Annotated in this window: 47 protein-coding genes and 1 tRNA gene (1 of these 48 running past the window's edge); 26 read left to right on the top strand and 22 right to left on the bottom strand. The window is 67.3% G+C overall.

Features of this window, described 5'->3' with window-relative positions:
• Positions 1-81: 81 nt before the first annotated feature.
• Positions 82-333 carry a DUF167 domain-containing protein gene (locus ACE3P6_RS17840; protein ID WP_374397739.1) on the top strand — a complete coding sequence of 84 codons (252 nt, stop codon included), beginning with the start codon at positions 82-84 and terminating at the stop codon, positions 331-333.
• 3 nt (positions 334-336) lie between these two features.
• On the opposite strand, the gene ACE3P6_RS17835 is transcribed toward ACE3P6_RS17840, so the two are convergent.
• Complete coding sequence (locus ACE3P6_RS17835) at positions 337-579, bottom strand: hypothetical protein (protein ID WP_374370323.1); 243 nt, start codon at positions 577-579, stop codon at positions 337-339.
• A gap of 123 nt (positions 580-702) precedes the next feature.
• On the opposite strand from ACE3P6_RS17835, the gene ACE3P6_RS17830 reads away from it, so the two are divergent.
• From ACE3P6_RS17830 to ACE3P6_RS17805, 6 genes are all read left to right on the top strand, one after another.
• A complete protein-coding gene (locus ACE3P6_RS17830) occupies positions 703-1,413 on the top strand; it encodes a M48 family metalloprotease (protein WP_374397738.1) in 711 nt (236 codons plus the stop codon).
• Positions 1,414-1,494: 81 nt separating this feature from the next.
• Positions 1,495-1,743, top strand: a complete 249-nt coding sequence (locus ACE3P6_RS17825; RefSeq protein ID WP_374397737.1) for a DUF6455 family protein — start codon at positions 1,495-1,497, stop codon at positions 1,741-1,743.
• Between the two features lie 40 nt (positions 1,744-1,783).
• On the top strand, positions 1,784-2,158 hold the full coding sequence (locus ACE3P6_RS17820; protein ID WP_374397736.1) for a YigZ family protein: 375 nt from the start codon (positions 1,784-1,786) through the stop codon (positions 2,156-2,158).
• Between the two features lie 102 nt (positions 2,159-2,260).
• A complete protein-coding gene (locus ACE3P6_RS17815) occupies positions 2,261-2,635 on the top strand; it encodes a hypothetical protein (RefSeq protein ID WP_374370335.1) in 375 nt (124 codons plus the stop codon).
• A 77-nt stretch (positions 2,636-2,712) separates the two neighbouring features.
• Positions 2,713-3,075 carry a diacylglycerol kinase gene (locus tag ACE3P6_RS17810; RefSeq protein WP_374397734.1) on the top strand — a complete coding sequence of 121 codons (363 nt, stop codon included), beginning with the start codon at positions 2,713-2,715 and terminating at the stop codon, positions 3,073-3,075.
• A 136-nt stretch (positions 3,076-3,211) separates the two neighbouring features.
• Positions 3,212-3,538 (top strand): PRC-barrel domain-containing protein, encoded by a 327-nt coding sequence (locus tag ACE3P6_RS17805; RefSeq protein WP_374397732.1) that lies wholly within the window; start codon positions 3,212-3,214, stop codon positions 3,536-3,538.
• 7 nt (positions 3,539-3,545) lie between these two features.
• On the opposite strand, the gene rimO is transcribed toward ACE3P6_RS17805, so the two are convergent.
• Positions 3,546-4,925, bottom strand: a complete 1,380-nt coding sequence (rimO, locus tag ACE3P6_RS17800; protein ID WP_374397731.1) for a 30S ribosomal protein S12 methylthiotransferase RimO — start codon at positions 4,923-4,925, stop codon at positions 3,546-3,548.
• Between the two features lie 140 nt (positions 4,926-5,065).
• On the opposite strand from rimO, the gene ACE3P6_RS17795 reads away from it, so the two are divergent.
• On the top strand, positions 5,066-7,072 hold the full coding sequence (locus tag ACE3P6_RS17795) for an AsmA family protein (RefSeq protein WP_374397729.1): 2,007 nt from the start codon (positions 5,066-5,068) through the stop codon (positions 7,070-7,072).
• A gap of 12 nt (positions 7,073-7,084) precedes the next feature.
• On the opposite strand, the gene ACE3P6_RS17790 is transcribed toward ACE3P6_RS17795, so the two are convergent.
• From ACE3P6_RS17790 to ACE3P6_RS17780, 3 genes are all read right to left on the bottom strand, one after another.
• A complete protein-coding gene (locus ACE3P6_RS17790; RefSeq protein WP_374397727.1) occupies positions 7,085-9,280 on the bottom strand; it encodes a spermidine synthase in 2,196 nt (731 codons plus the stop codon).
• Between the two features lie 182 nt (positions 9,281-9,462).
• Complete coding sequence (locus ACE3P6_RS17785; protein ID WP_374397725.1) at positions 9,463-10,074, bottom strand: GcrA family cell cycle regulator; 612 nt, start codon at positions 10,072-10,074, stop codon at positions 9,463-9,465.
• 81 nt (positions 10,075-10,155) lie between these two features.
• Complete coding sequence (locus ACE3P6_RS17780; protein ID WP_374397723.1) at positions 10,156-11,088, bottom strand: Hint domain-containing protein; 933 nt, start codon at positions 11,086-11,088, stop codon at positions 10,156-10,158.
• A 291-nt stretch (positions 11,089-11,379) separates the two neighbouring features.
• Here ACE3P6_RS17780 and ACE3P6_RS17775 point away from each other — a divergent pair, with 291 nt between their 5' ends.
• From ACE3P6_RS17775 to ACE3P6_RS17765, 3 genes are all read left to right on the top strand, one after another.
• Positions 11,380-12,570, top strand: coding sequence for an aspartate aminotransferase family protein (locus tag ACE3P6_RS17775; RefSeq protein WP_374397721.1), 1,191 nt, complete (start codon positions 11,380-11,382; stop codon positions 12,568-12,570).
• A gap of 80 nt (positions 12,571-12,650) precedes the next feature.
• Positions 12,651-13,577: an ornithine carbamoyltransferase gene (argF, locus tag ACE3P6_RS17770; RefSeq protein WP_374397719.1), complete on the top strand. Its 927-nt coding sequence runs from the start codon at positions 12,651-12,653 to the stop codon at positions 13,575-13,577.
• 195 nt (positions 13,578-13,772) lie between these two features.
• Positions 13,773-14,267 (top strand): DUF1993 family protein, encoded by a 495-nt coding sequence (locus tag ACE3P6_RS17765; RefSeq protein ID WP_374397717.1) that lies wholly within the window; start codon positions 13,773-13,775, stop codon positions 14,265-14,267.
• A gap of 12 nt (positions 14,268-14,279) precedes the next feature.
• On the opposite strand, the gene ACE3P6_RS17760 is transcribed toward ACE3P6_RS17765, so the two are convergent.
• The 3 genes from ACE3P6_RS17760 to hrpB all read right to left on the bottom strand — a co-directional run bounded on the left by ACE3P6_RS17760 (position 14,280) and on the right by hrpB (position 19,414).
• Entirely contained in the window at positions 14,280-15,473 is a 1,194-nt protein-coding gene (locus ACE3P6_RS17760) for an MFS transporter (protein WP_374397715.1), read from the bottom strand.
• A gap of 98 nt (positions 15,474-15,571) precedes the next feature.
• Entirely contained in the window at positions 15,572-16,846 is a 1,275-nt protein-coding gene (locus tag ACE3P6_RS17755) for a DUF2330 domain-containing protein (protein WP_374397713.1), read from the bottom strand.
• A 162-nt stretch (positions 16,847-17,008) separates the two neighbouring features.
• Positions 17,009-19,414, bottom strand: a complete 2,406-nt coding sequence (gene hrpB, locus ACE3P6_RS17750; protein WP_374397711.1) for an ATP-dependent helicase HrpB — start codon at positions 19,412-19,414, stop codon at positions 17,009-17,011.
• 247 nt (positions 19,415-19,661) lie between these two features.
• On the opposite strand from hrpB, the gene meaB reads away from it, so the two are divergent.
• Positions 19,662-20,645 carry a methylmalonyl Co-A mutase-associated GTPase MeaB gene (meaB, locus tag ACE3P6_RS17745; RefSeq protein ID WP_374397708.1) on the top strand — a complete coding sequence of 328 codons (984 nt, stop codon included), beginning with the start codon at positions 19,662-19,664 and terminating at the stop codon, positions 20,643-20,645.
• On the opposite strand, the gene ACE3P6_RS17740 is transcribed toward meaB, so the two are convergent.
• Positions 20,635-21,528 (bottom strand): DMT family transporter, encoded by an 894-nt coding sequence (locus ACE3P6_RS17740; protein ID WP_374397706.1) that lies wholly within the window; start codon positions 21,526-21,528, stop codon positions 20,635-20,637. The two genes, meaB and ACE3P6_RS17740, sit on opposite strands and share 11 nt — an antisense overlap.
• Positions 21,529-21,712: 184 nt before the next feature.
• Between ACE3P6_RS17740 and rpmB the strand changes: the two genes are divergently transcribed.
• Entirely contained in the window at positions 21,713-22,000 is a 288-nt protein-coding gene (gene rpmB, locus ACE3P6_RS17735; protein ID WP_374376968.1) for a 50S ribosomal protein L28, read from the top strand.
• A 147-nt stretch (positions 22,001-22,147) separates the two neighbouring features.
• Here rpmB and ACE3P6_RS17730 read toward each other — a convergent pair whose 3' ends face one another.
• Positions 22,148-22,456, bottom strand: a complete 309-nt coding sequence (locus tag ACE3P6_RS17730; RefSeq protein ID WP_374397704.1) for a hypothetical protein — start codon at positions 22,454-22,456, stop codon at positions 22,148-22,150.
• Between the two features lie 228 nt (positions 22,457-22,684).
• Between ACE3P6_RS17730 and ACE3P6_RS17725 the strand changes: the two genes are divergently transcribed.
• Both ACE3P6_RS17725 and lepA read left to right on the top strand, forming a co-directional pair.
• Positions 22,685-23,335 carry a pyridoxamine 5'-phosphate oxidase family protein gene (locus ACE3P6_RS17725; RefSeq protein WP_374397702.1) on the top strand — a complete coding sequence of 217 codons (651 nt, stop codon included), beginning with the start codon at positions 22,685-22,687 and terminating at the stop codon, positions 23,333-23,335.
• An 88-nt stretch (positions 23,336-23,423) separates the two neighbouring features.
• Positions 23,424-25,223 carry a translation elongation factor 4 gene (gene lepA, locus ACE3P6_RS17720; RefSeq protein WP_374397701.1) on the top strand — a complete coding sequence of 600 codons (1,800 nt, stop codon included), beginning with the start codon at positions 23,424-23,426 and terminating at the stop codon, positions 25,221-25,223.
• A gap of 103 nt (positions 25,224-25,326) precedes the next feature.
• Here lepA and ACE3P6_RS17715 read toward each other — a convergent pair whose 3' ends face one another.
• Both ACE3P6_RS17715 and ACE3P6_RS17710 read right to left on the bottom strand, forming a co-directional pair.
• Positions 25,327-25,527 (bottom strand): hypothetical protein, encoded by a 201-nt coding sequence (locus tag ACE3P6_RS17715; RefSeq protein ID WP_374397699.1) that lies wholly within the window; start codon positions 25,525-25,527, stop codon positions 25,327-25,329.
• 131 nt (positions 25,528-25,658) lie between these two features.
• Positions 25,659-25,793: an entericidin A/B family lipoprotein gene (locus ACE3P6_RS17710; RefSeq protein WP_374376747.1), complete on the bottom strand. Its 135-nt coding sequence runs from the start codon at positions 25,791-25,793 to the stop codon at positions 25,659-25,661.
• A 184-nt stretch (positions 25,794-25,977) separates the two neighbouring features.
• Between ACE3P6_RS17710 and ACE3P6_RS17705 the strand changes: the two genes are divergently transcribed.
• The 4 genes from ACE3P6_RS17705 to dtd are packed head-to-tail and all read left to right on the top strand — an operon-like array spanning position 25,978 to position 28,706.
• Positions 25,978-26,286: a hypothetical protein gene (locus ACE3P6_RS17705; RefSeq protein ID WP_374397697.1), complete on the top strand. Its 309-nt coding sequence runs from the start codon at positions 25,978-25,980 to the stop codon at positions 26,284-26,286.
• A gap of 49 nt (positions 26,287-26,335) precedes the next feature.
• Complete coding sequence (locus ACE3P6_RS17700) at positions 26,336-27,301, top strand: phosphoribosylaminoimidazolesuccinocarboxamide synthase (protein ID WP_374397695.1); 966 nt, start codon at positions 26,336-26,338, stop codon at positions 27,299-27,301.
• A gap of 41 nt (positions 27,302-27,342) precedes the next feature.
• Positions 27,343-28,266: a carbohydrate kinase gene (locus ACE3P6_RS17695; protein ID WP_374397693.1), complete on the top strand. Its 924-nt coding sequence runs from the start codon at positions 27,343-27,345 to the stop codon at positions 28,264-28,266.
• Positions 28,263-28,706 (top strand): D-aminoacyl-tRNA deacylase, encoded by a 444-nt coding sequence (dtd, locus tag ACE3P6_RS17690; protein WP_374397691.1) that lies wholly within the window; start codon positions 28,263-28,265, stop codon positions 28,704-28,706. The genes ACE3P6_RS17695 and dtd overlap by 4 nt, the downstream gene beginning before the upstream one ends.
• On the opposite strand, the gene ACE3P6_RS17685 is transcribed toward dtd, so the two are convergent.
• The 3 genes from ACE3P6_RS17685 to ACE3P6_RS17675 all read right to left on the bottom strand — a co-directional run bounded on the left by ACE3P6_RS17685 (position 28,707) and on the right by ACE3P6_RS17675 (position 33,126).
• Entirely contained in the window at positions 28,707-29,231 is a 525-nt protein-coding gene (locus ACE3P6_RS17685) for a hypothetical protein (RefSeq protein WP_374397689.1), read from the bottom strand.
• A gap of 109 nt (positions 29,232-29,340) precedes the next feature.
• Complete coding sequence (locus ACE3P6_RS17680) at positions 29,341-31,233, bottom strand: acyl-CoA synthetase (protein WP_374397688.1); 1,893 nt, start codon at positions 31,231-31,233, stop codon at positions 29,341-29,343.
• A gap of 111 nt (positions 31,234-31,344) precedes the next feature.
• Positions 31,345-33,126: an ABC transporter transmembrane domain-containing protein gene (locus ACE3P6_RS17675; protein ID WP_374397686.1), complete on the bottom strand. Its 1,782-nt coding sequence runs from the start codon at positions 33,124-33,126 to the stop codon at positions 31,345-31,347.
• A gap of 146 nt (positions 33,127-33,272) precedes the next feature.
• On the opposite strand from ACE3P6_RS17675, the gene ACE3P6_RS17670 reads away from it, so the two are divergent.
• From ACE3P6_RS17670 to ACE3P6_RS17655, 4 genes are all read left to right on the top strand, one after another.
• Positions 33,273-34,100 (top strand): alpha/beta fold hydrolase, encoded by an 828-nt coding sequence (locus tag ACE3P6_RS17670; protein ID WP_374397684.1) that lies wholly within the window; start codon positions 33,273-33,275, stop codon positions 34,098-34,100.
• Positions 34,097-35,062 carry a threonine/serine dehydratase gene (locus tag ACE3P6_RS17665; RefSeq protein ID WP_374397682.1) on the top strand — a complete coding sequence of 322 codons (966 nt, stop codon included), beginning with the start codon at positions 34,097-34,099 and terminating at the stop codon, positions 35,060-35,062. The genes ACE3P6_RS17670 and ACE3P6_RS17665 overlap by 4 nt, the downstream gene beginning before the upstream one ends.
• Positions 35,059-35,835 carry an alpha/beta fold hydrolase gene (locus tag ACE3P6_RS17660; protein ID WP_374397680.1) on the top strand — a complete coding sequence of 259 codons (777 nt, stop codon included), beginning with the start codon at positions 35,059-35,061 and terminating at the stop codon, positions 35,833-35,835. Before ACE3P6_RS17665 ends, ACE3P6_RS17660 begins: the two co-directional genes overlap by 4 nt.
• 278 nt (positions 35,836-36,113) lie before the next feature.
• The gene (locus ACE3P6_RS17655; protein ID WP_374397678.1) at positions 36,114-37,352 is read left to right on the top strand and encodes a mandelate racemase/muconate lactonizing enzyme family protein; all 1,239 of its coding nucleotides are present in this window, start codon (positions 36,114-36,116) and stop codon (positions 37,350-37,352) included.
• Between the two features lie 66 nt (positions 37,353-37,418).
• Here the strand turns inward: ACE3P6_RS17655 and ACE3P6_RS17650 are convergent.
• From ACE3P6_RS17650 to ACE3P6_RS17635, 4 genes are all read right to left on the bottom strand, one after another.
• A tRNA-Arg gene (locus ACE3P6_RS17650) sits at positions 37,419-37,495 on the bottom strand.
• A 31-nt stretch (positions 37,496-37,526) separates the two neighbouring features.
• Positions 37,527-37,985: a GNAT family N-acetyltransferase gene (locus ACE3P6_RS17645; protein WP_374397676.1), complete on the bottom strand. Its 459-nt coding sequence runs from the start codon at positions 37,983-37,985 to the stop codon at positions 37,527-37,529.
• Positions 37,986-38,243: 258 nt separating this feature from the next.
• Positions 38,244-38,555 (bottom strand): ETC complex I subunit, encoded by a 312-nt coding sequence (locus tag ACE3P6_RS17640; RefSeq protein WP_374375911.1) that lies wholly within the window; start codon positions 38,553-38,555, stop codon positions 38,244-38,246.
• 234 nt (positions 38,556-38,789) lie between these two features.
• Positions 38,790-39,650 carry a class I SAM-dependent methyltransferase gene (locus ACE3P6_RS17635; RefSeq protein ID WP_374397674.1) on the bottom strand — a complete coding sequence of 287 codons (861 nt, stop codon included), beginning with the start codon at positions 39,648-39,650 and terminating at the stop codon, positions 38,790-38,792.
• A 137-nt stretch (positions 39,651-39,787) separates the two neighbouring features.
• Between ACE3P6_RS17635 and uvrB the strand changes: the two genes are divergently transcribed.
• Positions 39,788-41,971, top strand: coding sequence for an excinuclease ABC subunit UvrB (gene uvrB, locus ACE3P6_RS17630; protein WP_374397672.1), 2,184 nt, complete (start codon positions 39,788-39,790; stop codon positions 41,969-41,971).
• A 75-nt stretch (positions 41,972-42,046) separates the two neighbouring features.
• Complete coding sequence (locus ACE3P6_RS17625; RefSeq protein WP_374397670.1) at positions 42,047-42,784, top strand: DUF72 domain-containing protein; 738 nt, start codon at positions 42,047-42,049, stop codon at positions 42,782-42,784.
• Between the two features lie 24 nt (positions 42,785-42,808).
• Here ACE3P6_RS17625 and ACE3P6_RS17620 read toward each other — a convergent pair whose 3' ends face one another.
• Together ACE3P6_RS17620 and ACE3P6_RS17615 are read right to left on the bottom strand one after the other, a co-directional pair.
• A complete protein-coding gene (locus ACE3P6_RS17620) occupies positions 42,809-43,096 on the bottom strand; it encodes a hypothetical protein (RefSeq protein ID WP_374397668.1) in 288 nt (95 codons plus the stop codon).
• A gap of 204 nt (positions 43,097-43,300) precedes the next feature.
• On the bottom strand, positions 43,301-43,516 hold the full coding sequence (locus tag ACE3P6_RS17615) for a hypothetical protein (RefSeq protein ID WP_374397748.1): 216 nt from the start codon (positions 43,514-43,516) through the stop codon (positions 43,301-43,303).
• Here ACE3P6_RS17615 and ACE3P6_RS17610 point away from each other — a divergent pair.
• Positions 43,421-45,751, top strand: a complete 2,331-nt coding sequence (locus tag ACE3P6_RS17610) for an AMP-binding protein (protein WP_374397746.1) — start codon at positions 43,421-43,423, stop codon at positions 45,749-45,751. The genes ACE3P6_RS17615 and ACE3P6_RS17610 overlap by 96 nt on opposite strands.
• 29 nt (positions 45,752-45,780) lie before the next feature.
• Here the strand turns inward: ACE3P6_RS17610 and ACE3P6_RS17605 are convergent, their stop codons facing one another.
• Positions 45,781-45,911, bottom strand: the 3' portion of a protein-coding gene (locus ACE3P6_RS17605; RefSeq protein WP_374397666.1) for a sulfate/molybdate ABC transporter ATP-binding protein. Its footprint extends 589 nt past the window's final position; 131 of the gene's 720 nt are visible here — the last part of the coding sequence; its start codon lies off the right edge, out of view; its stop codon occupies positions 45,781-45,783.

Here is a 45,911-nt window from a genome sequence, read left to right as displayed (position 1 = left end):
CAAAATCCTTCGAAGGATTTTGCAAATCTTTTCGAAAAGATTTGCCCTTGCCCCGGCCCGCGCGCCCGGCTTTCAAGGGGCATGACCGACCTCAGCCACCTTGCCCGGCCCGGCGCGACCATCACTATCCGCGTCACCCCGAACGCCCGCCGTCCGGGGGTGGAGCTGGTGGAGGGCCAGATTCGCGTCGCCGTCACCGAGACGCCCGAGGCCGGAAAGGCGACCGAAGCCGCAAGGGCGGCGCTGGCAAAGGCGATGGGGGTGGCGAAGACGCGGCTCACATTGGTGCGCGGTGCGACGACGCGCGACAAGATCTTCCGGCTGGATGACTGAAAGCTACGGCGCCTTCCGCTCCAGCCGGTAGCTGCCTTCGGGCAGGTTCAGCGCGGCCGCCAGATCGCGCAACTGGGTCGTCGACAAGGTGATGCGCAGGACCTCGTCGGTCTGCGGATCGACCTGCTCGATGGTGATGCAATCCTCGAAGGCGTTGATCACCACGTCTTCCAGCAGGGGAAGGTCCGCGCCCTCGTCAACCAGGGTGATCACGGTCGCGTCGAATTCGTGCTCGATGGTGAACATGGGCCGAGGCTAGCGCCTGGTGCCGATGACGGCAATGGCCTTGCCGACCATGACAGCTTTGTGAGCCCGCCTTTCCCCCGGCTGCGGATTTGCTACCCTGCGCCGGTCCGGTCGAGGTTTCCCATGCGCTTGCTTTCATCTGTCCTGCTGTCCCTGGCGCTTGCTGGCTGCGTGTCCGGCTATGCGCCACCGTCCGCGCTGCCCGTGGCGGCGACGGCGGCGCCGGATCAGCCCGCGCGGATAGCGGCCGAGAACTTCCTGGCCGTCGTGTCGCGGGTCGAACCGGTTGCCGAACGCTATTGCCGGGATCGGGGCGCGGCGAAGAACTGCGACTTCCGCATCGTCATCGATGACCGGCCGGGCCAGCCGCCCAATGCCTTCCAGACGGTGGATTCGTTCAACCGCCCGGTGATCGGCTTCACGGTGGCGCTGATCATGGATGCGCGGAACCAGGACGAACTGGCCTTTGTGCTGGGCCACGAGGCGGCGCACCATGTCGAGGGCCATATCCCGAAGCGGCAGGACCAGGCCATGTCCGGGGCTCTGATGGCGGGGATTCTGGCCCAGGCCAGCGGCCTCACGCCGGAAGAGGTGCAACAGGCGCAGACGCTGGGGGCCGAGGTTGCGGCGCGCAGCTATTCCAAGGACTTCGAGCTGCAGGCCGATGCGCTGGGCGCCGAGATCGCTCTGGTGGCGGGGTTCGATCCGGTGCGCGGCACCGCCTTCTTCGACCGGCTGCCCGATCCCGGTGACCGGTTCCTGGGCAGTCATCCGCCGAATGCCGCGCGCAAGGCGGTGGTCGCGGCAACGGTCCGGCGGCTGACCGGCTCTTGATCTGGGTCAATGCGGTGCCGCCCGGCCTTGGGCAGCATTGTCCCCGGAGGACCGGAGGGACCGGACAATGGGGATTGGACTATGATCGGATATCCCGAGGCGCCGAGAGCCTGGTGGCTCACACGGGGGATGGCACGGATTTCCGGGGTGAACCTGCCACGCGCCGTGGTGGAAGGCTGGCTCCAGCGCGACGAGCTGGAAGACCTGGTCGCGCGCTGCGCCGCCTGCGGACGCAGCGCGGAATGCGAGCGCTGGCTGGTCAGTTCGGGGTCGGCGCATGCCATGCCGGATTTCTGCCCGAACAAGGCCGGGATCGAGGCCCTGGGCTGATCCTCTGGCCCTGTGGCGCCGGATTTCGTAGCGTGGCGCCATGATCGTCCTGGAAGATCTGCTGCGCGACCGCGGATCGCGCTATGCGGCGGCGGCTGGCACCGTCGCCAGCCGGGCCGAGATCGACGCCTTCCTCGCCAACCTGCGCCGACGCCGCAAGTTCGACAAGGCAACGCATCACTCCTGGGCCGCGCTGCTGTCCGAGGGCGGGCCGCTGAAGAACGATGACGGCGAGGCGGGCGCGGGCGCGGTGATCCTGAAGATGCTGGAACGCGAGGGCGTGGCGGACCGCATCGTCGTCGTGACGCGCTGGTATGGCGGCGTGCATCTGGGCGGCGACCGTTTCGCCCATATTGTCACCTGCACCCGTGCGGCGCTGGCTGCCCTGCGCGATGGGGCGGGTCGGACGCCCTGATACGCATTCGAATGCTTGCATGAAAGCCTTGGTGGCAGGCCCCGGACCTGCTACATTTTGTCGCACCGGGCCGTTCGAGAGCCCGGCGAACGGGGAACAGACATGTCCATATCTCGCGGTTTCATCGTGATGGGAGCGGTGTATCTTGTGGTCGGCATCGTGTTTGGGGCCTACATGGGCGGCAGCGGCGACCACACGCTCGCGCCGGTCCATGCGCATATCAACCTGCTCGGCTTCACGCTGATGACGGTGTTCGGCATCGGCTACCGGGTGATTCCCGGCCTGGCGGAGGGGACCTTGCCCAAGGTGCATTTCTGGCTGCATCAGGTGGGTGCCTTGCTTCTGTTGCTGAGCCTTTTCCTGCTGATGTCGGGCCGGGTGGCGGAAACCACCATCGGCCCGGCCTTTCCGGTACTGGAAGGGGCGATCCTTCTGGGGGCGATCCTGTGGCTGGTCAACGTCCTGCGCCACGGCTGAGGCCGGAGCCCGGGCGTCTCGACGCGCGGGGCGTCCGGGGCTAACCTTTCCGCCGGGGCAGGGGCGGGAGAGAACCGATGCGCGACATGCTTGCGGCCGAGGCACGGCGGCTTGCCAATACGGTGATCTGGTCATGGGAGGGCTTTCGCGCCGCCTGGGCCACGGAAAAGACGCTGCGGCAGTGGACCATCGCCAATGTCCTGTCCGCCGCGCTGGCCTTTTCGCTGGACCTGACCCCCGGCGAACGCGCGCTGATCCTTGCGCTGGGGCTGCTGATCCTGGCGGCGGAGCTGATCAACACCGCCATCGAGGAGGTGGTCGACCATATCTCGCCCGGTCTCGACCCGAGGGCGAAGAAGGCCAAGGACTGCGGTTCGGCCTGCGTGGCGCTGGCGGCGATTGCGGCGGGGGTGGCCTGGGTGGTCGTGCTGGTGGGATGAGGGTTCCGGGACAGGGAACCCGATGCGGACTTCGGCGTTGAATGTGCCGGAGCAACCCAAAGCAATGGAGGCTTCCATGCTTCGCAAGCAGTCCCCGTCAGGCGCCGGAGCGGACGGGCACGGCAGTTTTGCCCTGGTGTCCAGTTCGGATATCCGCGGCACCCAGGTCTTCAGCCGCAACGGCGACCTTCTGGGCCAGATCGACCATCTCATGATCGACAAGGCCTCGGGACAAGTGGCCTATGCGGTGATGAGTTTCGGCGGCTTTCTCGGCCTTGGCACCGGGACCTACCCCTTGCCCTGGAAGACGCTGGGCTACGAGTCCGGCATCGGCGGATTCGTCACCGACGTGACGCATCGCCAGCTGACCGGCGCTCCGGCCCTGACCGAGTTCTGGTTCGACGACCTTGACTATGCCCGGCGCAGCTATGCGCATTTCGGCGTGGCGCCCTACTGGCGGTAGGGTCGTTTCAGGCCAGCTGCCCCCAGAGGTCGTATTCCCCGGCCTCGTCCACCTCGACGCGGACGATGTCGCCGGGGGCAAGGCTTTCGAAGCCTTCGTCGATGAAGAGGTTGCCGTCGATTTCCGGCGCATCGGCCTTGGTGCGGCAGGTGGCGCCGTCCTCGTCCACCTCATCCACGATCACCTCTAGCACTTTTCCAACTTTGGCAGCCAGTTTTGCTGCGGAAATCGCTTGCGCTTTTTCCATAAAGCGATCCCAGCGGTCCTGCTTCACCTCGGGCGGCACATGGTCCGGCAGATCGTTGGACCGGGCGCCCGCGACGTTTTCGTACTGGAAGCAGCCGACCCGATCCAGCTGCGCCTCGTCCAGCCAGTCGAGCAGCGTCTGGAACTCGGCCTCGGTCTCGCCGGGGTAGCCGACGATGAAGGTCGAGCGCAGGGTCAGGTCGGGGCAGACCGCGCGCCAGGCGGCGATCTCGTCCAGCGTCCGCGCCGCCGCAGCCGGGCGGGCCATGCGCTTGAGCGTGTCGGGGTGGGCGTGCTGGAAGGGGATGTCGAGATAGGGCAGCACCAGCCCCTCCGCCATCAGCGGGATCAGGTCGCGCACATGCGGGTAGGGATAGACGTAATGCAGCCGGACCCAGGCGCCCAGTTTGCCCATTTCCCGCGCGAGATCAGTGACATGCGCCCGCACCTCGCCGCCCTTCCAGGGCGAGAGGTCATGCTTGCGGTCGACCCCGTAGGCAGAGGTGTCCTGGGAGATGACCAGCAACTCCTTCACCCCGGCCTCGACCAGCTTTTCCGCCTCGCGCAGGACGGCATGGGCGGGGCGGCTGACCAGACGACCCCGCATGTCGGGGATGATGCAGAATTTGCAGTGGTGATTGCAGCCTTCGGAAATCTTCAGATAGCTGTAGTGCCGCGGGGTGAGGGAGACGCCCGTGGCAGGCAGAAGGTCGATGAACGGGTCGGGCGCGGGAGGCACCGCCCCGTGCACGGCATCCAGCACCGCTTCGTACTGATGCGGGCCGGTCACCGCCAAAACCTTGGGATGCGCGCCGGTGATGTAGTCGGGCTCAGCCCCAAGACAGCCGGTCACGATCACCCGGCCGTTTTCCTGCAGGGCCTCGCCGATGGCGTCCAGGCTTTCGGCCTTGGCTGAATCCAGAAACCCGCAGGTGTTCACGATCACCGCATCCGCGCCCTTGTAGTCCGGGCTGATCGCATAACCCTCGGCCCTAAGCCGGGTCAGGATGCGTTCGCTGTCGACCAGCGCCTTCGGGCAGCCCAGCGAGACCATGCCGATGGTCGGCTGGCCCTCGCGCCGCAGGTCGGGGACAAGGGCGCGGGCAAGGTCGGGGCGGAGGATCGGCGGGTTCTGGGACATGCGCCGCCTATAGCGCGCAACGCCGGTTCAGGAAAGCCCGCCCTCTCGGCCATTTGATGCCAGTCCGGCCCCCCTGACTTGGCATCGCGCCGCCGGGGGGCATAGACTTCGGCAAAACAAGAAAATCCAAGGAGGTGAGCATGCGCTGGATCATCCGGGCCGGGGTTGCGCTGGCGGGGATCGTGCTGGTGGCCGTCGGGCTGATCGCGATGGTCCCCTCCGAGCGGATCGCCCAGGCGGTCTCGGCGCAGTTCGAGGCGATGACGGGGCGCAAGATGGCGCTGACCGGCGAGGTGAAGCCGCGGCTCTGGCCCAGCCTCGGGGTGACGACCGGGCCGGTCAGCATCGCCAACGCCGACTGGGCGGCAAGCGACCAGCCGCTGTTCAGCGCCGAAAGCCTGTCGATCGACGTGAACCTCGGGGCGCTGTTGGGGGGCGAGGTGAAGATCCTCGGCCTATCGGCCGACCAGCCGCAGATCAACCTGGAGCGCGACAAGGACGGGCAGGCGAACTGGGTCTTCGCGGCGAGCACTGCCGGGGCCGAGGGGGGCGTCCCTGCGCCCGCGACCGGCTTCACGCTGGATCAGGGGTCGATTACCGGCGGGTCCATTCGGTTCAACGACCGCCAGACGGGGCAGGTGATCGCGCTCGACAACGTGGATGCGACGCTTGCAATCCCGGATTTCTCCGGCCCCTTCACCTTGACGGCGACCGCGCTGTCCGGCGGGCAAGGCGTGGCGCTGGACCTGCAGGGCGGGGTGTTTTCGGCCTTCGCGATGGGGCGCGTGGTGCCCCTGACCGCCAGCCTGACGGCGGGCGGGTCGACCATCGGCTTCGACGGGCGCGGCGGCTATGCCCCGGTGGCGGCGGAAGGCGCGCTGACGGCGAACCTTGCCGATCTTCCGGCGCTGGGGGCGCTGACGGGCAGCGACCTCAGCCGTCCCGGCCCCGGCCTTGGCCAGGACAAGTTGCAGATCGCCGGCACGTTGACGATGGATGGCACAGGCGCGGCTTTCCTGCGCGGGGCTGAACTCGTGGCGGATGGCAACCGGCTGAAGGGCGACCTCGACCTTCTGCCGGGCGAGGCGCGCTACAAGCTGAAGGGCCAGCTGGCCGCCGGGCCGATCACCATCGGCACCGGGCCGGAAGGCGAGATGGGCGGCGGCCAGGCCGGGGGGATGGAGGCCGAGGGCTGGCCCACCGGCGAGATCGACGTCAGCGCCCTTGGCGCGCTGGATGCCGAGATCGCGCTTGCCGCGCCTTCCATCGACCTTGGGGTCCTCAAGCTGGGCCAGACCCGCGCGCTGATCACCGTCGACCGCGCCCGCGCCGTGATCGACATCCGCGAGATGCAGGCCTACGAGGGCCGGATCACCGGGGATTTCGTCGTCAACGGGCGCGGCGGGTTGTCTGTCGGCGGGCGGCTGAACTTTGCGGGCCTGAAGACGCAGCCCATGCTGATGGACCTTGCGGGCTGGGACCGGCTGGTGTCGACCGGCGACTTCGACCTGGAATTCCTGGGCGTCGGCAACTCCATCGACGCGATCATGAAAAGCCTGAAGGGCAAGGGGTCGCTGGAACTGGGGCAGGGCGAGCTGCGCGGCCTCGACATCGCCGGAATGCTGAAGACCCTGGACCTGAACTATGTGGGCGAGGGCCAGAAGACCATCTTCGACGGGCTGGCGGGCACCTACACGATCACCGGCGGCGTGCTGTCGAACAGCGACCTGAAGCTGGTCGCGCCCTATGTCACCGCCTCGGGCACGGGCGAGATCGGGTTGGGCGGGCGGACCCTGAACTACCGGCTGCGGCCCACGGCGCTGGCGGCGGAGGACGGAACCGGCGGGGTGATGGTGCCCTTGCTGATCACCGGGACCTGGGCCGATCCGAAGTTCCGGCTGGACCTGGAATCCATCGCGCGGGAAAAGATGGAGGCCGAAGCCAAGGCCGCCGCCGCGCGGCTGGAGGAACAGGCGAAGGCCGCCGAAGCCGCCGCCAAGGCCGAGCTGGAGCAGCGGCTGAAAGAGGAGCTGGGGGTCGACGTCGCCCCGGACGAATCCTTGGGCGATGCCGCGCAGCGCGGCGCCACCGACGCGCTGGAGGACCAGGCCCGGAAGGCGTTGGAAGAGATCCTGAACGGCAACTGACCCGAACGCGACCTATCTCAGCGCCGCCAGCAGGTTGGCGTAGTCGTCGGTCCAGAGTTTGATCGTCGGCTCGGGCAGCGGACCCCAGGCCGGATCGGTTGCCGAGACGCCCAGGTCCTCGACGGTCCGCGCCAGCGTCACGACTTTCGACGGATAGGCACCGGTCGCGCCTTCCAGCTCGTCCGTCTTCTGGTAGCGATAGCGTCCGACCAGGCCCAGTTCCTTGGCCGCGACGGCCAGGGGCTGCGTCAGGTCGTAGAACCGGTTCGAGACGTGGAACACCAGGATGCCCCCCTCGTTCAGCCGGTCGAGGTACAGCCGGATCGCTTCGGCGGTGGCCAGATGGACCGGGATCGCGTCGGAACTGTAGGCGTCGATCACCAGGATGTCGTATTTCAGGTCGGTCTGTTCCTGCAGCACGATCCGGGCGTCGCCGACGTGGATCTTGGCGTCGGGCGCGCAGGTCGACATGAAGCTGAAGTACTGCGGGTTCGTCGCGATATCCACGACCATCGGGTCGATTTCGTAGTAGTGCCAGTCCTGCCCGGGCTTGGCATAGCAGGACAGCGCGCCGGTCCCCAGGCCGATGATGCCGATGGTGCGGGCGGGGGTCTTGCGCGTGTCGTTCACCAGCTCGGCCATCAAGCCGCGCGGGTGGTAATAGGTCAGCGGCGTGGGCCTGCCGGTGGTCTCCGACACGAGCTGCGCCCCGTGGACCGTGGTGCCGTTGCGGTATTCGCGAACCCCCGCCTTGACCGAGATCTGATGCACGCCGAAGAAACTGCGGTCGATCATCAGCACGTTCGCTGTACCGAACAGCGCCCAGATCGCGACCAGCGCCGCCGTCGCCGTTGCGGGCACGACCGGCCGCGCCCGGAAGACGGCAAGGATCGCCAGCAGGATCGCCACGGTCAGGAGGGCGCGGTTCACCGGACCGATCTGGTCCAGGGCGGGGAAGGTCAGAAGCAGCGGCAACAGTACCGGTACCGAAAGGGCAAGACCAAGCGCGATGTCGCGCGGAGCCCTCTCGCCGGGGCGACGGACCATCAGGAATGCGACCAGCGCGACGGTGATCGGGTATTCCAGCAGCCGGTCGAAGACCAGCGGCGCGATGATCGAGTTGAACAGGCCGCCCAGGGCTCCGCCGACCGACATGGTCAGGTAGAATACTGTCAGCTGTCGCGCGTCGGGGCGCGCGTCGAACAGCATCCGGTGCGCCAGCAGGCTTGCGACGAAGAAGGCCAGCAGGAACAGCGCGATCCAGCTCAGCGTCGCCGTGGGGCGCAGGCTGAAGAACACCAGCACGGCGATTGCCAGGGGCAACACCCGGCGCAGCCGGTCCGCGCCGAGCGGCGAGCGCGTCGAGAACACCAGGACGAAGGTCAGCAGGTAAAGCGCCAGCGGAATGACCCAGACCAGCGGGAACGACCCCAGGTCGGTGCTGATCTTCGAAGTGACGCACAGCATCAAGGACGACGGGATGAAGGCGAGGAAAGCCCAGTACGCCAGTCTTCGCAGGCCGGGGGCCGTTTCCGCCCCTGCCGTCGCAGATGCCGTATGTTCGGTCTTTGCCCCCTTGCGCGCGGCAAGGCCGGACAGCAGCAACAAGGGACCCAGCGCCATGAAGCCGATCGACCAGCCGCCCGAGATGGCCTTCACGCCGAACAGCGGTTCGGCCACCAGCGGGAAGGCCAGAAGCGCGACGAGCGAGCCGAGGTTGCTGGCGGCATAGAGGAAATAGGGGTCGTCGGCGCTTGGCCCGCCGCTTTTGCGATACCAGGACTGGATCAGCGGCGCGTTTGCCGACAGGACGGCGAAGGGCAGGCCGACGCCCAGCATGTACAACCAGAGCGTCTGGGTCACGACCGGGCGGGTGGGATCATACTGCCAGCCTTGCGGCACGGCCAGCGGCAGGAACAGCAGCGCAAGCAGCAAAAGCGCGGTGTGGATCCCGACCTGAGCCAGCACCGGCACATGCCGCGTCATCAGATGGGCATAAAGGTAGCCGCCGATCAGCACGGTCTGGAAGAACAGCATCGCCGTGGTCCAGACCGCCGGCGCGCCGCCGATCTGCGGCAGGACCATGCGGGTGAAAAGCGGCTGCACGAAGAACAGAAGCAGCGCGCTGGTGAAGATGGTGGCGGTGAACAGGATCGGGATGATCCGCCGGGACCGCGCGTCCTTCAGAATCGGCGTCGCTATCGTCATGAAATCGTCTCCTCGTTCTGCCTTGCGCAACTGAACGAAGAAAGCGGGCAAATTTGCGCCGAAGCAGTGGACAATCTAAGAAGCGAAAAGCGGACAGGCATCGCCCTGCCGAACACGACTGCAAAAGAAAGCGCGCGGCCGATCCGACCGCGCGGTTCCAGGTTTCGGGTGCCCTGGGGCGCTTAGCGCCGCCGGTCGCGCCGCGCGCTCATCGGCTGGAAGGCCACGCCGACATGGGCCTCGCAATAGGGCTTGCCGGGCAGGCTGGGCAGGCCGCAGAACCAGAAGTCCTCGGTCGCCGGGTCGCCGATCGGCCATTTGCAGGTGCGTTCGGTCAGCTCCATCAGCGTCAGCTTCCGCGCGCGCTTCTCCACCTCGCGGACCGAGGCCAGCGCTTCGGGGCTGATCTCGTTCAGGCTCGGCTGCGGCGGCAGCGGCTGGCCTGCCGGGATGATCGCCTTGCGGACCGGAAGCGGCGTCACGTTCGAAGCCGGTGCCGCAGCTGCAGCGGGGGCAGCCGCAGCCGGGGCCGCCGGGCGCGGCGGTTCGGCGCGCGGGGCCGGTTCTGGCCGGGGCGCAGGTTCGGGCTTGGCGGCCACCACCGGGGCCGGGGCGGGCGTGCCCTCGTCCTCTTCGTCCTTGCCGCCCACCCGGTTCGACAGGCCCAGCCGGTGCACCTTGCCGATCACCGCGTTGCGGGTCACCCCGCCCAGTTCCTTGGCGATCTGGCTGGCCGACTGGCCCTCGTTCCACATGCGCTTGAGCGTCTCGACGCGCTCGTCCGTCCAGGACATCCCGATCTCCGCCTGTCTATGCTACCCGGCCATTCTATCCGTCCGGGGCAGGGGGCCGCAAGGGTGGCTCTTTCCGGGCGCTCAGGACAGCAGGCGCAGCGCCCGCGCCTCGGCGTTCCGCACGATGGGAAAGGCGGCGCGGCGGCGCAGAAGCTCGGGCTCGGGGCAGACCTCGCCCAGCCGCACCCGTTCGTCCGGGGGAAGGGAATCCAGCCCGGCCTCGCCGGGATGGAAGCTTTCCGACAGCGTGCCTTCCGCCAGCAGCACCTCGTGCCGGTCGCAGAGCAGCATCACATAGTCGAGGGGCGCCGTGGGCAGAACCAGCCGCGCCGCCTGGTCGTCGACCAGCGCCTGCGCGGCGACGAGCACCCGGTCCTCGCCGAAGTAGACCGCCGCGCGCCAGTCGTCGATCAGCAGCCGTTGCTGTGGCGAGACCAGAAGATCGCGCCCGTTGCCCAGCGTGCCGGGGCCGAAGGACACAGGCCGCAGGCCCGGATGGGCCAGCATCTCCACCACCTCGACCCGGCGCCGCCCGACCCAGCGCAGCGGGCGCGAGCCATTGCCAAGCGTCGTGACCGCATCGCCCGGCGCCAACGTCTCGACCGGGCAAGGGCCGTCGGGCGTGTCGATCAGCGTGCCCGCCGCATAGGCCGCCAGCGCCCCGGACAGCGGTGATCCCAGCAGGGACGGCTCGCACCCCGGCTGCCACGGCAGCGCGCAAGAGAGCGCCACCGCCTTGCCGGCGACACGCAGCAGGAACAGCCCCGCCCGCCCCTCGACCGGCTCCACCGCGACGGTGGTTCCGGCCCGGTGTTCCCCGCCAAGCGGCGCGTCCAGGGCGAGGGCCAGCCCCTCCGGCCCCTCGGTCAGCGAGATTTCCACCGGCTCGGCGTCTTCGGCCAGCACGGGCATCGCCTCGGTCAGCCGCCTGGCCCAGCCCCTTGCCCCCGCCGGTTTCGGCAGGATCACCCGGTCCAGCGCATAGACGCCGACAGTGATGCGCTCAGCAACCATGCCTGTCCAGAACCCCTGACCTTCCCGTCCCCCGATCCTGCCTTGCCAGCGTTTACAGGTCATTGCCAGCGAAAAACCCTGCGTGCCCGAAACCGCTTTACCGCGCGTCATATTCCCGCTACTGACGCGGCATGACCGCAGGATCCACTCATATCCCCGCTTCGCGCCGACGCCGTCGCGCCTGACGCCTGTCCCGCCGTCATGGGCGCAATCGCGCCTGTCCTCTCCCCAAGTTGACTCCCAGCCAGCCCTCGGGCACCCATTGGCTTTCATGATGAAGGACCCCGTTCCATGATCCCGTCCGTCCTGCCGACGTACAACCGCGCGCCTCTGTCCTTCGTGAAGGGCGAGGGCAGCTGGCTTTGGGCCGAGGACGGGCAGCGATACCTCGACCTCGGCTCGGGCATCGCGGTGAACGCGCTGGGGCACGCCCATCCCGCGCTGGTCGCGACCTTGACGGAGCAGGCGCAAAAGCTCTGGCATGTGTCCAACGTCTACACGATCCCGGAACAGGAGCGGCTGGCGAAGCTGCTGACCGAGAACACCTTCGCCGACACTGTCTTCTTCACCAACTCCGGCACCGAGACCGCCGAATTGGCGATCAAGATGGCCCGCAAGTTCCACCATGACGCGGGCCAGCCGGAGCGGGTGGAGATCGTCGCCTTCGAAGGCGCCTTCCACGGCCGGTCCACCGGGGCCATCGCGGCGGCGGGGTCGGAGAAGATGGTCAAGGGCTTCGGACCGCTGATGCCGGGTTTCGTCCACCTGAAATGGCCTGCGACCGACGCCGACCACGCCGCGATCCGCGCGGCGATCACCGACAAGACCTGCGCCGTGATCATCGAGCCGATCCAGGGCGAAGGCGGCATCCGCACCGTCCCCGACCAGTGCCTGAAGGGCCTGCGTGATCTTTGCGACCAGACCGGCACGCTCCTCATCTTCGACGAGGTGCAATGCGGCATGGGTCGGACCGGGCGGCTCTTTGCCCACGAATGGGCGGGGGTGACGCCGGACATCATGATGGTGGCGAAAGGCATCGGCGGCGGCTTCCCGCTGGGCGCGGTGCTGGCGACCGAACGCGCCGCTTCGGGCATGACGGCGGGCACCCACGGCTCCACCTATGGCGGCAACCCGCTCGGCTGTGCCGTGGGGGCGAAAGTCACCGGGATCATCGCCGACCCCGCCTTCCTGGCCGAGGTCGCCCGCAAGGGGGCACTCTTCCGGCAGGGCCTCGAAAGCCTCGTCGCCCGCCATCCGACAGTCTTCGAGGCTGTCCGGGGCGAGGGCCTGATGCTGGGCCTGAAATGCAAGCCCGCCCCGGCGGATGTGGTGAAGGCGGGCTACGCGGCCGGCGTCCTGACCGTCGCTGCCGCCGACAACGTGCTGCGCCTGCTTCCGGCGCTGAACATCCCCGACGCCGACATTGCCGAGGGCCTTACCCGCCTCGACCAGGCTGCCACCCAGCTGGAACGAGCCGCCTGAGCATTTTCTGTCCCCAAATATCCCACGGGGGTCCGGGGGTGTGAAACCCCCGGTTCTGCCGGATCAAAAAGCGAAACGACATGAACCACTTCCTCGACATCCACAAGACCGCCCCTGCCGACCTGCGCGCCATGATCGACAATGCCCAGGCGATGAAGACAGCCCGCAATGGCCGCCCGAAGGGCTCGCCCGACGACGAGACCCCGCTCAAGGGCCGCATGGTCGCGCTGATCTTCGAGAAACCCTCGACCCGCACCCGCGTGTCCTTCGACGTGGGCGTCCGCCAGATGGGCGGCGAGACGATGGTGCTCTCCGGCAAGGAAATGCAGCTTGGCCACGGCGAAACCATCGCCGACACTGCCCGGGTCCTTTCCCGCTACGTCGACCTGATCATGATCCGCACCTTCGAGGAGGCGACGCTTCTGGAAATGGCCGAACACGCCACCGTGCCGGTGATCAACGGCCTGACCAACCGCACCCATCCCTGCCAGATCATGGCCGACGTCATGACCTACGAGGAACACCGCGGTCCCATCGCGGGCAGGAAGGTCGTCTGGTGCGGCGACGGCAACAACGTCGCAGCAAGCTTTCTGCATGCCGCCGGGCAGTTCGGCTTCGACTTCACCTTCACCGGGCCGGAAACGCTGGACCCGGAAGACAAGTTCGTCGCCTTCGCCCGCGAGAAGGGCTCGAAGATCACCATCCAGCGCGACCCCTTCACCGCAGTCGAGGGCGCCGATCTGGTCGTGACGGACACCTGGGTCTCGATGCACGATCCCGAATCCGCCAAGGAACGCCGCCACAACCAGCTCCGGCCCTATCAGGTGAACGAGCAACTGATGTCGCGCGCCAAGCCCGACAGCCTGTTCATGCACTGCCTGCCTGCGCATCGCAACGATGAGGCGACCAGCGCGGTGATGGACGGCCCGCATTCGGTGATCTTCGACGAGGCCGAAAACCGCCTCCACGCCCAGAAGGCGGTGATGCGCTGGTGCCTGGGGGTGTAGAGCGTGTCCACTGTGGACAGGCAAGCCATAGTCAATGATATCAACGCGTTGACCTTTGCTTGTTAGGAAACGGTTAACCTCGCCCGGCGCGTCCTGCGAGGCGAGGCGCTGGCGGAGTGAGCGGCGAAATCGCCGCTTCCCCTTTTCTTTCGCGCCAGCATCCGCCACCTTGGCCCAAAGCCAAAGGAGGCCCCCATGCACCGCCGCTCCGTCGCCGTCTTCGACCGTTTCCTGTCAGCCCTGGCCACCATCCTCGACAAGGCCGATACCTATTGCGCGGCAAAGAAGATCAAGCCCGAGGTCATCCTTGCCGCGCGGCTTTTCCCCGACATGTTCCCCTTCGCCCGCCAGGTGCAGCTTGCCTGCGACTTCGCTGCCCGCGGCACCGCCCGGCTGGCGGGGGCAGAGCCGAAGGGCTTCCCCGACACCGAGACCACCTTCGCCGAGCTGAAGGACCGGATCGCCGCGGCGCGGGGCTACATGGGCGGCTTCCAGGCTGCCGACTTTGCCCACGCCGACAGCCGCGAGGTGCATTTCAAGGCCGGGGGCCGCGACATGATGCTGAAGGGCGACGAGTTCCTGTCCTTCTACGCGCTGCCGCAGTTCTTCTTCCACGTCACCACCGCCTACGACATCCTGCGCGCGAACGGGGTGGAGCTGGGCAAGCGCGACTACATGGGCGCACCCTGACCGGGCAGCTGGTCAGACGGGCAGCGGCACCGGCCCCTCTTCGCGCCGCAGGCCGTCTGCATCCGCCGCCTTCGCCGCCAGCAGCGCGACGGTGACCAGCAACAGCGACAGGGTGGCATAGGTCGGCCGATAGCCGAAATGTTCCGCCGCATAGCCGATCGAGGCCGGGGCGACCAGGATGCCGGAGTAGCCGACCATCGTCACGGTCGAGATCCCCACAGCCGAGGGAACGCCGGGGCGGTTCCCGGCGGCCGAGAACATGATCGGCACCATGTTCGCGACGCCAAGCCCCGCAAGCGCGAAGCTGACGATGGCGAACCAGTCGGCCGGCGCCAACGCCCCACCCATCAGCCCCGCAGCCCCGACCAGGCCCGACACGCGCAGCGTCCTGACCGCGCCGAAGCGGTTGCGGGCATGGTCGCCCGCGAAGCGCATCACCGCCATCGCACCGGCGAAGAAGGCAAAGGCCAGGCCCGAGCGGAAGACGTCCGATCCCAGCTCCTTCTGCAGGTAGATCGCCGCCCAGTCCAGCACCGCACCCTCCGGCACCATCGAGAAGAAGGCCATGAAGCCCAGCAGCCAAAGCCCCAGGTCGCGCGGCAAGAGGTGATGCCGAACCGGCGCCTCTGCGGCTGCGGCAACGGCGGTCGTGGGCAGCAGGAAGGGCATCGCGCCGAAGACCAGCACAGCCGCAAAGGCTGCGGCGACCAGCGATTGCTGCCCGGCCCCAAGGTGCGCGATCAGGAAACCGCCCGCCGATCCGCCGATGAAGCCGCCCAGGCTCCAGAACCCGTGCGAGGAGGACATGATCGCCCGGTGCAGGCGGCGCTCAACCTCGACGGCCTGTGCGTTCATCGCGACATCCATGCAGCCGACCACGGCCCCGAAGGCCACCAGGATCGGCGTCAGCAGCCACAGGTTCGGCGCAAAGACCACCAGGGGCAGGACCGGGATCGTCGCCAGCGAGAAGATCGTCAGCACGGCACGACCGCCGAGACGGGCGATCAGCCGACCCGAGAACAGCATCGCGCTGACCGCGCCGAAGCCCAGCACAAGGATCAACAGGCCCAGCGTGCTTTCGCCGATGCCGTGGCGGGGGAGCAGAAGCGGGATCTGCGGTGCCCAGGCCCCCATGACGAAGCCGTTCGCCATGAACATCGCCGCCACCGCCCACCGCGCGCGCCGCGCCTGAACATCACCCTGCATCGTCTGGCCCTCGTTTGTTGGCGCCGGTCATAATCCGCACGCCGGGCAGGGGGAAGGGCGGCCCGATCAATCCATGTTGCAGGGCTGAAAGGAAATCCTCAGCGGTAGCGCTTGGGCGCCGTCTTCGCGATGTTCGACGCGATGTTCGCCGCACTCCACCCCGTCAGCTTGCGCAGAAGCGCCGCCTCGGCCGCGATCCGTTTCCGGGTTTCGGCAACATAGGTCTTGCCCTCGGCACAGGTGATCTCGCCCTCGAACGGGTGGTTCAGGATATAGCGGCCCTGGAAATTCTCGCGCTCCTCCGTCACGGCGAACTTCAGGTCCTCGAAGAAGCTGGTCTGCGAATAGCGGATGTGCAGGCGGGTGACGAAGACCTCCGGCGTCGCGGCAGCTGCCTTCCGCACCCAGTCGACGCCCAGTTGGCGGAACTCGGCATGGGTCAGCGGGTCGTCGGCGCAGGGGTCGCACCAGGCCATGTCCCAGGCATATTCCAGGAAGGCCCCGTCCGTCCCCGCCGCCCGGTCGAACATCGCCCGGTAGAACTGCGGGAAGACCTGCGACACGAAGACCGGCACGTTCACGTCCGAGGGAATTTCCTTGGTCATGTAGTTGGTCACCACCGTCCGCCCCTTGCGGGTCAGCGCCAGCACGATCAGGTCCTGCGGCCCGTCGCCGTTCAGCTTGCCAAGCTGGATCGGCAGCATGAAGTCCTTCGACCGGAAGCTCAGCTGCAACGGCTCCAGCTCCTGCCGCGCTTCGGCCGAATGGCGCGTGAGGTTCACCTTTGCCACGAAGAACTTCATCCCCATGCCGACATAGCCCGCCAGCGCCGCCTCGGCCCCTTCGGGCAGACTGTAGCCCTCGCCGCGCAGGAACGCGGCCAGCCCGTCCGATTGCCGGGCCGAGAGCATCTGGATGTCGTAGGACCCGACCGCGAACTCGCGCTCGATGGTCACCCCCAGCGCCTTGGCCCCGTCCCGACGCTCCTTGCCGGTGGCGCCCCCGCCGGCCGCTTCCGCCACCACCGGCTCCGCTTCGATCACGACGCAGGGGTCGCCGTCGAAGTACTCCACCAGCCGGGGCGCGGTGTAGCGGTCGAGATGCGCCACCGTCCCGGCCGGAACCGTCGTGACCTGGCCCCGGTCCAGCACCTTCGGCGTCGGCACGATCATCGCGAACTCCGCCGGATCGCCGCGATAGTCCGAGGACATGGTGATGACCGACCTGTCGCCCGCCCGCGTGTAGACCACCATCGAGGCCTTGTTGAACAGGTCGCCATCCGCCCGCGCGACGTAGAAGCCGCAGAAGGCCTGCGCGGCGGGGGCCAGAAGTGAAAGCGCGGCGGCAAGGACAAGGCGGGGCAGGGGACGCATGAACAGGCCTCCGATACTGAGAAAAGCTGCCTTCAGGCTGCACCTCCGATGCGCCTCGGGCAACAGGAAAGCGCTCTTCTTCCAAACACGGTTGCTCCTTGGGAAATACTCCACGGGGGTCTGGGGGTGTGAAACCCCCAGCCGCCCGCCAGGGGCGCAACGTCAGGTCCCCCGCGGCTTCGCCCGCAAGGTCGGCTCCGCCTCGGTCGGGTCCTCGGGCCAGGGATGGCGCGGGTAGGCCCCCCGCATGTCCTTCCTCACGTCGGCATAGGACGTCGCCCAGAACCGCGGCAGGTCGGTCGTCACCTGCACCGGGCGCTGCGCGGGCGACAGCAGCGTCACCCGGACCGGCATCCGCGCGGCCCCCACCAGCGGATGCAGCGTGACCCCGAACATCTCCTGCAACCGCACCTCGATCGCCGGGACTTCGCCCTCATAGTCGATCGGGATCTTCCTCCCGAGCGGCGTCTCGAAACTCCCCGGCACCAGCCGGTCCATCTCGGCCAGCCGGTCCCAGCCGATCAACCCCTGCAGCGCGGGCAGCAGGTCAAGGCCCCGGATCGCCGCCTCCGTCTTCACGCCGGAAAGATGCGGCAGCAACCAGTCCTCGGCGCTGGCCAGCAGGTCCGCATCCTCCACCCCCGGCCAGTCCTCGCTGCGCGCCAACCGCGCCCGCGCCCGCAGCCGTCGCGCCGCAGGCGACCAGGGCAGCCCCAGCAGTCGCACCCCCTCCAGCGCCGCCTTTGCCACCGCTTCCGGGGGCGCCTCCCACTGCCAGTCATCCAGCACCAGCGCGCCCAGCCTTTCCTGCCGCCGCGAAGTGACGCGACCTTCCCGCTTCGACCACTCGCAGACCTCGACCCAACCGATGCGATCCGCAAAAAGCCCGCGGACCTCGGCCTCGCTGATCGCCACCGCCTGCCGCACCACCGCTTCGCGCGCGTCGCCGTCGAGGTCGGTCGCCACGATCAGCCGCGCCCCCGACAGGGCCAGACCGGCAGCCATCGCCGCCCCCTTGCCGCCCGACAGCACCCAGCGCGGCGCCTCGCCCTTCCGCCGCAGCCCGATCCGGTCCGGGTAGGCCAGCGCTGCCATCTCGGCCAGCGAATACCCCGAGGCACCCCCCCGCGCCGCCGCTGCCAGCCGCTTCGCCTCGGCGCGGACGCGCTCCACCACGCCCCGGTCCGCTTCCGGCCCCGGTCGCCGGATCGCCTGCATCCGCAGGGCCAGGTCCGGTCCCGCCCCCCGCCACGGATCGCGCTCCGCCAGCAGAGCCGCCAGTTCCGCCGCCTCCGGCCCTGCCACCGCCAGCATGTGCCCCAGCCTCGGGTGCAGCGGCAGGCCCGCCAGCACCCGCCCATGCGCGGTGATATGCCCGTGCATGTCCAATGCGCCCAGCCCCTGAAGCAGACTTCGCGCTTCAGCCAAGGGACCGGCGGGGGGCGGGGTCAGGAACGGCAGCTCCGCCCCACCCCAGAGCGCCAGCTCCAAGGCCAGCCCGGCAAGGTCCGCCACCTCGATCTCGGCGGGCGGGTAGGGCGCAAGGCCTCCCTCCTCGCCCTTCGTCCAGAGCCGGTAGCATACCCCCTCGGCCACGCGCCCCGCCCGACCCCGGCGCTGTTCCGCCTCGGCCTTCGTGATCCGCTCCGTCACCAGCCGCGACATGCCCGAGTTCGGATCGAACCGCGCCCGCCGCGCCCGGCCGGCATCCACCACGACGCGAATGTCCGGCAGGGTCAGCGAAGTCTCGGCGATCGAGGTCGCCAGCACCACCTTCCGCCCCTCCACCGGCGCCAAAGCCGCCCGTTGCGCCGCGAAATCCATCGCGCCGAAGAGGGGCCGCACCACGACGCCCGGCAGGCCCGCGAGCAACCCCTCCACCCGCCGGATTTCGCCTTCCCCCGGCAAGAAGACCAGCATCCCGCCTTCGGTCTCCTCCAAGGCCGCCTTCACCGCCGCCGCGACCATCGCTTCCAGCCGCAGCGACGCATCCGCAGGCCGGGGCAACCAGCGCGTCTCGACCGAAAAGGCCCGTCCCCCGGAGGTCACCACCGGCGCCCCGCCCATCAGCGCCGCCACCGGGCCTGCGTCCAGCGTCGCCGACATGACCAGCAGTTTCAGATCCTCGCGCAGCGCCCCCCGCACCTCCAGGCACAGCGCCAGCCCCAGGTCGGCGTTCAGCGACCGCTCGTGGAATTCGTCGAAGATCACCAGCCCGACGCTCGCAAGCTCCGGGTCCGACTGGATCATCCGGGTCAGGATGCCCTCGGTCACCACCTCGACCCGCGTCGCCGCCGATGCTTTCGCCTCGCCCCGGATGCGGTAGCCGACCGTGCGCCCCACCGGCTCGCCCAGGGTCTCGGCCATCCGCTCCGCCGAGGCCCTTGCCGCCAGCCGCCGCGGCTCCAGCATCAGGATGCGCCCCACGACCACGTTCCGCGCCAGCAGGTCCAGCGGTACTAGCGTCGTCTTCCCCGCCCCCGGCGGCGCTTGCAGCACCGCCATACTGCGCGAGACAAGCGCCTCGGCAAGTTCGGGCAACGCATGGGAAACCGGCAGCTCGACCATGCCCCGCTTATCGCAAGCGCCCCCGCCCAAGGCCAGACCCGCCTGCGCCCCTTTCACATTTGCCCAAATATCCCCGCCGGAGGCACGTCCGAGCCGTCCTGCGCGCCCCTTCGCGCGCAGGACGGCGAGACAAGGAGTCTTCGCGCGCCAGCGCTCCTTGTGAAAACCGTCCCCACCCGCGCCGCCGCCCGATCGCCTCTCGCCAAGTCCGCCCGCATCCGGCAATAAGGCGGAAACGCGAGGGAACATGGACACCACCGAACGCGCCCGACTGATCCGTGCCGGTGACCGCCGGGCGCTGGCCCGCGCCATCACAGTGGTGGAAAGCGCCCGCCCCGACCACCGGGCCGAGGCGCTGGCGCTGCTGGATGCCCTGCGGCAGGGCCCGCAGGCGCTGCGCATCGGCCTCTCCGGCACGCCCGGCGTCGGCAAGTCCACCTTCATCGAGGCCTTCGGCCTGATGCTGACGGGGCAGGGCCTCAAGGTCGCGGTCCTTGCCGTCGATCCGTCCTCCGCCCGCTCCGGCGGCTCGATCCTCGGCGACAAGACCCGGATGGAACGGCTTTCCCGCGACCCGCTCGCCTTCATCCGCCCCTCGCCCAGCCAGTCGCAACTCGGCGGCGTCGCCCGCCGCACCCGCGAGGCGGTGGCGCTGTGCGAGGCGGCAGGTTTTGATGTGGTCCTGATCGAAACCGTGGGCGTCGGACAGTCCGAAACCGTCGTCGCGGAACTGAGCGACCTCTTCCTCCTCCTCCTCGCCCCCGCTGGTGGCGACGAATTGCAAGGCGTCAAACGTGGCATCATGGAGATGGCGGACCTGATCCTCGTCAACAAGGCCGACGGCGAGTTGAAGCCCGCCGCGATGCGTACCGTCGCCGACTATGCCGGGGCGCTGCACCTTCTGAGGCGCCGCCCGCAGGACCCGGCCGGGTTCCCCAAGGCCCTGCCGGTTTCGGCTCTGGAGGCCGAAGGCCTGGCCCAGGCCTGGGCGGATATGCAAAGCCTGGTCGCATGGCGGAAAGAGCAGGGCCACTGGACCCGCGCCCGCGCCGCCCAGGCCCGCCACTGGTTCGAGGCCGAGGTCCGTGAGGGCCTGCTTGCCGCCCTGTCCCGCGAACCGCAGAAAGGCCTGATGGCCAGCCTTGGCAACCGCGTGGCCATTGGCGATCTTTCGCCCGAAGCCGCCGCCGCCGAGATGTTGCGCCTTCTGGGACGCCCCCCTAGCGCGTGAAGATCAGGGCCAGCCCCGCCACCGCCAGCGCCGCCCCCGCCCAGCTGGTCGCGCTTGGCCGCTGCCCGGTCCGCAGCCACAGAAGCGGCAGGATGATCACCGGCGAGGTCGCCGACAGCGTCGCGATGATTCCGGTCTGCGACCCTTGCAGGGCGTACAGGAACAGGGTCATCCCCAGCAGCAGGCCGATCAGCGCGGTCAGTGCGGTCAGCACCAGCAGCTTCCCGGACACCTGCCGCGGCCTGTGGGGCGCGAAGGGCAGGGCGGCCACCACTCCCATCGCCAGCCCCGAAGCCCCCACCCGGATCAGCGAGCCGACATAGGGGTCGAGCCCACCCGCCATGTAAGGCCGCGCGATCAGGGCGCCCGCCGCCTGTCCCAGCGCCGCGCCAAGACCGAATAGCACCCCCAGCCGCAGGCCGCCCCAGACCTGTTCCAGCCGGTGCGCGCCACTGGGCGGGCGCCCCATGATCGCCAGCGCCACCCCCGCGATGGTCAGCGCGATCCCGGCCCAGGCCTGGCCCCCCAGCCTTTCGCCCAGCACCAGCCAGCCCAGCACCGCCGCCATCGGCGCGTTCAGCGCGAAGACCGCCCCCGCCCGGCGCGGCCCCAGCCGCCCCACCGCGGCAAAGTTCAGCGTGTCGCCCAGCAGAATGCCGACCACCCCCGACACGGCCAGCACCGCCACCGACTGCCATCCCGGCAGCGCCAGCATGCCCGAGGCCAGCACTACTCCCGCCAGAATCAGCGAGACGAAGACCTGCCGGATCAGGTTGAAATGGAACGCCCCAAGCGCCCGGATCGCGTCCGAGGCGATGATCCCCGTCGTCGCCCAGCAGGTCGCGGTCCCCAGCGCCGCAAGTTCGTGGATCGGAAAGGCCATGTTGTCTCCCTCGCCCGCTTCCGTGGCATGCGACCGCCGGGATCGCAACCCGAAGCAGGCGGGCATGAGGGGCTGCCTGACCGCTTGACGCCGCCGGGGATTCCCCTTACACGCGGCCAATCGAATTCGAGGGTCGGGGATTCCCCGCCTTCTCCCGCTTTTGACGAATCGAAGGAACACCGCAATGTCGCGCGTCTGCGAACTCACCGGCAAGGGGCCGATGTCCGGCAACACGATCAGCCACGCCAACAACAAGAGCCGTCGCCGGTTCCTCCCGAACCTGAACGAGGTCACGCTGATCTCCGACGTGCTCGGCCAGTCGTTCAAGTTCCGCGTCACCGCGGCGGCGCTGCGCTCGGTCGACCATCGCGGCGGCCTCGACGCCTATCTCGCCAAGGCCAAGGACGACGAACTGTCGGCCAATGCGCTGAAGATCAAGAAGGACATCGCCAAGGCGCAAGCCTCGGCCTGATCCGGCTGACCTGAAAGCAAAGGCCCCGCCTTCCGAATGGAGGCGGGGCCTTTCGCGTTTCGACCGGACGGCGGGTTGGCTACCGAGGGTTCCGCAGGGAGGGGCGGGCGCCAACCCGCCATTCCGCGCGAATACCTCTGGCGAAGATCAGCCGCCGCAATAGGCCTCGGCGGTCTGGCCGAAGCTCTTGTAGCGCTCCCAGAAGGCATCGTCCGACTTCGACTGCGAAATCCAGGTCGCATGGGCCGCATCCGGGTCCTTGAAGAACTTCGCCGCCCGCTTCTGATCGCCGCCCGACAGCGTCATGTCCGCCGCCTGCTGGATGCAGCCGCACAGCGACCGGTTGCCGCCGCGATCCGAGGCCATGCAGGCCCGCTCGATCGGGCCGGCCATCGCAACGCTGGACATCACCGGGAAAAAGGCCGCAGCGGCGGCCACAAGCACGTAGGGTTTCATTCGCTTCTGCCTCTTTCGCCGGGCATGGCCGGGCACGTCACCCATCCCACCGCCGGTCATATTGTAGAAGCGATCATGCCAAGTCCACGCGAATTTTTCAAGCCCTTACAGTGGCTTGGCGTGAATCGGCAGGAATCCGCAACCCCTCGCGGGCCTGCCCGGCCCTTGCTACAAGATGAAGTAGCGGGCCCATTCCCGCCCGACTGCACCAAGGAAGCTCACGACGCCATGTCGCATCCCGCCCCCACTCCTCGCACCCGCATCCGCCGCCTGCATGAGAAGGCCGCCTACGACCGCGCCGTCATCGACGCGATTCTCGACACGATGCCAGTCGCCCATGTCGGCCACATCGTCGACGGTTCCCCGGTCGTCACCCCCACCCTGCAGTGGCGCAAGGGCGACCGTGTCTACTGGCACGGCTCCTCGGCCAGCCGGATGCAGAAGCGTGCCGCGGACGAACAGGTCTGCCTCACCGTGACCCTCCTCGACGGCATGGTCCTCGCCCGTTCCGGCTTTGAACACTCGGTCAATTATCGCTCGGTCATGGTCTTCGGAACCGCCGAAGTCGTGGAAGGTGCCGCTGCCAAGGAAGCTCATCTCCGGGCCATGATGGAGCAGATGTTCCCCGACCGCTGGAACGCGCTTCGCCCGATCACCCCGCAAGAGCTGAAAGCCACCCGCATCCTCTCATTGCCCCTCACCGAGGCTTCGGCGAAACTCTCCACCGGCCATGCCACCGAGACGCCCGGGGACAGCAGCTGGCCGGTCTGGGCCGGGGTGATCCCGATCCACCTCGCGGTGGGCCAGCCCGAACCCGCCCCCGATCTTGCGCCCGGCCTGCCCGTGCCCGGCTACGCCAGCGGTTACCGCATCGGCTGACCCCGCCGCCGAAGCCACCAACTCTGCGCCATTTTCCCTTGCGCATAAGCCCTTCCCGCCCCCCGCGCGCTAAGCTATACGCGCCCGCATGATCACGCTCGACCGCATCCGCAATTTCTCCATCGTGGCGCATATCGACCACGGCAAATCCACGCTGGCCGACCGGCTGATCCAGTCGACGGGCACGGTCGCCGAACGCGACATGCAGGCCCAGCTCCTCGACTCGATGGATATCGAGCGCGAACGCGGCATCACCATCAAGGCCAACACCGTCCGGATCGAATATCCGGCGAAGGACGGCCAGACCTATATCCTGAACCTGATCGACACCCCCGGCCACGTCGACTTCGCCTACGAGGTCTCCCGCTCCATGCGCGCCGTCGAAGGCTCGCTTCTGGTGGTCGACGCCTCCCAGGGCGTCGAGGCCCAGACGCTCGCCAACGTCTACCAGGCCCTCGACGCTGGCCACGAGATCGTCCCGGTCCTGAACAAGATCGACCTTCCTGCGGCGGAGCCCGAGCGGGTGAAGCAGAACATCGAGGACGTGATCGGCCTCGACGCCAGTGACGCCATCCCGATCAGCGCCAAGACCGGCCTCGGCATCCCCGATGTGCTGGAGGCCATCGTCCACCGCCTGCCCGCCCCGAAGGGCGACCGCAACGCGCCGCTGAAAGCCATGCTCGTCGACAGCTGGTATGACGCCTACCTCGGCGTCGTCGTCATGATCCGCATCGTCGATGGCGTGGTCCGCAAGGGCGACCGCATCAAGATGATGCAGACCGGCGCCGTCTACGGCATCGACAAGCTGGCCGTGCTGAAACCCCAGATGGTCGACATCCCCGAGCTTGGCCCCGGCGAGATCGGCGTCTTCACCGCCTCGATCAAGCAGGTCCGCGACACCAAGGTGGGCGACACCATCACCCACGAACGCAAACCCACAGACGCGCCGCTTCCCGGCTTCAAACCCTCGGTCCCCGTGGTCTTCTGCGGCCTCTTCCCGGTCGACGCCGCCGACTTCGAGGCCCTGCGCGACGCCATCGAGAAACTCGCCCTGAACGACGCCAGCTTCACCTACGAGATGGAAACCTCCGCTGCCCTCGGCTTCGGCTTCCGCATGGGCTTCCTCGGCCTTCTGCACCTCGAAGTCGTCCGTGACCGGCTCGAACGCGAATACGACCTCGACCTGATCACCACCGCCCCGTCCGTGGTCTTCAAGCTGTACATGAAGGACGGCGAGGTCCGTGACCTCCACAACCCCGCCGACATGCCCGACCTCACTTACGTCGACCATATCGAGGAGCCGCGGATCAAGGCCACGATCATGGTGCCCGACGACTACCTCGGCGACATTCTGAAACTCTGCCAGGACCGCCGCGGCATCCAGCTGAACCTCACCTACGCCGGGTCGCGGGCGATGGTCGAATACGACCTGCCGCTGGCCGAAGTGGTCTTCGACTTCTACGACCGGCTGAAATCGGTGACCAAGGGCTACGCGAGCTTCGACTACCAGATCAGCGAATACCGCGAGGACAACCTGGTCAAGATGTCGATCCTGGTGAACGACGAACCTGTCGACGCGCTGAGCATGATGGTCCACCGCGACCGCGCCGAGGCCCGCGGCCGGTCGATGGTGGAGAAGCTGAAGGACCTGATCCCGAGGCACATGTTCAAGATCCCGATCCAGGCGGCGATTGGGGGGAGGGTGATCGCCCGCGAGACCCTGTCCGCCATGCGCAAGGACGTGACCGCGAAGTGCTACGGCGGGGACGCGACCCGGAAGAAGAAGCTGCTGGAGAAGCAGAAGGCGGGCAAGAAGAAGATGCGCCAGTTCGGGAAGGTGGAAATCCCGCAGGAGGCGTTCATCGCGGCGCTGAAGATGGATGGGTGAGCGAGAGGCGCGTTTTCGCGCGCCCTCCGCATCAACTGACGCATTCGCCGCGACGGTCGCCCGCCCTGCGTAGGTCGGGGTTCACCCCGACTCCCCGGCAAGCCTACTTGCAGACCCCGAGGTCATCGCAGAACACCCCCGCAGCGCCGCCGACGACCGCCCCGGTCAGCGCGTTTCCGCCCGTCACATCCGCGATCACCGCGCCGCCTGCCGCCCCGGCAAGCCCGCGTTCGGTATCCGTATCCAGGCAGCCCGACAGCGCCACTGCACAGGCCAGCACGCCCAAAAGCTTCACAGTCTTCATCACATCACCCTCCAAGGTTGCGGTCCCGATCCTGCCCGCCTGCCGCGCCCGCTGCATCGGGGATCGCTCCCCGCCAGGCAGGGTCGGCGGCCTTCCTCCCGTCCAGCACCACCAAACCGGCGGCTCTCTGCCTACATCCCGGCTTGCGTCTCCTGCGCCTCTTCGGTGATCGCTTCCCCGGCGGTCGTCAGGTCGCGGCCCGCGCCTTCGACGGTTTCGCAGGCGGCAAGGCCCAGCAGGGCGAGGAGGGCAAGAGTACGGGTCATGGATCAGGTCCTTCGTTGCATATCCATGCGAATAACCCGCCAGATCGCGTCCCGTTCCGGCAGCGTCCGTCGCGAAGGTCGACATCCGCGCAAGCCACCGCCCATATGGACGGAAGCCATACCGGATCCATACGCAAGCCAGACGCTTAACCCCCTGTTAACCAAGCTCTGCCACACTCGACCCATGAAACCCCATATCCCCCTGGTCCCGCTTCTCTTTCTGGCCGCCTGTGGCGCCTCTCCGGCCCCCGAATTCCTGGGTGCGACCCGCACCGACGTTAACCTTGACGGGCGGGATTATACCGTCTTCCAGAAGGGTGAGCGGGTGGAGGTCATCCGCCTTGGCTATGCCCATCGCGGCGAGCATCAGGAAATTCGCGCCACGATGATCGAACTGATCCCCCGCGTGACTGGTTGCAAGCTGCGCGACAGCACCCTCACCGGCGACAGCGGCGAGATGCGGGGAAGCCTGGACTGCCCCAAGCAGCCTTGACTCATCCTGCAAAACCCCCAAGAAGCAGGCACCGAAACGGGGGCCTGCCATGCGCCAGATCGACCTTTCCCGCAGCCTGACGCAGGCGCGGATTCCGGAACTGCCCAACCCCTATTTCGGCAAGGTCCGCGACTGCTACGACTTGCCCGACGACACCCGACTTTTGATCTCCTCTGACCGGATTTCCGCGTTCGATCAGATACTTGCGGTGATCCCCTGGAAGGGCCAGGTGCTGACCCAGCTTGCCCGCTACTGGTTCGACAACACGGGTGACATCGCGGCGAACCACGTCATCTCCTACCCGGACCCGAACGTGGTGCTGGGCAAGAAACTGACCATCCTGCCCGTCGAAATCGTCGTTCGCGGCTACCTTGCCGGAACCACCTCGACCTCGATCCTGACCCGGTACAAGACCGGTGCGCGGGTCATGTACGGACACACCCTGCCGGACGGCCTGCGCGACAACGAAGCCCTGCCGCAGGCGATCATCACTCCCACCTCGAAAGCCTTCGATGGCGGCCATGACGAACCGTTGACCGCCGACGAAATCCTGGCCTCCGGCCTGTTGACCCGCGCCCAATGGGACGAAGTCAGCGCGAAGGCGCTTGCCCTTTTTGCCCGCGGTCAGGAAATGGCGCGAAAACAAGGCCTTATCCTGGTCGATACGAAATACGAATTCGGCACCGATGTGGACGGCAACATCCTCCTCGCCGATGAAATCCACACCCCCGATTCCAGCCGCTACTGGATCGCCGAGGGCTATCAGCAGGCCTTCGAAAGCGGCACCCGCCCGCCGAGCTTCGACAAGGATGTGATCCGCGCCTGGGTCGTCGCGCGCTGCGATCCCTACAAGGACCCGGTGCCTGATATCCCGCTGGAAATGATCGAGAAAACGGCACTGGTCTACATCGAGGCGTTCGAGGCTATCACCGGCCAGCCCTTCGTGCCCGATACCAGCGAAGCCACGCCGCTCGACCGGATCCGGACCAACCTGACACCGTTCTTCACGGCCTGAGTTGTTTGCGCTAACAACAGTGAATTCCAAGGGGGACGATCATGATTCTCAGCTGTGGCGAAGCCCTCATCGACATGTTGCCGAGGACCTCGACCGAAGGCGAGGCCTGCTTTGCCCCCTATGCGGGCGGCGCCGTCTTCAACACCGCAATCGCGCTTGGTCGGCTTGGCGCGCCATCGGCGTTTTTTTCTGGCGTTTCCAATGACATGCTGGGGGAAATCCTGGCGGATACCCTGGCCGCCTCGAAGGTCGACATAGGCTTCCTCGCACGGTCAGACCGGCCCACGACCGTCGCCTTCGTCAAGCTGGTGAACGGCCAGGCCACCTATGCCTTCTATGACGAGGCGACGGCGGGGCGGATGCTGTCCATCGCTGACCTGCCGGAGCTTCCGGCCAGCATCTCCACCCTGTTCCTGGGCGGCATCAGCCTGGTGAACGACCCCGCAGCCTCGACCTATGAGGCGCTGCAGGCCCGCGAATGCGCCAGCCGCGTGACGATGGTCGACCCCAACATCCGCCCCGGTTTCATCGCGGGCAAGGAGGCCGAATACCGCGCCCGGATCGAGCGGATGGTGGCCCGCGCCGACATCGTCAAGCTCTCGGACGAGGATCTGCACTGGCTGGAAGGGCAGGGCGACCTGACCGCGCTGGCGCGGGGGATCCTCGCCAAGGGCCCGAAGGTTGTCTTCATCACCGAAGGCGCAAGGGGCGCGCGTGCGGTGACGGCGACACAGGATATTTTCGTGACGGCGCAAAAGGTTACGGTCGTCGACACCGTCGGCGCCGGGGATACGTTCAACGCGGGCGTCCTCGCCGCGCTGCATCAGGCCGGGGCGCTGACCAAAGTCGGTGTGGCGGCTCTTGACGACGCTACCCTGACCGCAGCGCTCAGCCTTGGCACCCGGGCGGCGGCCGTCACCGTCAGCCGTGCCGGGGCGAACCCGCCCTGGGCGAACGAGCTGTGAGGGCTGTCCTCCAGCGCGTCGCCGAGGCGCAGGTCCGGGTGGAGGGAGAGCTGATCGGCCAGACCGGCAAGGGCTTCCTGATCCTCGTCTGCGCGATGGGCGGGGATACCGAGGCGCAGGCAGAAAGGCTGGCGGCGAAGGTCGCCAAGCTGCGGGTGTTCAAGGACGACCAGGGCAAGATGAACCTGTCGGTCAGGGACATCCAAGGGTCGGCTCTCGTGGTCAGCCAGTTCACCCTCGCGGCCGACCTGCGCGGCAACCGGCCCGGTTTTTCGACCGCCGCGCCGCCAGCCGAGGGCGAGCGGCTTTACCTTCACTTCAGTCAAGCGCTGGAAAAGGAAGGCGTTCCGGTTGCCAACGGCCGGTTTGGCGCCGACATGGCAGTGAGCCTCGTCAACGACGGGCCGGTGACCATCTGGATGGACACCGACCAGCCTTGATCATTTGAACGGGTTGCCGGGCGTCCGCTTGGTGATCACGTTGCCGCAATCGACCAGCGCACCGATCGAGGCGCTGGACCCTGACAGCGAATAGTTCTGCACGTCCGATCCGCTGTCGTCGCGCAGGTAGAGCCGGTTGCCCCGGGCGACCTCGGTGATGAAGTTGATCCCGGCCTGGCTGTCGGGCAGATAGAACAGCACCGAATTCTGATAGAGTTCCGCCCCCGTCAGGCTCCACGGTGCGCGGCGGTCGATCTGCACGCCGAGGTCGGCGGTCTGACCTTCGCCGAACTCCCAGGCAGTGGAATAGAACTGCAACTGCACCGTGCCATCCGGGAAGGTCCAGATCGAGAAGCTTTCCCCCGGCGCCTTTACCTCGGCCACGCAACCGACCGAGCCGTCGTCCCAGCCGACGACGGAGACTTCCCAATGCTTGTGCGAAAACAGCACTTCCGACTGCTGCGCGCTTGCCACCCCAGCCGATATGGCAATCAATGCAGCCGCCAGCCCCGTGCAAAACTTCATCATCATATTCCCGTGAATGCGTCCCTTCGGCTTGTTTGTCGCGCCAAGGGACGATTCAGGCAAATGAAACTTGCTGTCATGCAAGCGACAGTCCGTTCCTGTTGCCGGATCAGGCCGCCCATTCCCAGGGATTTGAGAACTGCCCGAGGATCGACGCCACCGCCGCATCCTCGACCGGGCCGGACTTTGCCAGCTGGGCGACAAGCCCCCGTTTCTTGTCCTCGATCACCAAGGCGACACGCGCAGGCAGCCCCGCCTCGGCCAGTGCCGCGTCGTAGGTGCGGGTGATCGCCATCCGCCTGAGGTCGGGCTTGAACACCTTGCCCACCGCCGTCTTCGGCAGTTCGGTCAGGATTTCCAGATACTTGGGCACCGCCGCCCGTTCGCTGATATGTTTGGCGGCATAGGCCATCAGGTCCTCGACCGTGGCCGAAGCACCCTTGACCAGCTCGACATAGGCGCAGGGAAGTTCTCCGGCATGGGCATCCGGCTGGCCGATGGCGCCCACGAAGCCCACCGCCTCGTGCCCCATCAGGGCTTCCTCGATGATCGCCGGGTCGATGTTGTGGCCACCGCGGATGATCAGGTCCTTCGCGCGACCCGTGATGAAGAGATATCCCTCCGCGTCGATCCGCCCCAGGTCGCCGGTGCGCAGGAAGCGGCCATCGGCGAAGAGCTCGCGGTTCTTGTCGGCCTCGGTATAGGTCGAACCCTCATAGACCCCGGGGTTCGAGACGCAGATTTCCCCGACCTCGTCCACCGCGCATTCGCGGTAGTCGGTCGCGCCCTGCCGGGTCAGGATGCGAACATTGCAATAGGGGAAGATCAGCCCGACCGAGCCGATCTTCTTCACCCCGTCCGGCGGGTTGACCGAGACGAGGCAGGTGGCTTCGGTCAGGCCGTATCCCTCGACGATCTCGACCCCGGTTTCCTTCCTGAACCGGTTGTAAAGCTCGACCGGAAGCGGTGACGAGCCCGAAAAGGCATTCTTCAGGCTGGAGATGTCGGCATTGACCGGACGCTGCATCAGCGCGGCCAGCGCGGTCGGCACGGTGATCATGTAGGTCACGCGGTAGCGCTCGACCAGTTTCCAGAAGTTGTCGAACACGCCTTCGCCGCGATAGCCCTGCGGGGTCGGGAACACGACATGGGCACCCGAGGCGATCATCGACATCAGGATCGGATAGCAGGCGAAGACGTGGAACAAGGGCAGCGGGCAGATCACCACGTCGGTCGGCCTGAACAGAAGCGTCGCCCCCAGCCAGCCGTTGTAGACCATGCCGGAAACCTTGTGCTGCGCGACCTTCGGCATGCCCGTGGTGCCGCCGGTGTGGAAATAGGCGGCGACCCGGTCGTCCTGGCTGTCGGCGAAGGTCAGCCTGTCGGCGGGCATCCGGGCCATCTCGGCGCGGAAATCCTTGACGTTCGCGGTATGCTGGACCGGGTTTTTCGGGCGGATCCAGGGCACGATCACCTTCTTCAGCCCCGACAGGTAGGGGACGAGGTCCACTTCCAGCACCGTCTTCACGTTCGGCGCGAACTGCACCGCTTCGGCCACCTTCTGCGCCAGGTCGGTCTTCGGGAAGGGCTTCAGCGTGACGACGACCTTCGCGCCGGTCTCGCGCAGGATGGCGCTGATCTTGTCGGGCTCCAGGAGCGGGTTGATCGGGTTGACGATGCCCGCGACCGCCCCGCCCAAGAGCGTCACCACCGTCTCCATCGTGTTCGGCAGGATGAAGGCCACCACGTCCGTCTCGCCCACGCCCAGCGAGCGGAAGAGGTTCGCCGCCTGCGTCACCTTGCCGTGCAACTCGGCCCAGGTCAGCGTGACCTTCTTCGTATCGGGGCCGGAAAGCAGCTGGTAGCTGACGGCGGGTCGCGCGCCATGCGCCGTCTTGGCCCGTGTCAGGAAATCATACATCGACCGCGCCTGGCCCCTAGCGGCCCAGGGCATCTCGGCCTCGATGGCCTTGAGGTCCGCAGCGGTTGCGAAAGTGGTCATCGGTTTCCTCCCCAGGACGCCCGCTGTCGCCGCAGGCTTCAGACGAACATGGGGGGAGGAGCCGTGTTTGTGAAGTCGGATTGTCCCGGCCAGACCGGCCAGGACGCAGCGTCAGACCGCGCCTTCGGTGAACTGCAACCGGGCGAGACGGGCGTAGAGGCCGTCTTCGGCGACGAGCTGGTCATGCGTGCCCTGTGCGACGATCCGGCCGTGATCGAAGACCACGATCCGGTCGGCCCGCTTCACCGTGGCCAGCCGGTGCGCCACCACCAGCGTGGTCCGCCCCTCGGCCAGCTTGTCGACCGCCGCCTGCACCAGCCGCTCGCTTTCGGCGTCCAGCGCACTGGTCGCCTCGTCCAGCAGAAGGATCGGCGCGTCGCGCAGGATGGCGCGGGCGATGGCGACCCGCTGCTTCTGCCCGCCCGAGAGCATCACGCCGCGTTCGCCCAGATAGCTGTCATAGCCCTGCGGCAAGGCTGCCAGGAAGTCATGCGCGGCGGCGGCCCTTGCGGCGGCCTCGACCTCGGCATCGGTTGCATCGAGGCGGCCGAAGCGGATGTTCTCGCGGGCGGAGGTCGCGAAGATCACCGGGTCCTGCGGCACCAGCGCGATGAAGCGGCGGAAATCGGACCGCGCCATGCTGGAAAGCTCCAGCCCGTCCAGCGTGATCTTGCCCGACTGCGGGTCATAGAACCGCATGAGGAGCTGCAGGATCGTCGTCTTGCCCGCGCCCGAAGGCCCGACCAGCGCCACTGTCTCGCCGGGCTTCACTTGCAGCGACACGCCCAGCAGGGCCGAGGCCTCGGGCCGCGCCGGATAGCGGAAGGTCACGTCATCGAAGGCGATCTCGCCCCGCACCGGGCGCGGCAGGGCCACCGGGCGCAGCGGGTCCTTGACCGAATCCTCGGTCCCGAGCAGCTCCACCAGCCGCTCGGTCGCGCCCGCCGCGCGCTGCAACTCGCCCCAGATCTCCGACAGCGCCCCCACTGCGCCCGCCACCATCACCGCATAGATGACGAACTGGATCAGCGCGCCGACCGACATCGTGCCGCCCCGCACGTCGCGCGCGCCGATCCACAGCACGCCCACCACTCCGGCGAAGACCAGGAAGATCACGATCACCGTCATCACCGCCCGCGTCTTGATCCGCGCCTTGGCCGAGGTGAAGCTCTTTTCGGTCACTTCCGCGAACGCGGCCCGCGTCGCGTCTTCATGGGTGAAGGCCTGCACCGTCTGCACCGATGACAGGGCTTCGGACGCGGAGCCGGAGGAGGCCGCGATCCAGTCCTGGTTCTCCCGCGACAGCGCCCTGAGCTTCCGGCCCAGCACGATGATCGGCACGATGATCGCCGGGACGACCAGCAGCACGAGGCCGGTCAGCTTGGCCGAGGTCAGCATCAAAAGCACCAGCCCACCCAGCAATATCAGCACGTTCCGCAGCGCGACCGAGACCGAAGAGCCGATCACCGACAGGATCAGCGTGGTGTCGGTGGTGATCCGGCTCAACACCTCGCCGGTCAGGATGCGCTCGAAGAAGGCGGGCGACATGCCCAGCACCCGGTCGAAGAGCGCGCGTCGGATGTCGGCCACCACCCGCTCACCCAGCCGGGTGACGAAGTAGTAGCGCAGCCCCGTTCCCACCGCGAGCAGCGCGGCAATGGCCAGCGCCGCCCCGAAATACTTGTCCAGCAAGGCGACCTGTGCGGAGTTGAATCCGTCGACCACCCGACGCACCGCCAGCGGCAGCACCAGGCTGATCCCCGCCGTCAGGATCAGCGCCATCAGCGCCAGCGCCGCCATGCCGCGATAGGGCCAGAGGAACGGCACCAGCCCGCGCAGCGCGCCGACCCGTTTCGACTTCGGCCGATCCTCGACCACCGAACTGTCCGCCATATGCCCCATGCCTCATGCGATGTCGGGCATGGGTCTAATCGCTGGCGGCCCCGCCTTCAAGCGCCCCCGCCCGCGACCTGACGCCATGCCCCGGTTCCCGCCGCTTGCCCCTTTCCCCCGCCCGTGCCCCGTGCCACGCTGGCGGCATGACCCACAGCCAGCATTTCCCCGCCGAAGACGGCGCCCGTCTCGCCTATCGCGACGAAGGCGCGGGCCTGCCGCTCCTCTGCCTTCCCGGCCTGACCCGGAGCATGGCGGATTTCGACTATCTGATCCCGCACCTGCCGCCCCTGCGCCTGATCCGCATGGACTATCGCGGTCGGGGCGAAAGCGCCTGGACCGGGCCTGCGACCTACACGGTCGAACAGGAGGGCAAGGATGCCCTGCGGCTTCTCGACCATCTCGGCGTCGCGAAGGCCGCCATCCTCGGCACCTCGCGCGGGGGGCTGATCGGCATGGTCCTGGGCGCGGTGGCGCGCGACCGGGTGCTGGGGTTGTGCCTGAACGACGTGGGGCCCGAGATCGCCCGCGATGGCCTGGCCCGCATCTCAGACTATGTCGGTCGCAACCCTGCGGGACGCACGCTGCAAGGCTATGCCGACCGCCTCTCCCGCAGCCCCGGCTTCGACGGCGTGCCGATAACCCGCTGGCTGGACGAGGCCCGCAAGCTTGTCGTCGAAACCCCGGAGGGCCTGCGCCTCCCCTACGACCCCGCCCTGCGCGAGGCTTTCCTCGCGGCTTTCGACGGTCCGCCGGTCGATCTCTGGCCGCTTTTCGATGCACTTCAAGGCCTGCCGCTGGCCCTGATCCGCGGCGCGAACTCCGACCTCCTGACCCCGGAAACGGCGCAGAAGATGCGCGCGCGCCGCCCCGACATGGGCTTCGCCGAAGTGCCGGGGCGCGCCCACATTCCCTTCCTCGACGAACCCGAGGCCGTCGCCCTGATCCGCAGCTTCCTGAAAGGCCTGGCATGAACATCGACATGATCGAGGCCGCCGCCCGGCGCATGTCCGGCCATGTCCGCCGCACCCCGCTCCTGAATGCGCCGCTCCTCGACAAGGCCGTTGGCAGGCGCATCCTCGTCAAGGCCGAATGCCTGCAAGTGACCGGCAGCTTCAAGGCCCGTGGCGGCTGGTCCGCCGTCTCCGCGCTGCCGCCCGAGGCGCGGGCACGGGGCGTCATCGCCTATTCCTCGGGCAACCACGCGCAAGGGGTCGCCTACGCTGCAGCGCACCACGACGCGCCTTGCGTCATCCTGATGCCCGCCGACGCGCCGCAGGTGAAGATCGCCAATACCCGCGCCTACGGGGCCGAGGTGGTCCTCTATGATCGCGCGTCCGAGGACCGTGACGCCATCGGCGCACGGCTTGCCGCCGACCGGGGCCTGACCCTGATCAAGCCCTACGACGACCCGCAGGTCATCGCGGGGCAGGGCACCGTGGGGCTGGAACTCGCCGAACAGGCGGCCGAGGCCGGGATCGCGCAGGCCCCCGTCTTCGTCTGCTGCGGCGGGGGCGGCCTCTCCTCCGGCATCGCCCTGGCGCTTCAGGCCCGCGCCCCCGGCCTTCGGGTCCGCACCGCCGAACCGCAAGGCTTCGACGACATGACACGCTCGCTCGCCTCCGGCCAGCGCCAGCGCAACGCGGCCCCCAGCGGCTCGATCTGCGACGCGATCCTCACCCCCACGCCCGGAGAGCTGACCCTGCCGATCCTCTCCCGCCTCGCCGGCCCCGGCGCCGTGATCACTGACGACCAGGCGCTGCAGGCGATGGCGCTGGCCTTCACCCACCTGCGCATCGTGGTGGAGCCCGGCGGAGCCGCCGCCCTCGCCGCCGCGCTGTTCGGCAAGGACCTGCCCGACACCGTCATTGCCGTCGCCACCGGCGGCAACGTCGACCCCGCCACTTTCGCCACCGCGCTGGACCGTTTCGCGTGACCCTCATCTGGCTCGACGACCTGCGGCTCAACGCCGAGCTTTCCGGCCCGGCCAATGCCCCGCCGCTGGTGCTGATCCACGGCCTCGGCCTCGACCACCGGCTCTGGGGCGCGCTTTTGCCACACCTGCGAACCCGCACCCTCCGCCTCGACCTGCGCGGCCACGGTGACTCCGACACACCCGCGCCTCCCTACGCGATGGGCACGCTCATCCGCGATGTCGAACGCCTGATGACCCATTTCGCTTTCAAGGATGCCGTCGTCCTCGGCGCGGGAGAGGGCGGCCTGATCGCGCAGGGGCTGGCGGCCAAACGGCTCGACCTCGTCCGCGCAATGGTCCTCACTGGCTCCGCAACACGTTTCGCCAATCCTGCGGTCTGGGAAAGCCGCCTCGCCCGGCTGCGCGACAAGGGTCCCGACCTTGACACCGAATGCGCCCAACTCCTCGGCCCGCGCTGGCAGGCTTCGTCGGCACTTGCCCCGACCCGCGCCATGCTCGACCTCACCCGACCCGAAGGCTGGCAAGGCCTCGCCGCCGCTACCGCCACCGCTGATTTCTACCAGACCACCGCCACCCTGAAACTGCCGACCCTGATCCTCGCGGGGGCAGATGACCGCAAGACGCCCCCGGACGTGCAGCGCGAGCTTGCCGACCTGGTCGCCGGGTCGCAATTCCAGCTGCTGCGCGGCGGCAGCCATCTTTCCATGCTGACCCATCCCGATGCCTTCGCCGAGGCGCTGTTCGGATTCCTGACCCGGATCGGCCATTCCTGACGACGCTCAATCGCCGATCTTGCAGTATTCCAGCATGAACAGCCGCCATTGGATAACCGGAAGCGGTCATACTTGATGATTTTCCACATCAGGCAGCGCTCGCTCCGGATTGCAGAGGCAAATGCCCCACCGCCGCACTTGTCCCATCCGCGCCACATCCTGTCGCGAATGAATGGGCCTTCCCGCGCCTTCCCTCCTAGCTTCCTCTTGGTCGAAATACTCCACGGGGGTGCGGGGGTGTGAAACCCCCGCCCCGGCCAGCCAAGGGGGGATGCCGCATGAAACTCAAGGACCTCGAAATCTTCACCGTCGCGCCCCCGTTCCCCGGCTGGGGCGGGCGCTACTGGACCTTCCCGAAGCTCACCACCGACACCGGGATCGTCGGCTATGGCGAATGCTACGCCTCCACCGTCGGCCCCAAGGCAATGCAGGCGGTGATCGAGGATGTCTTCGAACGCCACATGCAGGGCGAGAACCCGGAGAACATCGAGCTGATGTTCCGCCGCGCCTATTCCGCCGGCTTCACCCAGCGCCCCGACCCGACCGTGATGGGCGCCTTCTCGGGGCTGGAGATCGCCTGCTGGGACATTCTCGGCAAGGCGCGCAACCGGCCGGTCCACGCCCTCCTCGGTGGCCGGATGAACGACCGCATCCGCAGCTATACTTACCTCTACCCCGAGCCTGGCCAGGAAAATCCGGACTTCTGGGTCGATCCCGCCGCCGCCGCCGAAGCCGCCCTGCGCTTCATGAACCTGGGCTTCACCGCCGTGAAGTTCGATCCCGCCGGTCCCTACACCATCCGTGGCGGCCACGAGCCCGCGATGTCCGACGTCACCCGGTCGGTCGCCTTCTGCAAGGCGATCCGCGAGGCGGTGGGCGACCGCGTCGACCTTCTCTTCGGCACCCACGGCCAGTTCACCACCCCCGGCGCGATCCGGCTGGGGCGCGAACTCGAACCCTACAACCCGCTCTGGTACGAAGAACCGATCCCGCCCGACAACCTGCTAGAATTCGCCGAGGTCGCCAAATCCGTCCGCGTGCCGCTTGCCACCGGCGAACGCCTGACGACCAAAGCCGAATTCGGCACCCTTCTCCGCGCCGGTGGGGTCAAGATCCTGCAACCGGCCTTGGGTCGTGTGGGCGGCATCTGGGAGGCGAAGAAGATCGCCGCGATGGCCGAGATATTCAACGCCGAGATGGCCCCGCACCTCTACGCCGGGCCGGTGGAATGGGCCGCAAACATCCACCTCTCCGCCTCGATCCCGAACTTGCTGATCGCCGAGACCATCGAGACCGGCGGCGCCTTCCACCAGAAACTGATCAAGAACTCGATCAGATGGGAGGACGGCTACATAATCCCGCCCGAAACCCCCGGCCTCGGCATCGACTTCGACGAGGACGTCGCCCGCGCGCATCCCTATACCGGCACCGCGCTGCATCTGCAGATGCAGGAAGCCCCCTGCGACTACACCCACGGCAACCGCTTCGAAGGCGGTGCGCCCAGCACACCCACCTGACAACCCGCCGTGGCAACGCCGTCCGAGGGGCTCGATGCCCCGAGGACGGCTCTCTTGTCGGAAAAATGGCGGGCCCAGGAGGACTCGAACCCCCAACCTCGGACTTAGAAGGTCCTTGCTCTATCCAGTTGAGCTATGAGCCCGCGTTCCCGCCTTTTGGGGCAGCCGAAAGGATCAGGCAAGCACCTTCGTCATGAAGACGGACATCGGGTCCTCGCGGTAGCCCTCGAACGGCGGGCATTCGACGAAGCCCGCGCGCTCGTAAAGCCGCCGCGCGGGAAGGAACATGGCCTGCGAGCCGGTCTCCAGGCTCAACCGCGTGAAGCCGTCGCTTTGCGCTGCGGCCAACAGGTGATCCAGCATGGTCTTCGACAGCCCGCGCCCGCGCGCCTCGGCCAGCACATGCATCGACTTGATCTCGGCGTGGCCCGCGTCGATCCGCTTGTAGGCCCCCATTCCCAGCGGCTCGCCTGCGTCACGCAGCACGAAGAAGCGGATATCCGGCACTGCCAGCGCGCCCTTGTCCATCATGTGGATCGACTCGGGCGGGGTGTCGGCATGCATGTCGGCGGTATGGCGCTGGAACAGCAGCTCCAGGTCGGGGGTCAGCGGGTGTTCTTCGGCGATGATCATGGGCGGGCTCCTTGGCTCTTTCCTGCCGCGTCCGCAGCGCCGTGACAAGCGGAACGCTGCCGTCCCGCGCAAGCATCGGGCTTGCCCGACGGTTCCTGCCTGTTTTCAGTGCAATCCGGTCGGCCCGAACGGGACACCGAAGGGTCCGCCTCTTGGCGGCGACCCTTTGCATGGCCCGAGCGGCCACCGCGAAGGTCAGGTTCTGCGTTTGCCGGGTTGGCCCGACCCGGACACTGGCCAGCAGGACCGGGTGCTGGATCAGTGCGTCCAGGCGCCCTTGCGGTCGGTGGCGAAGTTCTCGCCGTAGCCGCGCGGGCGGATGATCGCCTTGCGCGGCTTCGGCGCGACCAGGTCAAACTCCAGCCCCTTCTCGGCGGCATAGGCCTCTGCGGCTTCCCGCGTCTCGAACTTCAGCCGCACCTGGGCCTGCGTGTCAGAGGATGAGGTCCAGCCCATCAGCGGATCGACCTCCCGCTCCGACGCCGGGGCGAATTCCAGCACCCATTGGTGGGTCTTGGCGGTGCCGGACTGCATGGCGGTCTTGGCGGGCTGGTAGATGCGGGCGCGCATGGGACAATCCTCCGAAGCTGCGCCCCGTGTTAGCCGAAGCTTTCGGGAAAGCGCAAGCGTCACCTTTGGCAGAAAAGGCTGCCGGTCGACGTCGGGGAGTGTGGGGTGGGGTAGGGTCGACGCCGACCGGCAGCTTCAGTTGCTGCTTGCCCGATCAATCTGGCCGAAATCCCGGCGCAAATCAACCTAAAGTTGTGCCCGTAAGGTGTGCCCGTCTCGCCAGTCACCGTCGCGTCATCCCTCGCGTCGGCCCAACCGAAGGATCTGGTAGCGATTGTAGAGCCGGAAGGCCGCTGCGGTGCGGGTGGTGCCGGTCAGCCTCTGCATCAAATTGTCGCGCCGCTTGCGCGACAGGAACAACCCGACCACTTTCGACAGAGCCCAATGTGCCGTGGGTCGCTTTGAGCCGATCTCGTCCGAAATGCGGGTGACGCCGTGGCCAAGGACATGGAACAACTGCTGTTCCAGGTCGATCGAGGGCGCGACGGCATCGGTGATGTCTTCTTCGGCGTCGACGACGAAGGCCGACGCTGCAACCGCGCCCTGGAACACCGTCAGCCGGTGCCCGCCTCCGGGCTGCGGACCCTCGGCCCGGCGGCCCTGATAGGCCTCGGTGCGGAAGCAGTCGGCGATCAGCACCCTGCCGCCCGGTGCCAGCAGCCGCGCGCATTTCGGCAGGCTTTCCGCCAGCGGGATGTACTGGAAGCTCTCCGAGAAGAGGCAGAGGTCGAAGGGACCGGCCCCCTGAAACGCCTCGAACGTGCATTCGTGGACGATGGCACCCTTCGCCGTCTCGCGGCAGCGCGCGGCCAGGAAGGGCGAGGGCACGACGATCTCGACCGAATGCCCCAACGCGAGCAGTTTCTTCGCCGTCTCGCCCGCCCCACCGCCGATGTCCAGGATGCGCAGGCGACCTTCGGGCAGGTAGCCGAACAGTTTGACCGTATAGGCATCCTGCGCCGACCGCAGGTTGCCCGCCGTCACATCCAGCCCGGTCCACAGCCCGTAGTGCAGGTTCTCCGCGCCGGTCAGCCAGCGGATGAACGCCAGCCCCACATCCAGCCCCACGGCCCGCGTGTCGATCTTCTTCGCCATAGCTCACCTCTGGCCGCGAGCCTTAGCCGCTTGACCGGCATTCGGCAACGGTTTCGCCCGCCCGCGCGGATCACCGCTTGAACTAGAACAAAAACGGATCAAATCTGCCCTGTCCCGACTCCTCCGAAGGCTGCCCGATGCCGCACAACAACAGCAACGCCCTGACCGAACGCCCCGACGTGCTGACCCGGCCCAAGCTGGAGGGTGGTCGCCGCTTTGTCATGTCGACCCCGTTCCAGCCCGCAGGCGACCAGCCTACCGCAATCGTGGAACTGACCCAGGGCGTGAACGCGGGCGAGCGTGACCAGGTGCTTCTGGGCGCCACCGGCACCGGCAAGACCTTCACGATGGCCAAGGTGATCGAGGAAACCCAGCGCCCGGCGATCATCCTGGCGCCCAACAAGACGCTGGCCGCGCAATTATACGGCGAATTCAAGGGCTTCTTCCCGGAAAATGCGGTGGAATACTTCGTTTCCTACTACGACTACTACCAGCCGGAGGCCTATGTCGCCCGCACCGACACCTATATCGAGAAGGAATCCCAGATCAACGAACAGATCGACCGGATGCGCCACTCGGCCACCCGGGCGCTTCTGGAACGCGACGACGTGATCATCGTCGCCTCGGTCTCCTGCATCTACGGTATCGGCTCGGTCGAGACCTATTCCGCGATGACCCAGGACCTCGTGGTCGGCCAGCTCTACGACCAGCGCAAGGTGATGGCGGAACTGGTGGCCCAGCAATACCGCCGCCTGGAAACCGCCTTTCAACGCGGCGCCTTCCGGGTCCGGGGCGACAGCCTGGAGGTCTGGCCCGCCCACCTCGAAGACCGCGCCTGGCGGTTCAGTTTCTTCGGCGAGGAGCTGGAGAGCATCGTCGAATTCGACCCGCTGACCGGCGCCAAGACCGACAATTTCAAACAAATCCGCATCTACGCCAACAGCCACTACGTCACGCCCCGGCCCACGCTGCAGCAGGCGATCAAGGGCATCAAGGACGAACTCTTCCACCGCCTCAAGCAACTGGAATCCGAAGGAAAACTTCTGGAAGCCCAACGCCTCGGCCAGCGCACCCACTTCGACCTGGAGATGCTGGAGGCCACCGGCTCCTGCGCCGGGATCGAGAACTACTCCCGCTACCTCACCGGTCGCGCCCCCGGCGAGCCGCCGCCGACGCTTTTCGAATTCATCCCCGACAACGCCATCGTCTTCGCCGACGAATCCCACGTCTCGGTCCCTCAGATCGGCGGCATGTATCGCGGCGACTTCCGCCGCAAGTTCACTCTCGCCGAACACGGCTTCCGCCTGCCGTCCTGCATGGACAACCGCCCGCTGAAGTTCGAGGAATGGGACGCCATGCGCCCGCAATCCGTCTTCGTCTCGGCCACCCCGGCGGCCTGGGAGATGGAACAGACCGGCGGCGTCTTCACCGAACAGGTCATCCGCCCCACCGGCCTCCTCGACCCTCCCGTCGAAATCCGCCCCGTCGAGATGCAGGTCGACGACCTCCTCGACGAAATCCGGAAAGTGTCAGCGCGGGGCCTGCGCACCCTCGTCACGGTGCTCACCAAGCGCATGGCCGAGGATCTGACCGACTACCTGCACGAACAGGGCATCCGGGTGCGCTACATGCACTCCGACATCGACACCATCGAACGCATCGAAATCCTGCGCGACCTCCGCCTTGGCGCCTTCGATGCGCTGGTCGGCATCAACCTGTTGCGCGAAGGCCTCGACATCCCGGAATGCGGGCTGGTGGCGATCCTCGACGCCGACAAGGAGGGCTTCCTGCGTTCCGAAACCTCGCTGATCCAGACCATCGGTCGCGCCGCCCGCAACGCCGACGGACGGGTGATCATGTATGCCGACCGCATCACCGGCAGCATGGAGCGGGCACTGGCCGAGACAAACCGGCGGCGCGAAAAGCAGGAGGCCTACAACCTGAAGCACGGCATCACGCCGGAGACGGTGAAGAAGAACGTCGAGGATGTGCTGGCCGGTCTCTGGCAGGGCGACACCGACCAGAGCCGTGTGACCACCCGCATCAACAAGCCGATGGTCGGCCAGAACCTCGCCGCCCACCTCGACGCGCTCCGCGCCCAGATGCGCAAGGCGGCCGAAAACCTGGAGTTCGAGGAAGCCGCGCGGCTGCGCGACGAGGTCAAGCGGCTGGAAGCGGTGGAGCTTGCGGTGGCCGACGACCCATTTGCGCGGCAGGAGGCGGTGGAGGAGGCCGTGGAGGAAGCCACGAAGCTGTCCGGCCGCAGCACCGGCGGACGGGCCGGGCAGCGGGGCGGAAAGCGGAGCCGGGGGCGGAGGTAGCGCGCACCACCCGTAGGTCGGGCTTCAGCCCGACTCCCCCAACCACCAGCGCCGACCCATAAAGGGAGAAAGACCATGACTGGAAAAATCCGCATCGGCGTCGGCGGCTGGACCTTTGAGCCCTGGCGCGACAATTTCTACCCCGCAGGCCTGCGCCAGGCCGACGAACTGGCCTTCGCCGCCAAGGCGCTGACCGCCATCGAGGTCAACGGCACCTACTACGGCACCCAGAAGCCGGAAACCTTCGCCAAATGGGCAAGGGAAACTCCCGATAGTTTCGTCTTTGCCCTGAAGGCCCCCCGTTTCGCCACCGCCCGCCGGGTGCTGGCCGAGGGCGGTGAGTCGATCACCCGCTTCCTCGCCTCGGGCTTGACCGAGCTGGGCCCGAAGCTCGGTCCGATCAACTGGCAACTGCCGCCGACCAAGACGTTCGATCCCGCCGATATGGCCGCCTTCCTCGACCTCCTCCCCGACCGGCTCGGGGACCACCCCCTTCGTCACGCCATCGAGGCCCGCCACGACAGCTTCGCCTGCGACGAATTCACCACGCTCCTCCGCGACCGGGGGATCGCGGCCATCCAGGCCGAAGACAGTGACTACCCCCGGATCGACGCCGCCACCGCGTCCTTCGCCTATCTCCGCATCATGGGCACCCGCGAGGACGAACTGCTCGGCTATTCGGGAGGCGACCTCGACCACTGGGCCGCCCGCCTGCGCGACATGGCCCGGACGCGCGAGGTCTTCCTCTTCGTGATCTCCGGCTACAAAGCCGCCAACCCCGCCGCCGCCCAGGCCTTGATCAAGCGACTGTAGGGGGGCCAACCCACCTCCCAGGCATCACTCGATCAGCACGATATCCTCGTCCCCCGCCCGGAACGTCGCGATCTCGCGGCAAGTGACGACCTCGCTCTCCCGCTCCTCCCAGTAGCGCGGATCGGCCAGCACGGCCTCGGGCAATCGCTCCTTCAGGAACAGCCGTCGCTTCTGCCGCTTGACCGTGACCTCGAACCGGTTCGACCGCAGCCGCGCCCCAGGCTTCAGGAAACCCTCGCGCAGCACCTCGGCCCGGTCCTGCAAGCGCCTGATCTCGGCCTTCAGCCGCGCGAATTCGTCCACCGGGTCCATGTTGAACCTCCGCTTTGTCCGAATCCCAGTTTCGTCCGCAGGTGTTGAGACAAGGTAAACGCGGTTCCGCCGTCGGGCTGCTCCGCCGGAGACGCGCTCAGCAGGACGTGATCGGCGCGATGTGGCTTATCGCTTTGAAGTCAAATTTTTGCCAATTATCTTGGCTATGCAGTGGTTCGGTGCAATTGTGTTGGAATTTGCATTTTACAGGCGCGGCAGATGGATTTTCAGAAGCTTCAGGCGACGGCGGTTGTCCGCAGGAATTCGATCGCTTTCGTTGAGACGTTGTTCTCGCTCTATGCCGAGCGTCGCCCGCTTGTCCTGGTGTCCGGCGAATCGCAGGCTGCAGAGCTTCCCGGCTTGGAGATCACCCGCACCATCGACCCAGGCGAGCGGACCGGCTGGTTCACGGCCCGACATCCGGCGATCCTGGACGACCTGCCCGCCCAGGTAAGCTACACCTCCGGCACCGAGGGGTTGCCGAAGGGCATCCTGCTGACCCATCGCAACCTCGGCTACACCACCGAGCGCATTGTCGAAGAGATGCAGCTGACCGACGAGGTCCGCGAATACGTCGGCGTTCCGGCCACGTTCAGCTTCGGGATGGCACGATTCCGCGCGGTCAGCGCAGTCGGGGGCAAGTCGTACATGCCGCCTCGCGGCTTCGACCCGCTGGAGCTGGCACGGATGCTGGCGTCAGGCGAAGTGAACTCCCTGTCGGCCGTGCCGACTCTTCTGCGCATCCTTCTGGCCGATCCGAAGATCATCGGCGACGCCGGGGCCCGGCTCCGCTGGATGGAGATCGGCTCGCAGCACATGACGGGCGACGAAAAGCGCCGCATCCGGGCGATGTTCCCCAACGCGCTGATCGTCCAGCACTATGGGCTGACCGAGGCGTCGCGCAGCACGTTCCTGCAGATTTCCGGCGCCTCGGACGGCATGCTCGATTCGGTCGGCCGACCAGTCGGTGAGGGCGAAGTGCAGCTTTCGCCTGACGGGCGCATCCGGATTCGTGGTCCGCAAGTCGCCCGATCGCGCATCGACGCCGAAGGCCTGCATGACCTGACCGATGCCGAGGGATGGCTGCAGACCAATGACCTTGGCCACCTGCGCGACGGCTACCTGTACTTCGACGGCCGGGCCGATGATCTGATCAATTGCGGTGGGCAGAAGGTCGTCCCCGACCAGCTTGAAGAACGCATCCGGGCGCGTCTTCCATCGGATGCGCAGCTTGCCGTGGCCAAGGTTCCCGACCTCCAGCGCGGAGATGGGGTTCTGGTTGCCATCGCGGGCGAGGGCGCCCCGGTCGCAAGAGTGAAGGAGGCCGCTACGGCCGCCTTGCAGGAGATGGGGATTTCCGCAGGGAGCGCGCTGCATGTGATGGCGCTCGATGCCCTGCCGGTGACGGGAACCGGCAAGGTCCAGCGCCGGATCCTGGCCGAAGAGTTCGCCCTGCGGCAGACGACTGCGCCCGCCCCGACAGCCGTCGAGCCGGGCGAGATCGGCGATGTGCCGGCGCTCTTCCGGCACGAATTCCCGGGACAGGAGGTCCTGCCCGGCGACACGTTCGAGACGCTCGGCGGCGACTCGCTGCATTACATCCAGTTCTCGCTGGCCTTCGAAAGCAGGTTCGGCCAGTTGCCGGACGGCTGGGAGCGGATGAGTGTGTCCGAGTTGCAGGACCTGTCCGAGACGAAGAACGCTTCGACCTGGCGTCGTCTTGAAACGGTCACGCTTACGCGGGCGTTCTTCATGATCTGCATCGTGGCCCTGCACACGCAGGCCTTCGTCTACAGCAGCAACTGGGGAGCGGCCTATTTCCTTGTGCTTCTGGCGGGCTACTCCGTCGCCCGCTTCCAGCTGCCCGAGATCATCCGTTCCGGCAGCGTGCGCACGCTTCTGGGCACAATCCGCTATGTCGCCGTGCCGGCGATCCTGATGGACGTCTTCCTCGAACTGTTCATCACCCGCAAGTTCGAGCTGCCGTCACTGTTGCTGGTGTCGAACTATGTCCCCCCTCACGATATCAAAGGCTACACCTTCTACTTCATCGAATTCTATTTGCAGTTGCTGATCTTCGCCGCGCTGCTGTTTTCATTCCGCCGCGTGCGCGAGGCATTCCGCGAAAGGCCGCTGCTCAGCGCGTTCATTCTGTTCCTGATCATGGTGGCTATCGACCGGACCATCGAGCATTTCTGGGACGGCAATTGGAACTACCACCGGAGCCCGTGGAATTACGGCTGGTGTTTCGCCCTTGGCATGGTGATCGCGGCGGCCAAGGATGCACGCTCACGCCTGTTTGTACTTGGCCTGTCGCTGGTCGCTGTCTTTGCGGCTTGGCACCTTACCTCGGCCGCCTACTATGTGGGTGGTGCATGCATCTTGATCATCTTCGTGCAATCACTGCTGGTGCCTGCCTGGGTCAAGATTGTCGTGGCCGAGATCGCGGGCGCTTCCATGTTCATCTATCTGACCCATTTCCAGGTGATCAGGCTGATGGGGAAGGCATTTGGAGAGCCTCACCCCTGGCCAAGCCTGGTCCTCGCGATCCTGTTCGGCGTCGCGTCGATGCGCGTCTACGCCTCGATCGACCGGAAGGTATTGCAATCCCGGCTCCTGGCCTGGACCATGCGGCGCGAGCCTTCTGCGGGATGACGCCTGCCACTGCCCGACCGTCGGGCAGGTCAGGCCGAGATGAACTCGCGCACGAAGGCCGAGGCGGGCCGGGCGCGGATGTCCTGCGGCTTGCCGATCTGCTCGATCTTGCCCATCGACATGACAACGACCAGGTCGGCAAGTTCCATCGCCTCATCCT

This window comes from Tabrizicola sp., assembly GCF_041911175.1.
Taxonomy (GTDB): Bacteria; Pseudomonadota; Alphaproteobacteria; order Rhodobacterales; family Rhodobacteraceae; genus Tabrizicola.
Note: the sequence above shows the minus strand (reverse complement) of the source record. Positions and strands in the feature narration are given on the sequence as shown.

Excerpts from the sequence above, each read along its gene's own strand:
- ACE3P6_RS17730 (WP_374397704.1), bottom strand. The coding sequence starts at position 22,456 with ATGAAACCCTACGTGCTTGTGGCCGCCGCTGCGGCCTTTTTCCCGGTG.
- hrpB (WP_374397711.1), bottom strand. The coding sequence starts at position 19,414 with ATGGTCGAGCTGCCGGTTTCCCATGCGTTGCCCGAACTTGCCGAGGCG.
- lepA (WP_374397701.1), top strand. The coding sequence starts at position 23,424 with ATGATCACGCTCGACCGCATCCGCAATTTCTCCATCGTGGCGCATATC.
- ACE3P6_RS17830 (WP_374397738.1), top strand. The coding sequence starts at position 703 with ATGCGCTTGCTTTCATCTGTCCTGCTGTCCCTGGCGCTTGCTGGCTGC.
- ACE3P6_RS17825 (WP_374397737.1), top strand. The coding sequence starts at position 1,495 with ATGATCGGATATCCCGAGGCGCCGAGAGCCTGGTGGCTCACACGGGGG.
- ACE3P6_RS17820 (WP_374397736.1), top strand. The coding sequence starts at position 1,784 with ATGATCGTCCTGGAAGATCTGCTGCGCGACCGCGGATCGCGCTATGCG.
- ACE3P6_RS17700 (WP_374397695.1), top strand. The coding sequence starts at position 26,336 with ATGCGCCAGATCGACCTTTCCCGCAGCCTGACGCAGGCGCGGATTCCG.
- ACE3P6_RS17645 (WP_374397676.1), bottom strand. The coding sequence starts at position 37,985 with ATGATCATCGCCGAAGAACACCCGCTGACCCCCGACCTGGAGCTGCTG.
- ACE3P6_RS17785 (WP_374397725.1), bottom strand. The coding sequence starts at position 10,074 with ATGTCCTGGACGGACGAGCGCGTCGAGACGCTCAAGCGCATGTGGAAC.
- uvrB (WP_374397672.1), top strand. The coding sequence starts at position 39,788 with ATGCCGCACAACAACAGCAACGCCCTGACCGAACGCCCCGACGTGCTG.
- ACE3P6_RS17655 (WP_374397678.1), top strand. The coding sequence starts at position 36,114 with ATGAAACTCAAGGACCTCGAAATCTTCACCGTCGCGCCCCCGTTCCCC.
- ACE3P6_RS17765 (WP_374397717.1), top strand. The coding sequence starts at position 13,773 with ATGCACCGCCGCTCCGTCGCCGTCTTCGACCGTTTCCTGTCAGCCCTG.
- ACE3P6_RS17685 (WP_374397689.1), bottom strand. The coding sequence starts at position 29,231 with ATGAAGTTTTGCACGGGGCTGGCGGCTGCATTGATTGCCATATCGGCT.
- ACE3P6_RS17715 (WP_374397699.1), bottom strand. The coding sequence starts at position 25,527 with ATGAAGACTGTGAAGCTTTTGGGCGTGCTGGCCTGTGCAGTGGCGCTG.
- ACE3P6_RS17635 (WP_374397674.1), bottom strand. The coding sequence starts at position 39,650 with ATGGCGAAGAAGATCGACACGCGGGCCGTGGGGCTGGATGTGGGGCTG.
- ACE3P6_RS17840 (WP_374397739.1), top strand. The coding sequence starts at position 82 with ATGACCGACCTCAGCCACCTTGCCCGGCCCGGCGCGACCATCACTATC.
- ACE3P6_RS17705 (WP_374397697.1), top strand. The coding sequence starts at position 25,978 with ATGAAACCCCATATCCCCCTGGTCCCGCTTCTCTTTCTGGCCGCCTGT.
- ACE3P6_RS17810 (WP_374397734.1), top strand. The coding sequence starts at position 2,713 with ATGCGCGACATGCTTGCGGCCGAGGCACGGCGGCTTGCCAATACGGTG.
- ACE3P6_RS17725 (WP_374397702.1), top strand. The coding sequence starts at position 22,685 with ATGTCGCATCCCGCCCCCACTCCTCGCACCCGCATCCGCCGCCTGCAT.
- ACE3P6_RS17790 (WP_374397727.1), bottom strand. The coding sequence starts at position 9,280 with ATGACGATAGCGACGCCGATTCTGAAGGACGCGCGGTCCCGGCGGATC.
- ACE3P6_RS17670 (WP_374397684.1), top strand. The coding sequence starts at position 33,273 with ATGACCCACAGCCAGCATTTCCCCGCCGAAGACGGCGCCCGTCTCGCC.
- ACE3P6_RS17740 (WP_374397706.1), bottom strand. The coding sequence starts at position 21,528 with ATGGCCTTTCCGATCCACGAACTTGCGGCGCTGGGGACCGCGACCTGC.
- rimO (WP_374397731.1), bottom strand. The coding sequence starts at position 4,925 with ATGTCCCAGAACCCGCCGATCCTCCGCCCCGACCTTGCCCGCGCCCTT.
- ACE3P6_RS17775 (WP_374397721.1), top strand. The coding sequence starts at position 11,380 with ATGATCCCGTCCGTCCTGCCGACGTACAACCGCGCGCCTCTGTCCTTC.
- ACE3P6_RS17680 (WP_374397688.1), bottom strand. The coding sequence starts at position 31,233 with ATGACCACTTTCGCAACCGCTGCGGACCTCAAGGCCATCGAGGCCGAG.
- ACE3P6_RS17780 (WP_374397723.1), bottom strand. The coding sequence starts at position 11,088 with ATGGTTGCTGAGCGCATCACTGTCGGCGTCTATGCGCTGGACCGGGTG.
- ACE3P6_RS17760 (WP_374397715.1), bottom strand. The coding sequence starts at position 15,473 with ATGCAGGGTGATGTTCAGGCGCGGCGCGCGCGGTGGGCGGTGGCGGCG.
- ACE3P6_RS17665 (WP_374397682.1), top strand. The coding sequence starts at position 34,097 with ATGAACATCGACATGATCGAGGCCGCCGCCCGGCGCATGTCCGGCCAT.
- ACE3P6_RS17620 (WP_374397668.1), bottom strand. The coding sequence starts at position 43,096 with ATGGACCCGGTGGACGAATTCGCGCGGCTGAAGGCCGAGATCAGGCGC.
- ACE3P6_RS17640 (WP_374375911.1), bottom strand. The coding sequence starts at position 38,555 with ATGCGCGCCCGCATCTACCAGCCCGCCAAGACCGCCATGCAGTCCGGC.
- ACE3P6_RS17815 (WP_374370335.1), top strand. The coding sequence starts at position 2,261 with ATGTCCATATCTCGCGGTTTCATCGTGATGGGAGCGGTGTATCTTGTG.
- ACE3P6_RS17835 (WP_374370323.1), bottom strand. The coding sequence starts at position 579 with ATGTTCACCATCGAGCACGAATTCGACGCGACCGTGATCACCCTGGTT.
- ACE3P6_RS17675 (WP_374397686.1), bottom strand. The coding sequence starts at position 33,126 with ATGGCGGACAGTTCGGTGGTCGAGGATCGGCCGAAGTCGAAACGGGTC.
- ACE3P6_RS17795 (WP_374397729.1), top strand. The coding sequence starts at position 5,066 with ATGCGCTGGATCATCCGGGCCGGGGTTGCGCTGGCGGGGATCGTGCTG.
- ACE3P6_RS17615 (WP_374397748.1), bottom strand. The coding sequence starts at position 43,516 with ATGTCGGGCCGTGAACCAGCCGGTCCGCTCGCCTGGGTCGATGGTGCG.
- ACE3P6_RS17695 (WP_374397693.1), top strand. The coding sequence starts at position 27,343 with ATGATTCTCAGCTGTGGCGAAGCCCTCATCGACATGTTGCCGAGGACC.
- ACE3P6_RS17710 (WP_374376747.1), bottom strand. The coding sequence starts at position 25,793 with ATGACCCGTACTCTTGCCCTCCTCGCCCTGCTGGGCCTTGCCGCCTGC.
- rpmB (WP_374376968.1), top strand. The coding sequence starts at position 21,713 with ATGTCGCGCGTCTGCGAACTCACCGGCAAGGGGCCGATGTCCGGCAAC.
- argF (WP_374397719.1), top strand. The coding sequence starts at position 12,651 with ATGAACCACTTCCTCGACATCCACAAGACCGCCCCTGCCGACCTGCGC.
- meaB (WP_374397708.1), top strand. The coding sequence starts at position 19,662 with ATGGACACCACCGAACGCGCCCGACTGATCCGTGCCGGTGACCGCCGG.
- ACE3P6_RS17625 (WP_374397670.1), top strand. The coding sequence starts at position 42,047 with ATGACTGGAAAAATCCGCATCGGCGTCGGCGGCTGGACCTTTGAGCCC.
- ACE3P6_RS17755 (WP_374397713.1), bottom strand. The coding sequence starts at position 16,846 with ATGCGTCCCCTGCCCCGCCTTGTCCTTGCCGCCGCGCTTTCACTTCTG.